This is a genomic window from Nonomuraea sp. NPDC023979 (assembly GCF_040639085.1).
In the GTDB taxonomy this organism is placed as follows: Bacteria; Actinomycetota; Actinomycetes; order Streptosporangiales; family Streptosporangiaceae; genus Nonomuraea; species Nonomuraea ceibae.
Genome location: NZ_JBEZZG010000001.1, coordinates 1 through 52,881, shown reverse-complemented (window position 1 = coordinate 52,881; position 52,881 = coordinate 1). Strand labels below are relative to the sequence as shown.

General features: G+C 70.2%; 66 protein-coding genes, 1 tRNA gene and 1 pseudogene (1 of these 68 only partly in view). 38 read left to right on the top strand and 30 right to left on the bottom strand.

From position 1 onward, the window contains the following. On the top strand, positions 1-998 hold the 3' portion of the coding sequence (locus AB0G11_RS00340) for a TerC family protein (RefSeq protein WP_219504228.1). It extends 184 nt beyond the left edge of the window; 998 of the gene's 1,182 nt are visible here — the last part of the coding sequence; its start codon lies off the left edge, out of view; the stop codon is at positions 996-998. A gap of 18 nt (positions 999-1,016) precedes the next feature. Here AB0G11_RS00340 and AB0G11_RS00335 read toward each other — a convergent pair whose 3' ends face one another. Then, a complete protein-coding gene (locus AB0G11_RS00335) occupies positions 1,017-1,949 on the bottom strand; it encodes a hypothetical protein (protein WP_357582963.1) in 933 nt (310 codons plus the stop codon). A 40-nt stretch (positions 1,950-1,989) separates the two neighbouring features. Further along, positions 1,990-2,406 carry a MarR family transcriptional regulator gene (locus AB0G11_RS00330; protein WP_357582961.1) on the bottom strand — a complete coding sequence of 139 codons (417 nt, stop codon included), beginning with the start codon at positions 2,404-2,406 and terminating at the stop codon, positions 1,990-1,992. A 55-nt stretch (positions 2,407-2,461) separates the two neighbouring features. Here AB0G11_RS00330 and AB0G11_RS00325 point away from each other — a divergent pair, with 55 nt between their 5' ends. Beyond that, complete coding sequence (locus tag AB0G11_RS00325; protein ID WP_357582959.1) at positions 2,462-2,875, top strand: MarR family transcriptional regulator; 414 nt, start codon at positions 2,462-2,464, stop codon at positions 2,873-2,875. Then, positions 2,872-3,396 (top strand): DinB family protein, encoded by a 525-nt coding sequence (locus AB0G11_RS00320; protein ID WP_357582957.1) that lies wholly within the window; start codon positions 2,872-2,874, stop codon positions 3,394-3,396. Before AB0G11_RS00325 ends, AB0G11_RS00320 begins: the two co-directional genes overlap by 4 nt. Here the strand turns inward: AB0G11_RS00320 and AB0G11_RS00315 are convergent, their stop codons facing one another. Next, a complete protein-coding gene (locus tag AB0G11_RS00315) occupies positions 3,397-3,804 on the bottom strand; it encodes a PaaI family thioesterase (RefSeq protein ID WP_357582955.1) in 408 nt (135 codons plus the stop codon). Between the two features lie 197 nt (positions 3,805-4,001). Next, positions 4,002-4,871 carry an SDR family NAD(P)-dependent oxidoreductase gene (locus AB0G11_RS00310; RefSeq protein WP_357582953.1) on the bottom strand — a complete coding sequence of 290 codons (870 nt, stop codon included), beginning with the start codon at positions 4,869-4,871 and terminating at the stop codon, positions 4,002-4,004. A gap of 81 nt (positions 4,872-4,952) precedes the next feature. On the opposite strand from AB0G11_RS00310, the gene AB0G11_RS00305 reads away from it, so the two are divergent. The 3 genes from AB0G11_RS00305 (at position 4,953) to AB0G11_RS00295 (ending at position 7,570) form a co-directional block, all read left to right on the top strand. Further along, positions 4,953-5,579 (top strand): TetR/AcrR family transcriptional regulator, encoded by a 627-nt coding sequence (locus tag AB0G11_RS00305; protein WP_357582951.1) that lies wholly within the window; start codon positions 4,953-4,955, stop codon positions 5,577-5,579. 211 nt (positions 5,580-5,790) lie between these two features. After that, on the top strand, positions 5,791-6,918 hold the full coding sequence (locus AB0G11_RS00300; RefSeq protein ID WP_357582949.1) for a histidine kinase: 1,128 nt from the start codon (positions 5,791-5,793) through the stop codon (positions 6,916-6,918). A 4-nt stretch (positions 6,919-6,922) separates the two neighbouring features. After that, positions 6,923-7,570, top strand: a complete 648-nt coding sequence (locus tag AB0G11_RS00295) for a response regulator transcription factor (protein ID WP_357582947.1) — start codon at positions 6,923-6,925, stop codon at positions 7,568-7,570. A 308-nt stretch (positions 7,571-7,878) separates the two neighbouring features. Here AB0G11_RS00295 and AB0G11_RS00290 read toward each other — a convergent pair whose 3' ends face one another. Together AB0G11_RS00290 and AB0G11_RS00285 are read right to left on the bottom strand one after the other, a co-directional pair. After that, a complete protein-coding gene (locus AB0G11_RS00290; RefSeq protein ID WP_219504252.1) occupies positions 7,879-9,066 on the bottom strand; it encodes a cytochrome P450 in 1,188 nt (395 codons plus the stop codon). Between the two features lie 44 nt (positions 9,067-9,110). Next, complete coding sequence (locus tag AB0G11_RS00285; RefSeq protein ID WP_357582945.1) at positions 9,111-9,584, bottom strand: GNAT family N-acetyltransferase; 474 nt, start codon at positions 9,582-9,584, stop codon at positions 9,111-9,113. Positions 9,585-9,620: 36 nt separating this feature from the next. On the opposite strand from AB0G11_RS00285, the gene AB0G11_RS00280 reads away from it, so the two are divergent. Then, positions 9,621-10,424: an LLM class flavin-dependent oxidoreductase gene (locus AB0G11_RS00280; protein ID WP_357582943.1), complete on the top strand. Its 804-nt coding sequence runs from the start codon at positions 9,621-9,623 to the stop codon at positions 10,422-10,424. Here the strand turns inward: AB0G11_RS00280 and AB0G11_RS00275 are convergent. The 3 genes from AB0G11_RS00275 to AB0G11_RS00265 form a co-directional block, all read right to left on the bottom strand. Next, positions 10,393-11,328, bottom strand: a complete 936-nt coding sequence (locus AB0G11_RS00275; protein WP_357582941.1) for a type II CAAX endopeptidase family protein — start codon at positions 11,326-11,328, stop codon at positions 10,393-10,395. The two genes, AB0G11_RS00280 and AB0G11_RS00275, sit on opposite strands and share 32 nt — an antisense overlap. Before the next feature lie 96 nt (positions 11,329-11,424). Beyond that, on the bottom strand, positions 11,425-12,591 hold the full coding sequence (locus AB0G11_RS00270) for an MFS transporter (RefSeq protein ID WP_308125719.1): 1,167 nt from the start codon (positions 12,589-12,591) through the stop codon (positions 11,425-11,427). A 61-nt stretch (positions 12,592-12,652) separates the two neighbouring features. Continuing rightward, positions 12,653-13,384: a BTAD domain-containing putative transcriptional regulator gene (locus AB0G11_RS00265; RefSeq protein ID WP_357582939.1), complete on the bottom strand. Its 732-nt coding sequence runs from the start codon at positions 13,382-13,384 to the stop codon at positions 12,653-12,655. A gap of 425 nt (positions 13,385-13,809) precedes the next feature. Between AB0G11_RS00265 and AB0G11_RS00260 the strand changes: the two genes are divergently transcribed. Genes AB0G11_RS00260 through AB0G11_RS00245 form a run of 4 tightly spaced genes read left to right on the top strand, consistent with a single transcriptional unit; the run spans position 13,810 to position 15,783 of the window. Then, positions 13,810-14,568, top strand: a complete 759-nt coding sequence (locus AB0G11_RS00260; protein ID WP_357582937.1) for a hypothetical protein — start codon at positions 13,810-13,812, stop codon at positions 14,566-14,568. Further along, positions 14,568-15,188: a hypothetical protein gene (locus tag AB0G11_RS00255; RefSeq protein ID WP_357582935.1), complete on the top strand. Its 621-nt coding sequence runs from the start codon at positions 14,568-14,570 to the stop codon at positions 15,186-15,188. Before AB0G11_RS00260 ends, AB0G11_RS00255 begins: the two co-directional genes overlap by 1 nt. Continuing rightward, positions 15,185-15,568 carry a hypothetical protein gene (locus AB0G11_RS00250; protein WP_357582933.1) on the top strand — a complete coding sequence of 128 codons (384 nt, stop codon included), beginning with the start codon at positions 15,185-15,187 and terminating at the stop codon, positions 15,566-15,568. Before AB0G11_RS00255 ends, AB0G11_RS00250 begins: the two co-directional genes overlap by 4 nt. 26 nt (positions 15,569-15,594) lie before the next feature. After that, positions 15,595-15,783 carry an antitoxin gene (locus AB0G11_RS00245; protein ID WP_357582931.1) on the top strand — a complete coding sequence of 63 codons (189 nt, stop codon included), beginning with the start codon at positions 15,595-15,597 and terminating at the stop codon, positions 15,781-15,783. A gap of 45 nt (positions 15,784-15,828) precedes the next feature. On the opposite strand, the gene AB0G11_RS00240 is transcribed toward AB0G11_RS00245, so the two are convergent. Beyond that, positions 15,829-16,779 (bottom strand): alpha/beta hydrolase, encoded by a 951-nt coding sequence (locus tag AB0G11_RS00240; RefSeq protein ID WP_357582929.1) that lies wholly within the window; start codon positions 16,777-16,779, stop codon positions 15,829-15,831. Between the two features lie 124 nt (positions 16,780-16,903). On the opposite strand from AB0G11_RS00240, the gene AB0G11_RS00235 reads away from it, so the two are divergent. Together AB0G11_RS00235 and AB0G11_RS00230 are read left to right on the top strand one after the other, a co-directional pair. Beyond that, complete coding sequence (locus tag AB0G11_RS00235) at positions 16,904-17,875, top strand: WYL domain-containing protein (protein WP_357582927.1); 972 nt, start codon at positions 16,904-16,906, stop codon at positions 17,873-17,875. Positions 17,876-17,894: 19 nt separating this feature from the next. Beyond that, positions 17,895-18,458, top strand: a complete 564-nt coding sequence (locus tag AB0G11_RS00230) for a DUF6461 domain-containing protein (protein WP_357582925.1) — start codon at positions 17,895-17,897, stop codon at positions 18,456-18,458. A 17-nt stretch (positions 18,459-18,475) separates the two neighbouring features. Here the strand turns inward: AB0G11_RS00230 and AB0G11_RS00225 are convergent, their stop codons facing one another. Next, a complete protein-coding gene (locus AB0G11_RS00225; protein ID WP_219504266.1) occupies positions 18,476-18,940 on the bottom strand; it encodes a hypothetical protein in 465 nt (154 codons plus the stop codon). A gap of 385 nt (positions 18,941-19,325) precedes the next feature. On the opposite strand from AB0G11_RS00225, the gene AB0G11_RS00220 reads away from it, so the two are divergent. Next, positions 19,326-19,745 carry a hypothetical protein gene (locus AB0G11_RS00220; RefSeq protein ID WP_357582924.1) on the top strand — a complete coding sequence of 140 codons (420 nt, stop codon included), beginning with the start codon at positions 19,326-19,328 and terminating at the stop codon, positions 19,743-19,745. 52 nt (positions 19,746-19,797) lie between these two features. Continuing rightward, complete coding sequence (locus AB0G11_RS00215) at positions 19,798-20,415, top strand: DUF6461 domain-containing protein (protein WP_357582922.1); 618 nt, start codon at positions 19,798-19,800, stop codon at positions 20,413-20,415. A gap of 37 nt (positions 20,416-20,452) precedes the next feature. Here the strand turns inward: AB0G11_RS00215 and AB0G11_RS00210 are convergent, their stop codons facing one another. Beyond that, positions 20,453-21,538: a GNAT family N-acetyltransferase gene (locus AB0G11_RS00210; RefSeq protein WP_357582920.1), complete on the bottom strand. Its 1,086-nt coding sequence runs from the start codon at positions 21,536-21,538 to the stop codon at positions 20,453-20,455. Between the two features lie 82 nt (positions 21,539-21,620). On the opposite strand from AB0G11_RS00210, the gene AB0G11_RS00205 reads away from it, so the two are divergent. Then, positions 21,621-22,175, top strand: a complete 555-nt coding sequence (locus AB0G11_RS00205) for a TetR/AcrR family transcriptional regulator C-terminal domain-containing protein (RefSeq protein WP_357582918.1) — start codon at positions 21,621-21,623, stop codon at positions 22,173-22,175. 51 nt (positions 22,176-22,226) lie between these two features. Here AB0G11_RS00205 and AB0G11_RS00200 read toward each other — a convergent pair whose 3' ends face one another. Together AB0G11_RS00200 and AB0G11_RS00195 are read right to left on the bottom strand one after the other, a co-directional pair. Continuing rightward, on the bottom strand, positions 22,227-22,640 hold the full coding sequence (locus tag AB0G11_RS00200; protein WP_357582916.1) for a hypothetical protein: 414 nt from the start codon (positions 22,638-22,640) through the stop codon (positions 22,227-22,229). A gap of 264 nt (positions 22,641-22,904) precedes the next feature. After that, a complete protein-coding gene (locus tag AB0G11_RS00195) occupies positions 22,905-23,804 on the bottom strand; it encodes a hypothetical protein (RefSeq protein ID WP_357582914.1) in 900 nt (299 codons plus the stop codon). Positions 23,805-24,490: 686 nt separating this feature from the next. On the opposite strand from AB0G11_RS00195, the gene AB0G11_RS00190 reads away from it, so the two are divergent. After that, the gene (locus AB0G11_RS00190) at positions 24,491-24,715 is read left to right on the top strand and encodes a hypothetical protein (RefSeq protein WP_357582912.1); all 225 of its coding nucleotides are present in this window, start codon (positions 24,491-24,493) and stop codon (positions 24,713-24,715) included. A gap of 150 nt (positions 24,716-24,865) precedes the next feature. Here AB0G11_RS00190 and AB0G11_RS00185 read toward each other — a convergent pair. From AB0G11_RS00185 to AB0G11_RS00175, 3 genes are all read right to left on the bottom strand, one after another. Beyond that, a tRNA-Ala gene (locus tag AB0G11_RS00185) sits at positions 24,866-24,938 on the bottom strand. 29 nt (positions 24,939-24,967) lie between these two features. Next, positions 24,968-25,687, bottom strand: a complete 720-nt coding sequence (locus AB0G11_RS00180) for an HAD family hydrolase (RefSeq protein ID WP_219504288.1) — start codon at positions 25,685-25,687, stop codon at positions 24,968-24,970. A 15-nt stretch (positions 25,688-25,702) separates the two neighbouring features. Continuing rightward, the gene (locus tag AB0G11_RS00175; protein WP_013130296.1) at positions 25,703-25,822 is read right to left on the bottom strand and encodes a DLW-39 family protein; all 120 of its coding nucleotides are present in this window, start codon (positions 25,820-25,822) and stop codon (positions 25,703-25,705) included. A 227-nt stretch (positions 25,823-26,049) separates the two neighbouring features. Between AB0G11_RS00175 and AB0G11_RS00170 the strand changes: the two genes are divergently transcribed. Next, complete coding sequence (locus AB0G11_RS00170; RefSeq protein WP_219504290.1) at positions 26,050-26,256, top strand: copper ion binding protein; 207 nt, start codon at positions 26,050-26,052, stop codon at positions 26,254-26,256. 5 nt (positions 26,257-26,261) lie between these two features. Here the strand turns inward: AB0G11_RS00170 and AB0G11_RS00165 are convergent, their stop codons facing one another. Beyond that, entirely contained in the window at positions 26,262-26,780 is a 519-nt protein-coding gene (locus AB0G11_RS00165) for a universal stress protein (RefSeq protein WP_357582910.1), read from the bottom strand. Between the two features lie 87 nt (positions 26,781-26,867). After that, positions 26,868-27,548, bottom strand: coding sequence for a hypothetical protein (locus AB0G11_RS00160; RefSeq protein WP_357582908.1), 681 nt, complete (start codon positions 27,546-27,548; stop codon positions 26,868-26,870). A 148-nt stretch (positions 27,549-27,696) separates the two neighbouring features. Here AB0G11_RS00160 and AB0G11_RS00155 point away from each other — a divergent pair, with 148 nt between their 5' ends. The 4 genes from AB0G11_RS00155 (at position 27,697) to AB0G11_RS00140 (ending at position 30,714) form a co-directional block, all read left to right on the top strand. Further along, positions 27,697-28,251 (top strand): MFS transporter, encoded by a 555-nt coding sequence (locus AB0G11_RS00155; RefSeq protein WP_357582906.1) that lies wholly within the window; start codon positions 27,697-27,699, stop codon positions 28,249-28,251. Between the two features lie 71 nt (positions 28,252-28,322). Then, positions 28,323-28,844, top strand: coding sequence for a copper chaperone PCu(A)C (locus AB0G11_RS00150; protein ID WP_357582904.1), 522 nt, complete (start codon positions 28,323-28,325; stop codon positions 28,842-28,844). Continuing rightward, positions 28,844-29,977, top strand: coding sequence for a Dyp-type peroxidase (locus AB0G11_RS00145; RefSeq protein WP_357582902.1), 1,134 nt, complete (start codon positions 28,844-28,846; stop codon positions 29,975-29,977). The genes AB0G11_RS00150 and AB0G11_RS00145 overlap by 1 nt, the downstream gene beginning before the upstream one ends. Positions 29,978-30,027: 50 nt before the next feature. Continuing rightward, a complete protein-coding gene (locus AB0G11_RS00140; RefSeq protein ID WP_357582900.1) occupies positions 30,028-30,714 on the top strand; it encodes a hypothetical protein in 687 nt (228 codons plus the stop codon). Positions 30,715-30,735: 21 nt separating this feature from the next. On the opposite strand, the gene AB0G11_RS00135 is transcribed toward AB0G11_RS00140, so the two are convergent. Next, on the bottom strand, positions 30,736-30,999 hold the full coding sequence (locus AB0G11_RS00135; RefSeq protein WP_357583687.1) for a winged helix-turn-helix domain-containing protein: 264 nt from the start codon (positions 30,997-30,999) through the stop codon (positions 30,736-30,738). Positions 31,000-31,142: 143 nt separating this feature from the next. Here AB0G11_RS00135 and AB0G11_RS00130 point away from each other — a divergent pair, with 143 nt between their 5' ends. Together AB0G11_RS00130 and AB0G11_RS00125 are read left to right on the top strand one after the other, a co-directional pair. Next, positions 31,143-31,355 (top strand): DUF397 domain-containing protein, encoded by a 213-nt coding sequence (locus AB0G11_RS00130; RefSeq protein ID WP_357582898.1) that lies wholly within the window; start codon positions 31,143-31,145, stop codon positions 31,353-31,355. A gap of 75 nt (positions 31,356-31,430) precedes the next feature. Next, entirely contained in the window at positions 31,431-31,841 is a 411-nt protein-coding gene (locus AB0G11_RS00125) for a hypothetical protein (protein ID WP_357582897.1), read from the top strand. A gap of 345 nt (positions 31,842-32,186) precedes the next feature. Here AB0G11_RS00125 and AB0G11_RS00120 read toward each other — a convergent pair whose 3' ends face one another. From AB0G11_RS00120 to AB0G11_RS00105, 4 genes are read right to left on the bottom strand one after another with little or no spacing between them, the layout of a single operon-like run. Continuing rightward, on the bottom strand, positions 32,187-33,389 hold the full coding sequence (locus AB0G11_RS00120; protein WP_357582895.1) for an ABC transporter permease: 1,203 nt from the start codon (positions 33,387-33,389) through the stop codon (positions 32,187-32,189). Then, positions 33,386-34,069 carry an ABC transporter ATP-binding protein gene (locus AB0G11_RS00115; protein WP_219504307.1) on the bottom strand — a complete coding sequence of 228 codons (684 nt, stop codon included), beginning with the start codon at positions 34,067-34,069 and terminating at the stop codon, positions 33,386-33,388. The genes AB0G11_RS00120 and AB0G11_RS00115 overlap by 4 nt, the downstream gene beginning before the upstream one ends. Then, on the bottom strand, positions 34,066-35,199 hold the full coding sequence (locus tag AB0G11_RS00110; RefSeq protein WP_357582893.1) for a peptidoglycan-binding protein: 1,134 nt from the start codon (positions 35,197-35,199) through the stop codon (positions 34,066-34,068). Before AB0G11_RS00110 ends, AB0G11_RS00115 begins: the two co-directional genes overlap by 4 nt. Further along, positions 35,199-35,690 carry a hypothetical protein gene (locus tag AB0G11_RS00105; protein WP_219504310.1) on the bottom strand — a complete coding sequence of 164 codons (492 nt, stop codon included), beginning with the start codon at positions 35,688-35,690 and terminating at the stop codon, positions 35,199-35,201. The genes AB0G11_RS00110 and AB0G11_RS00105 overlap by 1 nt, the downstream gene beginning before the upstream one ends. Before the next feature lie 155 nt (positions 35,691-35,845). On the opposite strand from AB0G11_RS00105, the gene AB0G11_RS00100 reads away from it, so the two are divergent. Genes AB0G11_RS00100 through AB0G11_RS00090 form a run of 3 tightly spaced genes read left to right on the top strand, consistent with a single transcriptional unit; the run spans position 35,846 to position 38,368 of the window. After that, on the top strand, positions 35,846-36,502 hold the full coding sequence (locus tag AB0G11_RS00100; RefSeq protein WP_357582891.1) for a response regulator transcription factor: 657 nt from the start codon (positions 35,846-35,848) through the stop codon (positions 36,500-36,502). Next, positions 36,499-37,701 (top strand): HAMP domain-containing sensor histidine kinase, encoded by a 1,203-nt coding sequence (locus AB0G11_RS00095; protein WP_219504314.1) that lies wholly within the window; start codon positions 36,499-36,501, stop codon positions 37,699-37,701. The genes AB0G11_RS00100 and AB0G11_RS00095 overlap by 4 nt, the downstream gene beginning before the upstream one ends. A 58-nt stretch (positions 37,702-37,759) precedes the next feature. Next, positions 37,760-38,368, top strand: coding sequence for a response regulator transcription factor (locus tag AB0G11_RS00090; RefSeq protein WP_357582889.1), 609 nt, complete (start codon positions 37,760-37,762; stop codon positions 38,366-38,368). Positions 38,369-38,371: 3 nt separating this feature from the next. On the opposite strand, the gene AB0G11_RS00085 is transcribed toward AB0G11_RS00090, so the two are convergent. From AB0G11_RS00085 to AB0G11_RS00060, 6 genes are all read right to left on the bottom strand, one after another. Beyond that, complete coding sequence (locus tag AB0G11_RS00085; protein ID WP_357583685.1) at positions 38,372-39,250, bottom strand: CU044_5270 family protein; 879 nt, start codon at positions 39,248-39,250, stop codon at positions 38,372-38,374. Position 39,251: 1 nt separating this feature from the next. Next, a complete protein-coding gene (locus AB0G11_RS00080; protein ID WP_219504320.1) occupies positions 39,252-39,863 on the bottom strand; it encodes an RNA polymerase sigma factor in 612 nt (203 codons plus the stop codon). A 70-nt stretch (positions 39,864-39,933) separates the two neighbouring features. Then, complete coding sequence (locus tag AB0G11_RS00075; RefSeq protein ID WP_357582887.1) at positions 39,934-40,749, bottom strand: TIM barrel protein; 816 nt, start codon at positions 40,747-40,749, stop codon at positions 39,934-39,936. A 1-nt stretch (position 40,750) separates the two neighbouring features. Continuing rightward, positions 40,751-41,584: a carbohydrate ABC transporter permease gene (locus AB0G11_RS00070; RefSeq protein WP_357582885.1), complete on the bottom strand. Its 834-nt coding sequence runs from the start codon at positions 41,582-41,584 to the stop codon at positions 40,751-40,753. Further along, positions 41,581-42,456: a sugar ABC transporter permease gene (locus tag AB0G11_RS00065; protein ID WP_357582883.1), complete on the bottom strand. Its 876-nt coding sequence runs from the start codon at positions 42,454-42,456 to the stop codon at positions 41,581-41,583. The genes AB0G11_RS00070 and AB0G11_RS00065 overlap by 4 nt, the downstream gene beginning before the upstream one ends. An 8-nt stretch (positions 42,457-42,464) precedes the next feature. Then, on the bottom strand, positions 42,465-43,787 hold the full coding sequence (locus AB0G11_RS00060; protein WP_357582881.1) for an ABC transporter substrate-binding protein: 1,323 nt from the start codon (positions 43,785-43,787) through the stop codon (positions 42,465-42,467). A gap of 169 nt (positions 43,788-43,956) precedes the next feature. Between AB0G11_RS00060 and AB0G11_RS00055 the strand changes: the two genes are divergently transcribed. From AB0G11_RS00055 to AB0G11_RS00005, 11 genes and pseudogenes are all read left to right on the top strand, one after another. Continuing rightward, positions 43,957-44,958, top strand: a complete 1,002-nt coding sequence (locus tag AB0G11_RS00055; RefSeq protein ID WP_357582879.1) for an SIS domain-containing protein — start codon at positions 43,957-43,959, stop codon at positions 44,956-44,958. After that, entirely contained in the window at positions 44,958-45,803 is an 846-nt protein-coding gene (locus AB0G11_RS00050; protein WP_357582877.1) for a PfkB family carbohydrate kinase, read from the top strand. Before AB0G11_RS00055 ends, AB0G11_RS00050 begins: the two co-directional genes overlap by 1 nt. 12 nt (positions 45,804-45,815) lie before the next feature. Continuing rightward, a complete protein-coding gene (locus AB0G11_RS00045; RefSeq protein ID WP_357582875.1) occupies positions 45,816-46,892 on the top strand; it encodes a LacI family DNA-binding transcriptional regulator in 1,077 nt (358 codons plus the stop codon). A 40-nt stretch (positions 46,893-46,932) separates the two neighbouring features. Further along, complete coding sequence (locus AB0G11_RS00040) at positions 46,933-47,481, top strand: CGNR zinc finger domain-containing protein (protein WP_357582873.1); 549 nt, start codon at positions 46,933-46,935, stop codon at positions 47,479-47,481. Continuing rightward, the gene (locus AB0G11_RS00035) at positions 47,478-47,912 is read left to right on the top strand and encodes a protein-tyrosine phosphatase family protein (protein ID WP_219504332.1); all 435 of its coding nucleotides are present in this window, start codon (positions 47,478-47,480) and stop codon (positions 47,910-47,912) included. The genes AB0G11_RS00040 and AB0G11_RS00035 overlap by 4 nt, the downstream gene beginning before the upstream one ends. 62 nt (positions 47,913-47,974) lie before the next feature. Beyond that, complete coding sequence (locus AB0G11_RS00030; protein WP_357582871.1) at positions 47,975-48,367, top strand: hypothetical protein; 393 nt, start codon at positions 47,975-47,977, stop codon at positions 48,365-48,367. Positions 48,368-48,639: 272 nt separating this feature from the next. Beyond that, positions 48,640-48,852 carry a hypothetical protein gene (locus AB0G11_RS00025; protein ID WP_357582869.1) on the top strand — a complete coding sequence of 71 codons (213 nt, stop codon included), beginning with the start codon at positions 48,640-48,642 and terminating at the stop codon, positions 48,850-48,852. Positions 48,853-48,981: 129 nt separating this feature from the next. Beyond that, complete coding sequence (locus AB0G11_RS00020; protein ID WP_357582867.1) at positions 48,982-49,419, top strand: GNAT family N-acetyltransferase; 438 nt, start codon at positions 48,982-48,984, stop codon at positions 49,417-49,419. 105 nt (positions 49,420-49,524) lie between these two features. Continuing rightward, positions 49,525-51,087, top strand: a complete 1,563-nt coding sequence (locus AB0G11_RS00015) for an oleate hydratase (protein ID WP_357582865.1) — start codon at positions 49,525-49,527, stop codon at positions 51,085-51,087. Between the two features lie 419 nt (positions 51,088-51,506). After that, positions 51,507-52,007, top strand: coding sequence for an IS5 family transposase (locus AB0G11_RS00010; protein ID WP_357582863.1), 501 nt, complete (start codon positions 51,507-51,509; stop codon positions 52,005-52,007). Between the two features lie 14 nt (positions 52,008-52,021). Beyond that, positions 52,022-52,555, top strand: a pseudogene (locus tag AB0G11_RS00005) (IS5 family transposase); the annotation flags it as partial. Positions 52,556-52,881 lie beyond the last annotated feature (326 nt).

Below are 52,881 nucleotides of genomic sequence, written 5' to 3'. Positions count from 1 at the left end.
CCGACATGGGGGCCGAGTACTTCGCCGGGTACGTGACGGAGAAGGCGCTCTCGGTCGACAACCTGTTCGTCTTCCTCGTCATCATGTCAGGCTTCCGGGTGCCGCGGGCCGACCAGCAGAAGGTGCTGCTGTTCGGCATCACGTTCGCGCTGGTGGCGCGCACCGGGTTCATCTTCCTGGGCGCGGCGCTCATCAACACGTTCGCGTGGGCGTTCTACCTGTTCGGCCTCATCCTGCTCATCACCGCGGGCAACCTGCTCAAGCCGGAGAGCCAGGAAAGCCACTCGCCGGACAACCTGATGACCCGGCTGGCCCGCCGGTTCTTCCGCACCTCCGAGCACTACGACGGCGACCGGCTCACCACGGTCGTCGACGGCCACCGCGTGCTGACGCCCATGCTGCTCGTCATGATCGCTATCGCGGGCACGGACCTGCTGTTCGCGCTCGACTCCATCCCGGCGATCTTCGGCCTCACCCAGAACGTCTACCTGGTCTTCACCGCCACCGCGTTCTCGCTGCTGGGGCTGCGTCAGCTCTACTTCCTCATCGACGAGCTGCTGGACCGGCTCATCTACCTGTCCTTCGGCCTGGCGGCGGTGCTGGCGTTCATCGGCGTCAAGCTCGTCCTGCACGCGCTGCACGAGAACAACGTGCCGTTCATCAACGACGGCGAGCCCGTGCCCGTCACCGAGATCAGCACCGGCCTGTCCCTGTCGGTGATCATCGGCGTCCTCATCGTCACGATCGCCGCCTCGCTGCTCAGCACCCGGGGACGCGCCCAGAACATCGCCTCCTGCGCCCGGCGCTGCGCCACCGCCTACCTGGAGGACGACCTCGACCCCGCCGAGCGCGACGCCACCTACCGCAGGCTCGTCATCGAGGAGGAGCGGCTGCGCGGGCTCCCGGAGAAGTTCCGCGCCAAGCTGCGCGAGGACGAGCGGCTCATGTCACTGATCCGCCGCGCCCACGAGCGCCACGCCGCCCACGCCGGCCGCTGACCTCCTCACGACGATCGCTCAGCGAACCACCTGGAGCAGGGCCTGGTCCTTGGCGGCGGCCGGCTCGGCGAGGCGCTGCACCTGGCGGCCCTTGGCGTCCAGGACGACCAGCGTGTTGGCCGTGCGGCCCGCGACGCGCACCGCCAGGCGCCCGTCGGGCAGATGGAACGCGCCGAGCAGGCGGCCCTTGACGCCGATCGGCACCCGGCGGCCGGTCGCCGTGTCGACCAGCGTCGGGGTGAACGACGTCGGCCACACGCCGTCGCCGCCCGGATCGGTGGGCCGGAGGGTGCTGACGACCACGTGACGGCCGCCCGGCGACAGGCTCTGGACGTGGTTGGCCAGTTTGACGCCCTTGACCTTGACCGACCTGCCGGTCCTGGTGTCGAGCCGGTGGACGCCCTCGGTGGTGCCGGCGTAGCCCGCCAGGTAGCGGCCGTCGGGGGACCAGGCGAGGTGGCAGGGGCCGGCCGTCCGGCCGAGGACCCGCGCGCCACGGCCGTCGGCGCCGACCACGCGCACCTGCGAACCGTTGCCGCCGACGTACGCCACCCGCCGGGAGTCGGGCGACCACACCGGTGACAGGCAGGGGATGTCGCCCTGGAGCCCGCGCGCGACCGTGCGGGTCCTGCCGCCGTCGCGCACCTGGAGCCGGCCGCCGGACGTGATCCACGCGACCTTCCGCCCGTCGGGCGAGGCCGCGAACTGCGCGCTCTGCCCCGGCTTCCCCAGCTCGGCGGGACGCCCGCCGTAGCGGGTGACGGTGTAACCACGGTCGTAGGCCGCGTAGACGGCGACACCGGCCAGCGGGGTGGGCGCGGCGGTGGAGACAGCGGCGGTGGAGACAGCGGCGGTGGAGGCCGCGGCGTGGGGGGTCGCGGCCGAGGCCGCCGGGGCGGCGGCCAGCAGGGTGGCGGCGCCCAGCACGGCACATGCCAGAGATCGATGCATGCTCGGATTGTCCCAGCGCGCCGCCCGCCACACCCGGCTTTCAGCCCGGCAACCCGTCGACGAACCTGGTCAGCAGCCTGGCGAACTCCGTGCGCTCCGCCTCGCTCCAGCCCGCCATCGCGCCGGCGAACACCGCCTGGCGTGACCGGCGCGCCTCCTCGACCGCAGCCTGCCCGGCGTCGGTGAGCACAAGGACCGAACGGCGTCCGTCGGCCTGGTCGGCGCGGCGGTGCACCCAGCCGGCCTCGACCGCGGCGGCCACGAGCTTGCTGGCCCGGGGCTGGTCGACGCCGAGCGCCTGAGCCACGGTGCTCACGGTGGCGGGCCCGGCGCCGTCGATCGCGTCGAGGACGTCGAACGCCTGCCCCGTCACCCCGGCGAGCCGGGCCAGCGCCCGCCTCCTCTGCCTGCGCCGGATGGTCACCATGGCCTGCTCAACCCGTTCGACAGCGTCCATGCCACCATGATACATGTCATGAGACAAGTAGATGTCCTAGGACAAGGAGCCTCCCATGATGATCGGATCCCGGCTCAAGCGGCTGGACCAGCTGATCGAGGACACCTTCGAGCGCGCCTTCGCCGAGGCCGGGGTGAACCGCCGCCAATGGCAGGCGCTCAACGTCATCAGCCGCGGCCCCACCAGCGCCGGCGAGCTCCACCAGGCGCTCAGGCCGTTCCGGGCGCCGGGCGACACCACCCCCGGCGTGCTCGCCCGGCTGACCGCCCGAGGCTGGATCGTCCGCGACACCACCGGCACGCACACCCTGACCGCCGAAGGCCGCACCGCGCACGCCGCCATCGGCGAACGCGTCCAGGACATCCGCACCCGGATGACCCGCGACATCACCCCCGAGGAGTACGCCAGGCTCATGGACACACTTGACCGAATGACGCACAACCTGGATCAGGGCACCATGGAGCGATGAACTGGACCGCACCTCAGCCCAACCGATCCGACCCCCCACCCCTCGGCGACGAGCGCGTCCTCCTCGAGGCGTTCCTCGACCACCACCGGCACACCCTGCAGCTCAAATGCGCCGGGCTGACCCCCGAACAGCTCGTCCGGCGCAGCGCCGAACCCTCGTCCATGTCGCTGCTCGGCCTGCTGCGCCACATGGCCGAGGTCGAACGCTCCTGGTTCCGGCGCAGGCTCGGCGGCGAGCAGCTCGACTTCCTCTACTGCGACCTGGACGACAACCCCGACGGCGACTTCGACGACACCGACCCGGCCCACGCCGAGGCCGACTACGCCACGTACCTGCGTGAGGTCGAGCTGGCCCGCGCCGCCGCCGCAGGCCGCGGCCTGGACGAGACCTTCCACCACAAGCACCGTGACCAGGAGATGAGCCTGCGCTGGGTGTTCCTGCACATGATCGAAGAGTACGCGCGGCACAACGGCCACGCGGACATCCTCCGCGAGCGCATCGACGGGGCGACCGGCGAGTGACTACACGCTCCTGATCTGGGCCGTCGCGGTCGCCGTCGCCACCGGCTCGCCATCGGGGCCGACCAGCTCCCCGGCCAGGAAGGCGATGTCGCGGCCCCGCTTGACCACCCGGCCGCGCCCCACCAACCTGCCGGGGCGAGCCGGGCGCAGGAACTGCACGTGAAGCTCCAGGGTCGGCGCGAACTGCCCCGCGGACAACGTCGCGACCAGCGCCGGACCCAGCGTGTCGTCCAGCATGGCCGCCAGGAAGCCGCCCTGGATCACGCCGACCGGGTTGGTGAACTGCTCACGCGCCGCGAACGCCACCTCGATCGTGCCCGCCTCCGGGTCCACCTCGACGAGCTCCCAGCCCAGGACCTCCGCGGCCGGCGGCGGCGGCACGGCGCCGGCCATGACGTCCCAGAACATCCCTCTCTCCATCCCCCCATTGAACAGCCCCCCACCGACAACCCCCCGCCGCCCGGGCACCCCCCTGCGCGAGCCCAGCGGCCCCTACTCGGGGGGCCACGAGGGTCGGACCAGCGGAAGGCGGGGCAGCAGTGCCGCACGTGGCGGGGTCAGCGGAAGGCGGGGGCTCAGGGCCGCACGGGGTTCCCGTTCCGGGGTCAGCGGAAGGCGGGGGCGTTGCGGTGGGCCCAGGCGGCGTAGGTGCCGGGGGTGCGGCCGAGGACCTGGGCGACGTCCGGGCTGACGCGCCGCTCGTCGGCGGTGGGCTCGCCAAGGATGTTCAGCGTGCCCTCGACGATGGGCGCGGGCATGAACGTCAGCATCCGCTCCCGCGCCTGCTCCCGCGTCAGTTCCTGGTACGTGACCCGCTCGCCCAGCGCTTCACCGATGGCCGCCGCCATCTGGCGCGGGGTGATCGGCTCGGGCCCGGTGAGCACGTAGGTCCGGCCGTGGTGCCCGGGTTCGCGCAGGGCGGCGGCGGCGACCGCGGCGATGTCGTCGGGGTCGACGGCCGGCAGCCCCACGTCGCCGAACGGCGCGAACACCGTGCGCCCGTTCCGCACCGACTCGGCCCAGGCCAAGGTGTTGGTGGCGAAGTTGCCCGGCCGCAGGATCGTCCATTCGAGCCCGGATTCGCGTACCTGGTTCTCGTCCTCCAGGGCGCGACGCCCGTGGCCGCCGGAGTCCGGTCGCGTGCCGGCGGACTGCGACGACACCAGGACGATCCGGCGCACCCCGGCGGCCTTGGCGGCGTGGACGGCGTGGCGCACGGTGTCGCCGGTGGCCGCGAGCGCCCCGGTGAGCAGCAGGAACAGCGCGTCGGCCGACTCCAGCGCGGGCCGCAGGCTGTCGGGGTCGGCCAGGTCGGCGGCGACGGCTCGCGCGGGCGACGCCCCGCCGCCGACGGGCTGGGGCAGGTCCGCGGGGGTGATGTGCCGGGAGACGGCGGTGACCTGCTCGCCGGCTTCGACGAGCAGCCGGACCAGCGTGCGCCCGATGTTTCCGGTGGCTCCGGTGACAACGATCATGATAAAACTCTTTTCGAGTGAGTTAGCTGACTGACTTACTGAGAAGAGACCGTAGCACAAGGACCGCCTATAGTGAGTCAGGTGACTGACTCGAAAGTTTCCCGGGCAAGGGCCGCCTCCGCCAAACGGCAACGGCTGATGGCCGCCGCCGCCCGGGTCGTCCACGAGCAGGGGGCCGAGCGCACCACCATCGCGGACATCGCCCGCGCCGCCGACGTCCCGGTGGGCAACGTGTACTACTACTTCAAGACCAAGGACGAGCTGGTCGCCGCCGCACTCTCCGAGCACGCCCGCCGTTTGCAGGAGCTCACCGGCGAGCTGGACCGCCTGCCCGACCCCCGCGCCCGGCTGACGGGGCTCGTCGAGGCGTGGGTGAGCCAGAGCGACGTCGCCGCCCGCTACGGCTGCCCGACCGGCACCCTGGCCGTCGAGCTCGACAAACGTGACGAAGGCGGCCTGGACGCGGAGGCGGGCCGGGTCATCCGGCTGCTGCTCGACTGGGCCGAACGCCAGTTCCGCGAGCTCGGCCTGCCCGACCCCGGCGGGCTCGCCCTCACCCTGGTGGGCGCGTACCAGGGCATGTCACTCCTGGCCAACGCGCTGCGCGACCCCGGCGTGATGACCAGCCAGGGCGCCCGCCTTACCGCCTGGCTGACCGCGCTGCCGGACGGCCAGGAGCTCAGCTCCCTCCCGAACGGCCAAGGGTGAGCCCGCCGCCCAAAAACCGGCGCAACCCGGGGCGAACCACCCCGCCGGACGGCCGGTCGGCGTCCCGGTCGGCGTCCCGGTCGGCGTCCCGGTCGGCGTCCCGGTCGGCGTCCCGGTCGGCGTCCCGGTCGGCAAGGTCTAGACCCAGGGTGGCCCGACAATAGACCCAGGTCGCTAAGGGCATCGCGGCGAAGTTCCTAGGCTGGGTCCCGTGAACGACAGCCCCCAGCACCAGCTCCCCCTCGACCGGTGGGGCAGCATGGTGCGCTATCTCGCGGCGCTGGGTCCCATGCTGTTCTTCGCCGTGGTCTGGGCCTGGGTCGCCGCCCACGACCTCGACAAGCTGCCGCGCGCCGTGTTCGACGTGTCGCTGGGGGTCCTCGGGCTGGTGCTCATGCGCTGGCGGCGGCGGTGGCCCTGGCAGATCGCCGCCGCGACCGCGCTGCTGACCGCCTTCTCGAGCTCGGCGAGCGGCCCCGCCAACGTGGCGTACGTGTCCCTGTGCACCCACCGCCGGTGGCGCGAGATCGTGCCCGTCGCCGCCCTGTCCTGGAGCAGCGCGACGCTCTACGCGTTCGCGGGCGGCGTGAGCCAGCAGAGCATGATCAGCTTCGTCACCAGCACCACGATCCTCGCCGGGCTGACCGTCTTCGGCCTCTACCTGCGCTCGGAGCGTGAGGCCCTGCTGGCGGAGGAGCGGGCGGAGCGGCAGCGCGTCGAGCAGGCCAGGTTCGCCGAGCGCACCAAGATCGCTCAGGAGATGCACGACGCGCTGGCCCACCGCATGTCCCTGCTGGCGATGCTCGCCGGCGGGCTGGCCTACCGGGTCGACCTGGGCCCGGAGCAGACCCGCGAGACCGCGCTGGCCATCCAGGAGAACGCCCACCAGTCGCTCAACGAGCTGCGCACCGTGCTCGGCACCCTCCGCTCCGACGGCGAGCTGGCGGCCCCGCAGCCGACCATCGCCGACCTGGACGCGCTGTTCCACGAGGTGCGGTCCGCCGGTCAGAAGGTGCTCGTCACCGACACGATCGAGCAGCGCGACCGGCTGCCCACCCAGACCGGGCGCAACGCGTACCGGATCGTCCAGGAGGCGCTCACCAACGCCCGCAAGCACGCGCCGGGCAGCAGCGTCAGGGTGGAGCTCGACGGGCGGCCGGGCGACGCGCTGCGCATCGACGTGACCAACGCGACCCCCTACGGGCCGTCGTCCGCGCCGGGCGGCAGACTCGGGCTGGTCGGCGTGGCGGAACGGGCGCGGATGGCAGGCGGCACGATCACCCACGCCCACCAGGACGGGCGATTCGTCCTCTCTGTCCGGCTGCCGTGGGAGGCTTGACGTCGTGACACGCGTGCTGATCGTCGACGACGACCCGATGGTACGCACCGGGCTGCGTCTCATCCTGGGCGGCGAGCCCGACCTGGAGATCGTCGGCGAGGCGGGCGACGGGCGCGAGGCCGTGACCCTGGTGCGCGCCGAACGGCCCGACGTGGTGCTGATGGACATCCGCATGCCCGGCCAGGACGGTTTGGTCACCACCGAGCAGCTGGCGTCGCGGCCGGACGCGCCGCGCATCCTCGTGCTGACCGCCTTCGACGCCGACGACATGGTGCTGCGTGCACTGCGCCTCGGCGCGGCCGGGTTCCTGCTCAAGGACACGCCGCCGGCCAAGATGGTCGAAGCCGTCCGCACGGTCGCGGCCGGCGAGCCGGTGCTGTCGCCCAGCGTCACCTACCAGGTGATCGCCGCGGCCACCGGCGGCCACGCGCCCGGCCGGGACGAGGCACGGCGCGAGCTGGCCAGGCTGACCGACCGGGAGCTGGAGGTCGCGGTCGAGGTGGCCCGGGGCAGCTCCAACGCCGAGATCGGGCAGCGCCTGTCCATGAGCGTCGCGACGGTCAAGGCCAACGTCACCCGCATCTTCGCCAAGCTCGGCACCGACAACCGGGTCCAGGTCGCCATGAAGATCCGCGACGCAGGCCACCTCTGACGCGCCCCTCGGCCCCGGCTCCACTGACGAGCCACCCCACCGGGCCGACCCACCAGGCCGACCCGGAAGGGGGCCATCCCGGAAGGGGGGCCACGCCCACCGGGAGTCGCACCCGCAGGGGTTGCGCCCCGCCGGAGGTAGCGGCCCGCCGGGGGTCGCGCCCAGGAGCACCGACCCGGAAGGGGGGACTCGGAAGGGGCCGCACCCCGCCGGGAGTCACGCCCACCGGAGGTTGCCCCCGCCCGGAGATCGCGCCCGGAAGGACCGACCCGGAAGAGGAGCCCGGAAGGGGTCGCGCCCCGCCGGGGTCACCAGGTGAGGTGGAGGGCTTCGGGGGAGCGGTGGATGAGGGTGGGCGCCATGGTGACCTCGTCACGGGCCAGCCGCAGCCCGGGGAACTCGCGCATCAGGATCTCCAGCGTGATCCGCACCTGCTCCTTGGCGAGCTGGGAGCCGGGGCAGCCGTGCGGGCCGTGCCCGAACGACAGGCTGCGCAGCGGGGCGCGCCCGATGTCGAACACGTCGGGCCGCGTGGCGGGGTCGGCGTCGCGGCCGGCGGAGGCGTACGAGACAAAGAGCACGTCGTCCTTGCGCAGCTCGGTGCCGGCCAGCGTCACGGGCCCGGTGACCGTGCGGCGGAAGCCCTGGACGGGCGCCTCGAACCGGGCCGCCTCCTCGATGGCGACGGGCACGAGCTCGGGCCGCTCGCACAGCAGCTCCCACTGGCGGCGGTCGCGCAGCAGGTGCAGCACGACAGAACCGAGCAGCGCCGTGGTGGTGAGGTGGCCGGCGAGCAGCAGGTTCTGGAGGTTGGAGACGATCTCCTTGCGCTGGTCGAGGGTCAGGTCGCCGGTGCCGGGCGCGAGTTCCCTGACCATCTCGGTGCAGACGTCGTCACGCGGATCGCGCCGCCGGGCCCGCGCGTAGCCGTCGAGGAGCCGCTGCAGGGTCACGATCTCCTTGGCGCACTCGACCTGCCCGGCGTCGTCCAGCTCCGTGAACAGCAGCTCCTCGGCCCGCGCCGCGCCCCGGACGGCGCCCGGTGTGTCGGCCGGGTCGAGGCCGATGACGTGCCCGATGACGGAGGCGGGCAGCGGCTTGGCGTACGCCTCCATCCATTCGACCTGGCCGTCGCCGGCGAAGGAGGCGACCAGTTCCTCGGCCCGCTCGGTCACGTACGGCAGCGCGGCGGCGACGCGGGCGGGGGACAGCCCTCTGGTGAGCGGCCGACGCAGCCGCCGGTGCGCCTCCCCGTCGGCGCCGAGCACGGCCTGCACGCCGCCGACGCCCTTGACCAGCTCCGAGAGCGCGGCCTTGCCGGGCAGGTAGTCGGGGCGCAGTGCGCCCGCCGACGAGAAGAGCTCGGGCTTGCCGAGCACTTCGCGGACGTCCTCGCGCCGGGCGACCAGCCAGGCGTTCAGCTCCGGCACGAACGTGAGCCCGCGGTTGCGGCGGGCCTCGGCGTAGGTCGGGTACGGGTCGCGGTAGAGATCCACTCGCCCATGGTCGCGGCTGCCGCTGACCCGGACAAGTGCTGGTTTCACCCGGGATGTGTCAGATCCAGGACGCCGACGGTCTGGCCTCCGCTCTCCTCACCGGTGAGCTCGAACCCGAGCCTGCGGTAGAAGCCCTCGGGTCCCCCGTCCTCCGGTTCCCAGGTCACGTACATGTGGGTGCTGCCGCGCCGCTTGAGCTCGGCGGCCACCGTGGCGACGGCGAAGCTGCCGACGCCGCGCCCCTGCGCCTCGGGGACGACGTTGAGGCGCCACAGGCCGGACCGGAAGTCGACGCCCTTGCCGTCCCAGTCGATGTCGATGAAGGCCATGAGGAAGCCGACGGGCTGGTCGCCGTCGAGGATGAGGCGCGGCCAGGCGACGTCCGGCTGGACGTACGCCTCGGCCAGCGACTTGGCCACCGGCGAGACGAAGCGCTCCTGGTCGGGGCGGACCTTCACGGTCAGCGCCGTGTCGATGTTGGCGAGGGTGATACGTACGGCTCGAAGATCTTTCGTCATGTGCTGAACGATATGCCTGGTGGTTGGATGGGGAGCATGCGCTATGGCATCGACGTCGCGATCCTCGGTGACCTCGCGGAGCCGTCGCGGCTGGTGGCCCTGGCCCGCGAGGCCGAGGCCGCCGGCTGGGACGCCGTGCTGGTGTGGGACCACCTGGCCTTCGCCTGGGGCATGCCTTCGGCCGACCCGTGGGTGGCGCTCTCGGCCGCGGCCGCGGCGACGTCCCGCGTCAGGCTGGGCACGGCGGTGACGGCCGTCGCCCGGCACCGGCCGGAGGTGCTGGCGCACACGGTGGCGACGTTCGACCGGCTGAGCGGCGGGCGGGCGATCCTGGGCGCCGGGCTGGGCGGGGTCCCCGGCGAGTTCACCGCCTTCGGCGCGCCCCGGCCCGGCGGGGCGGTGCTGGACGAGGCGCTCGACGTGATCTCCGCGCTCTGGTCCGGCGACGAGGTGCGTCACCGGGGCGCCCGCTACACGGTCGACGGCGTACGGCTGGCGCCCCTGCCGGTGCAGCGGCCCCGGGTGCCGGTGTGGATCGGCGGCACGGCGCCGGCCGCCCTGCGCCGGGCGGCCCGCTGGGACGGCTGGGTCGTGGCGGGCGACGACGAGGAGGGCCGCATGACGCTGTCCCCCGTCGAGCTGGCCGCCCAGGTCGCCGAGCTCCGCCGCCACCGCGTGGCGGACGGGCCGTTCGACGTGGCGCTCATCGGCGTCAGCGAGCCGGGCGCCTCGGTGACGCCCTACGCCGACGCGGGCGCGACCTGGTGGCTGGAGCACCTGCACGGCCGCCGCGGCGACTTCGACCAGCTCATGCGGCGCGTCCGCTCGGGTCCGCCGTAGCCGGCTCCTCGGGGCTGTAGCCGAGCCGGCCCCGCGTGGCGGCCAGGACGACGAGGGCCGCCGTGGTGCCCGCGAGGAGGGTGACGCGCGACGCCTGCTCGGGCGAGGCGATCGACGGGAACAGCTCCGCGTAGGCCATCGACATGAAGTTGTTGACGCCCACGTGCAGCAGCATGACCAGCGGCAGGCTCTGGCCGGTGCGGTTGAACACCCAGGTGACGACCACGCTGAACACGCAGCAGAAGGCGAAGAACTCGCCGATCCGCATCCAGGTGACGTCCGGCCAGCCGCCCCACTCGCTCAGGTACAGCGGCAGGTGCCACAGGCCCCAGAGCGGCCCGAGGACGAGGGTGCCGGCCAGTGGCCCGAACCTGCGCTGCATGCGCGCCAGGGCGAAGTCCCGCCAGCCGGGCTCCTCGGCCAGCCCGGTGGTGACCATCTGGAGCAGCAGGCCCGGGACGTACGCCACGAGCAGGGCGACGGGCGGCATGCGGACGGGTTCCTCGGACAGGGCGGCGCCGGTCAGCACGAGCACGGCGGGCACGCCGACGGCGGTGCCGGCGTACCAGACCCAGCTCACCCGCCACTTCGTCATCCGCCCGAGCCAGCGCCGGACGCCTTCCCTGCCGTCGGCGATCCTGGTGACCAGGTACGCGGCGAAGATCGGGCCGAGGTAGGCGCCGGGGAGCACGCCCGTGAACTGCGTGGTGCCGAGCACCGAGGGGAACGTGAAGTCGAGCACTCCCAGCCCGGTCGCCGAGAGCACGTAGGGCGTCCAGGCGATCCAGCTCATCAGGTTGGCCAGGACGAAGAAGCTGACGAGCGGACGGCGGCGGATGAATCCCCGCAATCCGGTCTGCTGGTCGGGACTCTCTTCGACAGCCGGCCGGCTGTTGACTGCCATGTCATTCTCCGTGGAACGCTCGTACGAGGACACGGTTCAGGACATCAGCCGGAACCCCGTCCGGTCTCTCCCGCGTGCACCCCAGCGGAGGTACAGCTAGGGGTATGCGCGGCGGGGCCGGACGGCCGCCAGCACCCCCGCCATGAGCAGCGCGACCACCCCGCCGCAGACCATGACGGTGGAGACGGAGGAGGCGTCGACGACCCGGCCGCCCAGGAACGCGCCGAGGGCGAAGGTCGCCTGGAAGGAGGCGGTGAAGACGACGGTGGCGGCTTCGGGCGCGTGCGGCGCGGCGGCGAGGAACGACGCCTGCGAGCAGACGGGCACGCCCCCGTACGCGAGCCCCCAGACGACGAGCAGCCCCACGGCGGCGACGGCGCCGCCTCCCGCCACGGGCAGGAGCAGGGTGGCGAGCGCGATCAGCCCGCCGCAGGTCACGAACGCGACCCGCCATCGGGCGGCCCGGCCCGCGAGGAAGTTCCCGGCGATCCCCGCGACGCCGTACGCGAGGAGCACGGCGCTGACGGCGGCCGGTCCCAGCCCCGTGACGTCCTCCAGGAAGGGCGTGACGTACGTGTACGTACCGAAATGGGCGAGGACGATGAGGAACGTCGCCACCAGCGCGATCGCGGCAGCCCGGGTGCGCAGCAGGTCCAGCAGGGCGCGCAGGCTGGTGACCTGATCGGCGGGCAGCGGCGGCAGCAGCACGACCAGTCCGCCCAGCACCGCGAGCGCGAGCACGGCCAGCACGACGAAGGCGGTCCGCCACCCGGCGAGGTCCCCGATGAACGTCCCTGCCGGGACGCCGAGCACCGACCCCAGCGGCACGGCGGAGAAGATCACGGCGGTGGCGGCGCCGACGGCGTGCGGCGGCACCAGCCGCCCAGCCAGCCCCGCCCCGATGGACCAGAAGCCGCCGATCGTGACGCCGACGAGCACCCTGGACACCAGCATGATCTCGTACGAGGTCGCCGCCGCGGCCAGCACGTCGGCCACGGCGAGCAGCGCCATGAGCGCGCACAGCATCGCGCGCCGGTCGAGCCGGGCGGTGGTCAGCGTGACGACAGGCGCGGCGACCGCGGCGACGACGCCGGGCAGGGCCATCGTCAGCCCCGCGACGCCGTCGGAGACGCCGAAGTCGGCCCCGATGGCGCTCAGCAGCCCGATCGGCAGGATCTCGCTGGTGACGATGGCGAAGATGCCCAGCATGATCGTGACGACCGCGAGCCGGCTGACCAGTGGGGTGCGGGTGATGGTTGACACGGCGTACAGCCAAACAGGCGAGAACCCCTGCGTACCGGCGCCTTTCGGACGCGACCAGTCGTCAGACGGTCTCCACCCGGCCGGTGCCGAAGGGGTAGAGCTGTCGGATCACCGCGACGAGGTCCGGCGCCGGGCGCACGCCGAGGTCCCGCAGCAGGATCCGGCTGAACTTCTCGTACTGCCGCAGCGCGCTGCTGGGGTCGCCGCGCCGGGCGTGGATCTCCATGAGGATGCGGTTCGCGCTCTCCGACCACGGCTCGGTCTGCACCGCCGCCAGCCCGTACGGCAGGGCCTCGGCGGGCCTGCCCAGGCTGAGCAGCCGGGCGGCGGCGCTCTGCAACGCCTGGGCGGTGAGCGTGCGCAGCCGGTCGCGGCGCTCCACGACCCAGTCGTCGGCCCAGTCGGCCAGCAGCGGCCGGTCCACGTCGGCGGGCGGCCCGGCAGGCTCCCCGACGGACGCGCCGACGCCGTAGATGGTGTCGTTGATCCAGCGGGTCAGCATCTCGACGTCCACCCGCGTGCCCTCCACCAGGCACAGGATGTCGCCGTCGCACTCGACGACGTCACGCGTCCGCCTGGCCATCCTCGACAGGGTGGTCCGGAGGTTGGCCAGCGCCTGCTGCTCGGTCCCGCCGGGCCAGAGCAGCCCGGCCGTCTGCGAGCGCGACATCGGCCCGATGATCGCCAGCGCCGCGATCATCCTCGCCACCCCGTGGGGCAGGTGCAGCGTGCGCCCGTCCCACCGCAGCCGGAACGGCCCCAGGAGTCGCAGCTCCCCCTTTGACGTCGCCACACTCGCATCCTCCCCCTGGAATCACCCCGGATGAGCGTATCCAGGCATATGCGGAACACCTGGCAGAAAGTCATGACCACGTTCACGCGCCGCGCTCGTACCGTCACCCGCACGCGCCCGTCGTGATCGCGTGCGGCGGGCTCCGCCGCGGGTGCCGATCCCGTGCTCCGGCGGAAGCGGTCCAGTCACGCCCATCGGCCGTGAACCCCGCGTTACCGGTCCGGGAGCTCCACCGGCGGCACCGGCGAACACGGCGGCGTTGCGAGCCCGTGCCACGCCGGTGTGCTCGCGCCCGCGCGGCGGTGACGCGCCCGCCACGATCGCATGCGGCCAGGTCGCGCCGGCGTCAGGGTTCGCCGCCGTGGCGGAAACGGCCGCCGGGCTTCACTGAGGGTCACCAACCCACTCCGATTCCAGGAGGAATCATGAGCATCAACCCAGGCATCATCAGCGCACTGAAGCTGCCGCCGCCCCGGCCGAGGCCGCAGGCCGCGATGGCGGCCGAACCGCCGACGCAGAGCGCCGGCGAGAGCGCCTCGGTCGTCGGCAACTCGATGGTGGCGTTCACCGCGAACGTCTCACCGCAGCACAAGGACGACCTGCTGAACTCGTTCGGCCTGGCCCAGCTCGCCGCCACCGCCGGAGGTGCCAACGCGGAGACCGACCCGCTCGGCTACTACCACAAGGTGGTCGAGGTGCTGACCAACATCGGCTACACCGGCCAATCGGTCAACTTCGGCAACTACACCGCGCAGACCGCCACCGTCGAGATCGACAAGGTGGTGCTGGAGATCATGACCTCACTGGTCACCGCGCCCGAGCTGGAGATCGTCAAGGCGGCGCTGGACGCGCTCAAGTCGTCCGCCAACGCCGACGGGGCGCCGTGGCAGCTCTATCACAGCCAGTCCACCAGCGAGAACAACGGCAGCTTCTCGATCGGCCTGGCCACCGAGACCAACAACAACGTGGCCGTCAAGCTGTCCGCCTTCCACTTCACCGGCGACGAGACGGCCACCAAGTTCCTGTGGATGTCGTACTCGTCCACGTCCGTGCACATCCAGCAGGGCCAGACCACGCTCGTCCTGAACGACACCCTTTACGCCACGGTACGGCAGGCCGTGACGGACAAGATGAGCAGTCACGCGAGCAGCTACATCGCCAACCTGCCGTCGCTGGGGAGCTAGTGAACGCCACGACGGCGCTGCTGGTCGACGGCGCGTTCCTGCTGCTGGACGGCGCTCTCACCGCGCAGCAGGGCGACGACGTGGTCAACTCGGTCCTGCTGGCCAGGCACGTGGCAGCGCAGACCGTGGCGTCCGACGCCGGCGGCTACGCCGACGCGCTGCGCCAGGCGCTCGGCAACATCGGCTGGACCAGCACCGACATCGCCACGCACAGCGCCCAGCTCGCCGCCGGGAGCGCGCCCCTGACGTCCATCACCGGGGAGCTGGCCAAGCTCGCGCCCGGCGCGCTCGTCGACGAGCTCGTCACCGCGCTGGAAGGGGCCGGCCCGGCGGCCCACCAGGCGTGGAAGGCTCCGCCCGGCCTGCTGATGATCGCCAGGCTCGACAGCGGCGTCCCGGTGCTCGCGTACGACTACAGCGAGCTCACCCCGGCCGAGCCGGCTTCGGGATACCCGTGGGCCCCGCTCACCGAGGCGGGCACGCTCGCCCAGTTCACCGGATCGGCGGCGATGAACCGGATGGTGTTCACCACCGCGTTCAGCCAGGCGCTGGCCGCCAAGGTCGCGCCGATGAGAAAGGCAGCGGTCATCCCGCTGCGACCAGAAGGGAAAGCCCGATGATTCTGCAACAGAGATCCACGCCCGACCCGGCCCAGGACCTGCCGGCCGGGGACAACACGGTCATCACCGGCCCGATGGGCGACTGCGTCTCCGTGGTCGTCCTCTGGAACCAGGCCCACGGCCAGTATCAGAACGTCCGCGGCTATCACGGGTCCGGCGGATTCCAGGCCATCAACCTGCCGTCCCTGTTCAACGCGGTGCCCAACGCCGCCGGCACCCGCATCATCGCCTTCTTCACGGCGCAGTCGCTGTCGTCGAACGACCGCCAGCGATTCCTGGACTACTGCGCCACGAACTACCCGGCCGCCCAGGCGGTCGTGGCCCAGGGAGGAGGCAACTACCGCGTCGACAGAACCGGCGCCTGGGCGCTCCAGCAATGACCACCGAACCGCGAGGAGAAACACGCATGGGAATCAGGGACTGGATCAAGAAGGCCGAAGAAGTGGCCAAGGAACACCCCGCCGAATCGGCGGAGATCCTCAAGCGGGCCGAGGAGTTCGTCGAGGACGACACCGGCCACAAGTACGACGAGCAGATCACCAAGGGACTGGAGGAGGTCAAACGCACCTTCGACGGAGCTGACGACGACGCATAACCTCTGAACAGGTTCGGAGGCGCCCGGCGAGAACCGCCGGGCGCCTCACCCGTTCTGGCCGGCCTGCTTCTCCAGCCATTCCAGAATCGCCCGGGTCGTTTCTTCCGGCTTCTCTTGCTGGATCCAATGGCCGCAGTCCAGGTTGACCACTTCCACGTCGGGCACGAACTCCGCCAGCTTGTCGGATTTCGGGACCACATCCCGGTCGCCGTAGATCATGAGGGCGGGCTGCCGGATGATCGGCTCCACGTCCGCCAGCAGGTGCCAGTTACGATCAGCATTCCGGTACCAGTTGATCCCGCCCGTGAACCCTGACGTCTCGAAGGCGGAGACGAACACGGCCAGCTCCCTCTCACTCATCAAGGGCTCACCACGTGGCGTTTCCTCTCGTGCGAGATTGATCAACGCCATGCCCGGCTGCGGCTCCCTGGGAGGCTCGTTCTTGCGGTACATGTTGCGGAGGAACCGGTGGACATTCTCGTCGAACACGGCGTCCGCGACGCCGGGATGCCGATTGAAGTGGACGTAGTAGAAGTCGCTGCCGAGCGCGTCCTCGATGAACTCGACCCAGGGCTTCTCTCCACGGTCGAGGTAGGGCACGCTCAGGTTGATCACCTTGCTCACCCGGTCCGGATGCAACAAGGTCAGCCCCCAGACGACGATCGCCCCCCAGTCATGGCCGACGAAAGTCGCGTCTTCGTATCCGTAGTGATCGAGCAGTGCGACCAGGTCACCCGACAGGTGCTCGATGTCATAGTCCGTTACTTCGGCCGGGCGGGACGAGTTGCCGTAACCGCGCTGGTTCGGAACGATGACGTGGTAGCCCGCTGCGACAAGGGCGGGCATCTGATAGCGCCAGGAAAAGGCGTGCTCCGGCCAGCCGTGGCAGAGCACGATGGGCTTTCCCGCGTTCTGCTGTCCCGCTTCGAAGACTTCGAGCTGTACGTCGTTGACGGAAACCATGACGGGTTCGGGGAAATCGGCAGGGTCGAACATTTCTTTTCCTCTCGTCTCTTCGAGTGATCAGACGTCGTAGTGGGACTCTCGGTGAGGCCACGTCCCCATCTTGCGAGCGAAACCGGTCACCTCATGACCGGTTTCCTGTGAAAGTGTCGTCGGCGTGCGAACTGACCGGCTGGTGGCCATCCTCCTCTTGCTGCAACGACGCGAGCAGGTGACGGCGGCAGAGGTCGCCCGAGAGTTGGAGGTCTCCGAACGCACCGCCCGCCGCGACCTCGACGCCCTGGCCATGGCCGGGGTACCCGTTTACTCCACGCAGGGCCGAGGCGGCGGCTGGCGTCTTGTGGGCGGCGCCCGTACCGACCTGTCCGGGTTGACCGAGAGTGAGGCCCGCGCCCTGTTCCTGGTCGCCGGCCCGGCCGCCGCGACGACGCCGGCCGTGAAAGCGGCTCTGCGCAAGCTCGTCCGTGCCCTGCCGGAGCCGTTCCGGGCGCAGGCCGAGACGGCGGCGACCTCCTTGGCCAGGGACCCGGAACGATGGGGGTCGAGCCGGGTCGAGCACCCGCCGCCTCGCTTCCTCGACGAGCTCCAGGACGCGGTGATCCGCGGCGTCCAGGTGCGGCTCGGCTACGTCGACCGCGAAGGCGCCGAAACCGAGAGAACCGTCCACCCGCTGGGCATCGTCGCCAAAGGCCCGTCGTGGTACCTCGTCTGCGACACCGAGACCGGCCTGCGGAGCTTCCGGATCGACCGCGTTTCCTCCGCCGACCCGACCGACGATCCCGTGCACCGGCCCCCGGGCTTCGACCTGGCCGAGAGCTGGCGCGCGATCGCCGACGAGATCGACCGCAGGCGAACGCCCCTGGAGACCCAGGCGGTATGCGCGCCCCAGGGGATAGGGCTGCTGCGGGCGCTGCTCGGCGGTCGGCTCCAGGTCGGAGGGCCCACGGTGGACGGCCGCATCGAGGTCGTGATCCGCGGCAACAACGAGTACGCGCTCGCCGTCGAGCTCGCCGGGCTGACCGAATGGCTCGAGGTGACCGGCCCTCCGGGCGTGCGGGACCACCTGGCCGCGATCGGCAACGCACTCGTCGAGCGATACGCCTGCTTGCCCCCCCGGCCCTGTCGGTAGCGGCTGACAGCATGACGCCATGACCCTGCGACCTCTCGACGTCTCGTGGCTCTGCGACGAATACGCCGGGGAGTGCTACAGCTTCATCTACGTCCGTGCCGCGCCTGAACAGGTGATTGCCCGCCTCGGCGGCCAATGGGAGCACTTCACGCCCGGCCCCTTCCCCGGCGGCCCGGATGAATATCCACGCCCGGGGGATCCTCTCGGCGTCACCGCCATCGGGGATTGGACGTTCATCTTCGACTCGTACTGGCTCGTCATCGACGAAGACCTGATCGCCGAGCTTTCCCGAGACACCCGCCTCGTCTCCCAGGCCGCACTCAGCCTGAAGGGCCTGGACTACTTTTACTGGTGCGAGGACGGCGAGATCAGGTTCTGCCACGGAGCCGATGTGAATGATCCGACCGGAACACCGGACGAGCTCGTGGAGACGATGGCCGAAATCGACCGGCTCTACCCGTCGTTTCCCGACCTCTACAAGGGGCCGGCTTTCCTTCTCGTCGAGCACCTGACCGGGATCAGGCTGACAGAGGAATTGTTGAAAGGTTCCACATTCCTGTGGGGCGCCATCCCCGGAACGTGACGCCGGACCCCGGCCGCCTAGCTCGCCGGGCGTGGAGCGATCTGGGAGATGCGCTGGTGGGACAAGCCCAGCGCGCTGCCCGCGTCTCGGGTGCTCCACCCTTTGCCGACCAGAAGACGAGCGGCCCGATAGACCGCATCCCGCTCGGCCAGCTCGGCCTGGACACGGGCGCTGCGAGCCGCGGATACGGTGGCCAGCGCGGCAGCGACCTCAGGGTCGCCGGGGACGAACTGAACGGCGACGGCGTCGGGCTTGTCCTCGCGGAGCTTGAGGACGCAGTCGACGACGTTCTCCTTGGTTTCCTTCCAGCTCGCACCCTGTACGTGGGCTGTCTGCCCACCGGGGAGGTCACGAACGGTGGCGGTCCAGTGTTTGCCGATGCGCGTGACAGTGGCCTGGTAGGTGATGGCTTCGGGCTCGTTCTCGCCGATGTTCTCCACGGGCCCGAATTCGTCGAGAATTTCATCGGAACGTGAGCGCATGACGTCAGCGTAGAGGGATATGCCATTCATGGCTAGTGGGCTAGACAGTGCTTGTCCAGTCACCTCGCCAGAGCTGATCAGTACGGCACACGTTCACACCGGCCTCTCGACATTGCGTTCACGCCCTACTCAGCAAGCCATTCCAGGATGAGCAACGCCGCGGCCTCGACTCCGTGGTCGCCCTCAGGCCAGCGCCCCTTGTGCCCGGTCACTATAGCCTGTTGCTGTGCAGGAATATGGATGGTTCGACTGCGACGATGACGACTTACCCGGCGACCAACGCCTATTCGTAGATGAGCTCCGGGCACGGACACAGCACTGGCCGGTGCCTCCGGCGAACACCTTCGCCGTTCCCCCGGACAGCGACAGCGGATTGGTCGTATGCATGGACATCAGCGCACCGGACGAGCCTGTTTCACTTATGACCGCCGGCATCCATGTATCAGGCAACCGTCTTCACGGGGACCGCGTCCACAATCAGCTCTTCACGCTGCCCGATGAGGCGACCAGCTTGGCCATCGTTGCTGATGGCTCGATGCCGGAACTGACGGAAACAGCGGCGGCTTGGTTCGAGGGGGTCCTGGCTCGCCCGATAGTCCGCCATGAGTGGCTCCGGTTCGGCCGAGTGTATGCGCAGGAATATCTGTTCGCCGACACGCTCGAAACGCTGTGCCAGATGTTCAACGGCAGTCGTGCGCCGCGATGGAAGACCCGCTGGCTAGGGCAGGGCCGCAGAGACGGCTGGATACAGGTCAGGTGCCTGGGATCCCCCGACCGCATCACCCATGTTCGCCCGAGCGCTTAGCTTTGGCTCAGCCTCGGTCTCGGCCTTTGGCTGCGGCTGAGAGGATGCCGACATGATCCCGAATGCTGACGACTACCTCTGGTTCAACGACGACCGGTTCCCCGATCTGGCGGACTCGTACTGCTTCACCCTTGTCCGCGACATGAGCCCCGAGTTACTGATGACCCGTCTCGGCGCCCAGGCCGAAGCTTCCCCTCGTAAGACGCTCGATGAGCTGATCACTGCTTCCTACCCCGACCCTGGCACATTCGGCACCCGGGAAGGCAAGTATTTCGGAACCGTCTCCCTCGGGGATTGGCTGCTCATCGTCGAGGTGAACGGGCACCTAGGCGTGAGCAGGAAAACCATCCTGCCGTTGTCGGCTGGTACGCGACTCGTTTCGCATTCTCGCAACGTCAACGCAGTCGGTTACTTCTACTGGGTGGAAGACGGGGAGATTCGCCTCTTCTTCGACCCGCTTTTCCCCTACTCTCGCCACGGCAGTTCCCCGGACGAACTCGTGGAGGTCATGCAACGAGTCGGCTTCGACCTTGCCGACGACGACAGCGTTTCCGATAACCACGACAAGGCGGCGTTCGCACTGGCCGAGCACGTCACCGGGGTCAAGCTGACGCCACAGTTGCTGGAGGAGTCCACCTACCTGTGCGGCCTGGCGCCTCGGCCCCGATGAGCAAGCCACGACCGTTCGGGGCGCACCCCATCGCTCATCAAGGATTTCCGGCGGGGAAGTCAGTGGCGAGAGCGCCGTAGACGAAGGTGTCCGTCCACTCGCCCTTGCTCCACCAGTCCTGCCGGAGGTGGGCTTCGCGCTGCATTCCGGCGCGCTGCGCGAGTCGTGCGGAGGCCTCGTTGCGAGCGTCCATCTGCGCTACGACCCGGTGCACCCGGTACTGCTCGAATGCCAGCCGGAGCACGGCTCGCACGGCCTCCGTCGCGAACCCTCGGCCACTGTGGGCGGGGTCCATCACCCAGCCGATTTCGGCGACTCGACGCTCCACGTCGGTCAGCCAGATCGCCACGTCGCCGACGACCGCGCCCTCATGCTCGATGATCATGGCAAGAGCGGAATTCCGGCTGTCGAGGCCCGTCCGCACCATCCGCTCGCTGATACGGCGGGCAGCGTCCTCCTCCGACCACGGCTCTTCGAGAAGATAGCGAGCGACGTCGGGGCGACTGTAGGTGCGCCACAATGCGTGTACGTCGGCTTGCTGGTACAGCCTCAGCCGTAGCCGCTCCGTCTCCAGGGGAACCAGCGTGATCGGTTCGAGGTCGAGAGCGTAGTGCTGCGCGACGACCTCCTGGCCCGAAGGGGCGACACCACGGGTCTCTTCGCCTCGGCCGAAGCCGGACCGTTCGAGCACCCGCCGAGACGCCTCGTTCTCGGGAACGGTACGAACTGCGAGCCTGGTGAGTCCGCTGCGCCTGACGAACTCGACCGCGAGATCCAGCGCCGCCGAGGCGACGCCCTTGCCCCGGTGATCCGGGTGCACCCAGAAGCCGACCTCGACAGAGCCTTCCTCCACGCCGAACAGCACCAGACTCCCGGCGAAGGCGTCGTCGGCGGGGTCGGCGACGGTCAGCACCGCGAGGTCGCCGCGCTCCATCCCTTCGCGGATCGTCCCCTCGATCAACGCTTTCACGGACGCCTCGGTGTACTCGGGCTCCGGCAGATGCGCGTACTGACGCACTGCGGGGTCGGCTGTGCCCGCGGCATACGCGCCGGCGTCGGCGGGGCGCATAGCACGCAACACTGCGCCCTTGTTGCGAAGCGGGAGAAGGCTGGCATCCAACATACCGGGTAAGCTAACATAGTTCGGATAAAGTGGTCATGTGAGTTATTGGGAGCGCCGCAAGCCTGTCCGCAGAGCGCGCGCCGTGGACGTGCGCGACGTCGCACGAACGGCCGTGGAGCTGCTGGACGAGGGCGGACTGCGAGCGCTCACCGTCCGCGCCGTCGCGTTCCGGCTGGAAGTGGCTCCTGCCAGCCTGTACTCCAGAGTCACGTCGGTCGACGACCTCTACGACCTCGCGCTTGATGACGCACTCGGGCGCGACACGCAACTGCAGGAAGCCCTCAAGCAGGCCGGGCTTCACGCCTTGATGCTCGCCTACTACCGCCATCTCGTACGGCACCCCTGGGCGTGCCAGGTCATCGCCATGCGCGCCCCCAGGGGGCCGAACTACCTGCGCCTCTCCGAGCGCATGTGCGTCCTGCTCGCCGAGCGCGGCGCGACCGACCCTCTCAGCGATGCGTATGCGCTGTCGAACTTCGTCATCGGCAGCGCGACAACGACCCCGACGGCAGGCCACGAGCGAGACGCCCCTGTCGACCACGAAATCGCCCCGCTCTACGCATCACTCCACGCGGCACACACCGTGGACACCGAAACCATCATCGAGGCGGGACTCGACGCCCTCCTACACCGATAGGCGCCGAGCCCAGCCGGCGCGGCCCGGCACTGACCCGGAACAACTCCCTATTCAAAAAGCGACACGATCGTCGACACCGTTCGGATCGGCCATCCACCTCGGGGGGTCATGGTGGGCATCATCCATGGCTTCCGCTTCGGCAACCGAGAGCATGACGGCGGGCAGCCCAAGCCCGAACGTCCTGTGACCGCGGTGTCTCACATGCTCGAACTCCGGTGCGCCTGAAGGCGCGCCCCAAGAGGCGCAATTCGACCGGAGCGATGCCCATATCAAGCTATGTGTCGGGCCTGTGGTGCGCCGCTCGGTACGCGGACCCGTGAATTTGAGCATCTTCCTCAGTTTGCCGACGCGTAGTTGCCAATCATCGATGAATTCGTCAACGATACGCCGCGTCGCAGCGAGGGCCTCTTCTCCTCCGGCCTGGTCAACGTGCTCGGCGCGGTTCCACTTCTTGAACGTCGCCATTGGTTCTACCCGTCCCTTCAGCGCACTTCGACAAGAAGATCCCGTTGAATCTATGCAGCGAAGTCTCATCCACGAGATACGCCGAGGGCTAACGAAGACCGATCAGGTGTGTGACAAGGGCTGACTGCGTGTCCTGCCGCGTGACGACGGGGCGTTTGCGACTCGTAGCCGGTCGACCGAAAGAGGAGGAATAGTGCGCCCACAAGGGTCGTGATCACGCCGGAGAACAGGGCGACGACGGCTACGACGAACTCCCCGTCCGGATCACCGATCCCGGAAGTTCGTCTCATCGAACGTCGGCAGGGCACGGATTAGATGACCGATCCTCATCTGATCCGGCATTGGCCAGTATGCGTAACGCGGTTCGAGCATGCACTGAAACGCTCCACAACCGACTAACCCTTCAAGAATATCAAGCGGCGATGCCAGGAGCAGCCCAAACTTTTTAAACGCTTCGCGTTGCTTCAAAATGCCCTTGTCAAGGGTCATAAAGACATGCACCTTCATGCGAGCAGCAGATCCAACGAGCCATCGATCATAGCCCGCAGGAATAGCCTTTAATGCGTCCTCCAGCAGCGAGTCCGGCAGGATTAGCAAGCCCTCCGTGAAGGGAGGCACCTCCTCTGGGAAATTACCATCGACCAGACTCAGTGCCGACGTAAACTCTCTGAACGCCCTCATTCTATCGGCTTTACGTTCAGCCGAAAGACGTCTTTTTGCATCTTTGATCGTCCCAGGAAGCACGATGAATCTAATATCGCGCAGGACCCACAGAGCCAACAGCAGCTGCAGTCCTTCTAGTTCGGCTGCATAGTCGCTGCCAGCTTGGGCCGGCAATCCGTCACCTTCCCACAGCGCTCGCCCATATTTGAAATAGTCAATGAGTATATTTGTGTCCCATACAATGAACAGCGGGCCACGACCTTGACGCGTGTGAAATAGCCAGGGAGCGCTCTCGTAGACGAAGTGAGGGCCCTCAGGGATCATTCCTATAGACGGCAGAGGACCGGAAGCTCCTCTCTCCATTTCTCTTAGAGCCGCCCGGAACCGTGCGGCCATCGAGTTGAAGAGGTGCATCCCCCATGCCTCAAGACTGCTGTACTCAGCAGTCAGATCGAAATAGACAATCTGAGCGTTAAGCGGCTGCCCACCACGCGCTTCCACGCGTCCTATCATCGCATCTGCGTCAACCGATTATCGCATTGATGGCCAATTCCCTGGCATGTCTTCAGCACTTACTGTAGCCAGTCTTCGGGGCGAGTGTGTTGGCAGTCGGCGTCAGGTCGGATGTTCTCCCGGGCACGGCCTATCCATGTCCGACTGAGGTACGAGTACCACACTGCCAAAGCCGTGCACCGTGATGATCTGCATATGACCTGGTCAAGGATGGGCAGCGGGCGGATGGCGGTGGCCGCGACCGGCCGAAGAGCCGCAGCGCGGCCATCGGCCGTCCGGCGCGCGTGGGCCGTCGCAGGCGGCACGCGCCTTGATGACGAACAGATAAGTTGCTTTCTGGCTATCCGTAGTTGTGTCGAATGGAGCTACTGGCAGCAGGGCTGAGCGGTGGTCCAGAGTCGGGGCATGCTCGTGAGGTAAGTCGCTGCTGATCCTTCGTCATCGCTGTCGGTGAGGTGCATGACTGGGCGTCGGCTGCTGGCGTGCCGTAGGCGTGGGTGTTGCCGAGCAGTTCGTCGTCGGCCTGGTAGACGGAACTCGGGCGGGCGTTCGGCCTCTACCTGTTCTGCTGCGGCCGAAGGATCGGCCCTGACCTCGGCCCCGGCGCCACGGCGCTGCGTGCGCAGTGCTCGGGCCGGATTTGCCACCGGGTCAACGACCCTGAGACTGCGACCATGACGCTCGGCGACCTCGACCCCGCCGCCCTAGTCTCCGCCCGCGCCATCACCGCAGAGACACCGGGCGCCGCGATCGTCGCCTCACAAGACGGCCAGTGGTACCGGGCTCGCTCCTTCTACGTCACCGAGCAAGCCGCCGAACAAGCGGCGAACGCTCACGCGCACCTCGCCCCGGCCTGGGACGAGATCACCGCCCACCTGCCCAAACCCATCACTGCCTGAAATCCGCCTGAACTCATGAAGGCAGGAACGATGCGACGCTTGGCCTGCTGGCTGCTCGACACCTGTACTTCGCTGCTGTACGGCCCTCAAACTGTCCTAGCATGACGAAGCCCAGGCCGAGAGCGACTCTCTAACCTGGGCTTACGCGTGTGGAGCCTAGGAGATTCGAACTCCTGACATCCTGCTTGCAAAGCAGGCGCTCTGCCAGCTGAGCTAAGGCCCCTTGAGCGAACGAAAGCTAGCTTACCGAACCTACGCGGGTACCTGCGTCGTGCCGAGGTCGTCCGTGAGGATCAGGTCGGGGAGGCTGCTGATCGACTCCAGGAGATGGGTGGCACCCCCTTTGACCAGGCGTTCGCGGCTGTGGACGCCGGTGAGGACGCCGGCCACGATGGCGGCGCCGGCGCTGCGGCCGCAGAGCATGTCGCTTTCGGAGTCGCCCGCGACCGCCACCTGGCGGACGTCGGGGATGCCGAGGCGGAGCACGGCGTGCAGGACCATGTCGGGCCAGGGGCGGCCGCGGCCGCCCGCGTCTTCGGGGGTGATGGCGAGGTCGACCTTGTCATGCCAGTTGAGCATGGCGAGGACCCGGCTCAGCGTGGTGCGGCTGAAGCCGGTGATCAGGGCGACGTGGACGCCGGAGCCCCGGAGTTTGTCGAAGACCTCGATGACGCCGGGCGTCGGGATGAGGCCGGCGCGTTCGATGGCGCCCTCGTAGGAGCGTTCGAACGTGAGGTTCGCCGCCTGGGCCTGTGCTTCGTTGTCGGGGAAGATCCCGCGGAAGACATCGATGGTCGGGCGGCCCCGGGACCGGTGCACGTGAACCATGGCACGTGCGTAGGCCCCGGTCCCGGGGACTATGCCCTGGGTCGCGATCGCCTCGGCGAACGCGCGCTCGACCATGGCGATGTCACCGACCGTGGTGCCTGAAAGGTCCAGGCACGCCAGTTTGATGGGGATGACGTCACTCATCGCCTCGCCGGTCGGTTAGTTCTCGCTACCGGTCGCCTCGGTCCACAGATCGAGCTCGGCGCGGTCAGCCTGCACCTTGCGCCAGATCAGCAACCCCCCAAGGGCGACCAGCGCCAGAACAAGCAGCTTCTTCACGGTGTGACCCCACTTCTTCGACGGTCTCACCTGCCGGGGTGAGACCCAACGGTTGACTTGCAGCCTAGCAAGTGATGGCAGCGGTCCTACGTACCCATCAGTTGGATCATGCCAAATGCGGCGGGTGAGTGCGCGAGGAAGAAAGTCCCCTCCGTCGGGCATACCCCAGGGGGGTAGGGTGTTAGAGTCTGCAGAGCAGACAGCACGAGTTTACGAAGGAGCACGACATGAGCACCGCCACCTTCACCGTGAACGGCATGACCTGCGGCCACTGCGTGAGTTCGGTCAAGGAGGAGGTCGGGGAGGTCGCCGGCGTCACGTCCGTGGAGGTCGACCTGGCGAGCGGCCTGCTGACCGTGGTCAGCGACGCCCCCGTCGACCGGTCCGACATCAGCAAGGCCGTCGAAGAGGCCGGTTACGAGCTGGCCGGGTAGGCGGCTCAGTGCCGGCGGCCGAAGAACCGCCGGGCGCGGTCGCCTGAGAGCGGCGCGTCGTCCGGCGGTGTCGGCTGCCGTACGATCACGACGGTCGTACGGGCGTGCCGCGCGCAGTACATGCTGGTCGAGGGCAGGAACATCCTGCTGATCAGCCCGCGCCTGCCCCGGCCGAGCACCAGCAGATCACCCTCGCCCGCCAGGTCGACGAGGTGATAGCCGGGGTCGCCGACCCTGGCCAGCATGGCGACGGTGAGGTCGTCGGGCACGCCGCCCGCCACGTCGTCGAACACGCCCGCCACCACCTCCGCGCAGCGGGCCTCCTCCCCCTGTCTGACGGCGTGCTGCACGGGCAGCGCCTCGGGGAACGGATGCACGGGAGCCCGGCTGACGTGCACGGCGACCAGCGCCATGCGGTGGAGCCTGGCCACGCCGATCGACCAGGCCAGCGCCCAGCGCGAGGCCGGGGACTCGTCCACTCCCACGATCAGCCTCGGGCCGCCAGGCAGGTCCTGATCCACCACGCCCCTCCCTCGGGTGGTTGAGGTACCCGACCATATTGCTCCCTCCAGCCCGTTACCGGGAGGTGGGAATCGCGAACCTCTTTACTCCTAGACCAGGTTGAGCAAGTCGTCGTAAAGAGCGGCGCGTTCCTGCTCCGTGAGCGTCGCGTACGGGCGGGCGGCGCGGCGGTTCGTACCGGACTCGACGCGGTCGCGCAGCGGGCCGGGGCGGAGGGCGACGATTTCGGCCGCCGTGAGCCCTTCGGCCTGCCAGGACGCGGCGTGACAGTCGGCGCGGTGGTAGCGGAGCGCGGCCAGGCGGTTGAACAGGAGCACACCGGGAGGGGTTCCGTCCGGTTCGTACGGCGGGGCCATGACGGCGAGGGCGCCGCCCGGGTCGTGTCTCGCCTCGTCGAGCACCCGGCCCACCAGGGTGGCGGGGCCGGTCACGTCCGGCCAGATGCGGGTCACGGCGGCCGCGTGCGCGGCGTAGAGGTCGTGGACGGCCGCCAGGCCCTGGCCGGTGAGGCGCAGTACGCCGTCCTGCTCGGTCAGGGCGCCCTCGTGGAGGTGGGCCCGGAGGTCCCGTTCGCGTTCGTCGGCGTCGCCGTACCGGTAGACGGTGGCGAGGTCGTCCCGGGTGACGGGGCGGAGCGGGAGGACGTAGCGGAGGTCGTTCAGGAGCCCGTCGGGGGGACGGCGGGCGGAGGCGTGCACGTTGACGTGGACCGCGTCGATGACGGGCGCGATGGCCGCGGCGAATGACGGCAGGTCAGGAAATTTCGGCATTGGGGGTCATTTAAGCAGCGCTCCCCTCCTTCAGAGCGCCGTGCAGGAAGATCTCGACGAGCTGGGCCGTACCGAGCTCGTCGGGGCTCATGCCAGGGCAATCCCTCGGCGAACGGGCGGCAGGCGGGCGTGCCATGATGGCGGCATCGTGTCTTCAAGCCTGCCGTTCCGCCTGATCCGCACCGCGGTGTTCGCCGGGGTGTGCCTCGGGCTGGGCGTGGTGGCGCACGTGTTCGGCGGCGGGAGCGTGACCGGGTCCGCCCTGGTGGCGGGGTTCGCGGCGGCGTTCTGCCTGGCGCTGCCCGTCGCGGGGCGCGAGCGCGGCGCGTACGTGATCATGCCCTTGCTGGGCACGGCGCAGGCCGTGCTGCACGTGCTGTTCTCGCTGGCGCACGCCGGGTCGGCGGCCGAGGCGGTGGCGCACGTCGCACACGCCTCCTCCTCCGGGCTGGCGCCCGGGCTCGGCATGCTGGTCGCCCACGGGTGGGCGACCGCGCTGACCGCGCTCTGGCTGGCGCGCGGCGAGGCGGCCCTGTGGGGGCTGCTGCGGCGGCTGGTCACGCGGCTGCTCGCCGTGCTGCTGCCGGTGCTCGACACTCCTTTCTCCGCCCCTCGTACGGTCGAGCCGCCGGTGCTGCGTTCGGCCGTGCTGCGGCACGTCGTCAGCCTGCGCGGGCCGCCCCGGGTCGTCGGAACCCACTGATTCTCCTTCCGACGATCCACACCCTGTGCATGCCGTACGCGCGCGTCACAGGGTGAAGAAAGGCATGTCCGATGTACGTTCGTCCTGCGCTCCTGCTGGCTGCCGTCGTGGCGTTGAGCGGGTGCGGCACCGCCACCGAGAGCACCACGGCCACCGCGACCCAAGGGCCCACCGCCGCCGCCGTCCCCGCGGCCCAGGGGCTGACCATCACCGATCCCTGGGTGAAGACGGTCAAGAAGGGCATGACCGCCGCCTTCGGAACCCTCGTCAACAACACCGGCGCCGACCTGACCGTCACCGCCGGGGCCTCGCCCCTCTCGCCCACGATCGAGCTCCACGAGGTGGTCGACTCGGGAGGGAAGATGGTGATGCGCCCGAAGGAGGGCGGGTTCGTCGTCCCGGCCGGTGGCAAGCACGAGCTGCGGCCCGGCGGCGACCACATCATGCTCATGGGCGTCACCGAAGAGGTGAAGCCGGGCGCGCGGATCCCGTTCACGCTCACCGTGAAGGGCGGGGCGCCGCTGGAGTTCACCGCCATCGGCAAGGATTTCGCCGGTGGCAAGGAGGACTACCAGCCCGGCATGGAGCACTGATGTCCGGGATCAGCCGGCGTGGGCTGTTCGTGGCCGGGGCCGCCACTGCCGCCGCCACCGCTGTGGGCGGCAGCGCCCAGGCGTCGGCGGGCTCCGGGGTGGAGGCGTTCCACGGGACGCACCAGGCCGGGGTGGCGACGGCTCCCCAGGCGCACGCCGTGTTCGTGGCCTTCGACCTGCTGCCCGGCACCGACAAGGAGGCGCTGACCCGGCTGCTGCCGCTGCTGACCGACGACGCCCGCCGCCTCACCCAGGGGCAGCCCGCATTGGCCGACACCGAGCCCGAGCTGGCCGCCGGTCCGGCGCGGCTGACCGTGACGTTCGGGTTCGGGCCGGGGCTGTTCAAGGCGGCGAAGGCGGAGTCGCCCCTGCGGCCGCTGCCCGCGTTCGAGACGGACAAGCTGGACAAGCGGTGGAACGGCGGCGACCTGCTGGTGCAGATCTGCGCCGACGACAACCTGACGGTCGCCCACGCCCTGCGGATGATCGTCAAGGACGCGCGGTCCTTCGCCCGGGTCCGGTGGACGCAGCGTGGCTTCCGCAGCTCCGCCGGAGCGCCGGGCGTCACGCAACGCAACCTGATGGGCCAGCTCGACGGCACCGTGAACCCGACGGACCTGGACAAGGCCGTATGGATCACCGACGGCCCGGAATGGCTGCGCGGCGGCACCACGCTCGTCTTCCGGCGCATCCGCATGAACCTGGAGACCTGGGACGCCGCCGACCGGGTGGCCAGGGAGTTCACCATCGGCCGCCGCCTCGACACCGGCGCCCCGCTGACCGGCCGGGCCGAGCACGACGAGCCCGACTTCGACCGGCTGAACGGGTTCGGCTTCCCGGTCATCTCCGAGTACGCGCACATCAGGCGGGCCCGTACCGCCGATCCCGGCCTCCGCATCCTGCGCAGACCGTACAACTACGACGAAGGGATCAGCGCGGACGGGACCTCGGATTCCGGGCTGCTGTTCGCCTCCTACCAGGCGGACGTGGAGCGGCAGTTCGTCCCCGTCCAGCAGCGGCTGGCGGAGGGGGACCTGCTCAACGAATGGGTGACGACGATCGGCTCGGCCGTGTTCGCCGTCCCGCCCGGCTGCACGGCCGACGGCTGGATCGGGGACAGGCTGCTGTCGTGACCCGGGCGTGGCCCGTGCCGCCTGGTGCGGGCCACGGCATAGTGGTTCCCGTGAACCGGGTGATCATGGCGGTGCTCCTGGCGCTCCCGCTCGCGGTGTCCGGGTGCGGCGGTGGCGAGCGCGAGGTGACGGCGGAGGACGTGCTGCGCTACCGCGCCCGGATCGAGCACTCGTCCGTGGACGTCTCCCTGATCACGTCCTGGGCCGACTACCCGGCCGTGGAGACGCCCGAAGCGCTGGCCGCCCAGGAGGGGACGGTCGTCGGCGGGGTCGTCGACGACTGGCAGCAGGGGCCGGCGGCTGCGACCTACCCGGGCGGGCCGCTGGACTACCTGATGCTCATGCGGGTGCGGGTGACCGATCCGGTGAAGGGCGCCACGGCCGGCTCGTACGTGTTCGCCGGGTTCGACCAGGGCGCGGTGGTCAGGGATGCCACCAGGGCCGCAGCAGACTGGCTGCCCGCGAAGGGCGTCGCCGACTACCGGCGCGCGATTCCCCCGGGGACGAAGGTCGTGCTGTTCGGCGACCCGCGTCCCCCGCTCGGGAACATCGTGAAGCCGGGCGATCCGCTGCCGGAGGGGGCGAGGATCATGTCCACGCCGCCGCAGGGGGTGGTCCTGGAGGATGCCGAGCTGGGGGTGCTGGTGGGCGGGATGGACCGGCTCGACCACGGCGGACCGGCCTGGCTGGAGTCCGCCACGGTGGCCGAACTGGTCGAACGGCTCAGGTCCCGGTGAACTCCGGCTACGGGAATCGGTTCAGGATCCGGCGTGGGCACGGCGGACGACGGACCCTCGGCCGGGCTTGGTGATGATCAGGTCGCGTTCGCGGAGGATGGCGAACGCCTTGCGGATGGTGTCACGGCCAACGCCGAAATAGCTCTGGAGCTGCACTTCCGACAGGACGGTACGCGGCGGGTAGGTGCCGTTACGGATGCCTGCTGTGACCCATTCGGCTATCTGCTCGTACCGGTAAAGCTCAGGGTTCCAGTCCTCTTCCGTCCAGGGCGCGTCAGGCAACATCACAGGCAGACCTTAGACCGACATTGACTTACAGACATATACACAACAGTACAGGTCATGGAGGGGATAGGACTAGACAGGTAGGTATAGGCCTGGTTAAAGTTCGTGCCACCCAAGGAACGAAAGGCGGAGGAGATGAAGTGATGGATCTGTACGGCAAGCCCCTCGGAGAGGTGCCGTACACCAAGATGTGCGGCGGCAACCAGCAAGAGGAGGAGATGGACACCTGCGTCCTGATCACTCCGATTCCCGGTGCTGACGACGCCTACGCCCTGCGCGACTCGAAGAACCCGGATGCCGGAACACTCCGGTTCACCGGCGACGAGCTTCGCGCGGCCGGCCTGACCATGCTCTAGGCATCTCCGGAATAGGCGGTCCCTGCCTGATCGAAGCAAGCAGGGGCCGCCACCCACACATTACCGGGAGCGCTGTTGAGCATGCATTGGCACGCCTATCAGTGGATCGGCGCCGGAGCCGACCGCGGCAACGAGTCCGAGCGACGGCCCAGTTCGCCTGACTTCTCCACGTCGATGCTGCCACCGATGCGGACCGGTGACTGGCTCGCCAAACCCGCCGCACAGATCCGAGCGACGTTCGACAACATCGACGCGGCGATGTCCTGGCTTGGCTCGGAGTATGGCCAGGTGCGTAACACTCTGCTGCGGCCCGAGGGTCTCCCACTTGAGGATCGACTGGCGATTGCTCGCGACCTGCTGCCTCGCGGCGTTGACGTGCAATGGGGTGAGTGGCTGCACGGCGGCCGGTTCGTCACGATCGGCCTGATCTGCTGCCCTAACCGCCACGTCACCCATCCATGCCCATCCCGCCTACACGCCCGGTGATCGGCCCCCTGGAGCTCGGGCGCCGCCAGGCGCCCGTCCTGGCAGGCAGCCCGAGCGGAGCGAGGACCACGAGGGGTCGGGCCCCCGGCCCGACTGGGAACGAACGCCTGAGCCCCCAGGCGCGACAGCGCCGACGGCGAAGCCCGCTCGCCAGGGCGGGCGGCCCCGGCCCACCCCTCAGACGGTCAACGGGTGGGTTGGGGGAGGCAGCCCGAGCGGAGCGAGGACCACCAGGGGTCGGGCCCCGGCCCGACCGGGAACGAACGCCTGAGCCCCCAGGCGCGACAGCGCCGACCGCGAAGCCCGCTCGCCAGGGCGGGCAGCCCCGGCCCACAACGGGTGGCGTCAAGGGGCCGCCAGTGCCTCCGTAGGCGACAGGCGTGACGCCCTGATGGCCGGGTAGAGCCCCGCCACCGCCCCGATCACCAGCGTCGCCGCCAACCCGCCCGCCGTGGCCTCGGCCGGAATGACGCTGGGCCATCCCTCGTACGTGGCGTATCCCACGGTCACCACCGCCCCGATGCACACGCCCCCCACCCCGCCCATCGCCGACAGCAGCAGCGACTCGGCGAGGAACTGGGTCCGGATCTGCCCCCGGGTAGCCCCGAGCGACCTGCGCAGCCCGATCTCCGAGCGCCGTTCCAGCACCGAGATGACCATGGTGTTGGCCACCCCCACCCCGCCGACGATGAGCGCCACCGCCCCCACGCCCAGCAGCAGCCCGGTGAACGCCTGCTCCGTAGCCTGTTTGGCCGCCAGCGCGTCGGAGGGCCGGGAGATGTCGATCTCGTTGGACGCCTCGGGGTTGGCGGTGCCGGCGAGGACCGACCGTACGGCCTCCATCCGGTTTTCGTCGACGCGCGTGTAGAGGGTGGTCGGGTGGCCGTCGTAGTCGAGGATGCGTTCGGCGGCGGGCCAGCCGACGAGGGCGCCGGTGTCGAGGTCGGCGGCGAGGGCGACGGGGTGGAGGATGCCGACGACGGTGAAGCGTTCGCCGCCGATGACGACCTGGGCGTCGGGGCCGGCGGCGGTGATGCCGAGCCGTTGGGCGGCGGTGGCGCCGAGGACGACGGCGGGGTAGGTGTGGGTGGCGGCGTTGAGCCAGGTGCCGCTGCGCAGGGTGGCGCCGAGGACCTGGGGCAGGTCGAGGCGGGCGGCGTAGGCGGCGAGGCCGCCGGTCTGGGCGGCGGGGATCTGTTCGGACCGGTAGACCTTGGCTTCGGGGATCTCGCCCATGGCGGAGACGGCCTGGACGGGGCCGATGCGTTCGATCATGGCTTCGGCGTCGACGGGCATCTTGGCCTGTTCGCCCAGGATGGTCTGCCCGGAGGAGACGGTGAGCAGGTTGGTGCCGAGGGCGGAGAGCTGGCGGTCGAGTTCGGCGCCGGACGAGGAGGAGATGCCGACGACGCCGATCATGGCGGCGATGCCGATGGCGATGCCGAGTGCCGACAGGAAGGCGCGCAGGGGGCGGGTGCGCAGGCCGACGGCGCCGACGCGCATCACGTCGCGGGGGCGCATCCTGGCCACGGTGAGGGGGGCGGTCATCTGGTGGCTCCGGTGAGCGCGGCGGAGTCGGCGACGATACGGCCGTCGCGCATGCGTACCTGCCGGGGCAGGCCGCCGGCGATCTCCCGATCGTGGGTGATGATCACGATGGTGGTGCCGGCGGCGTGCAGGTCGTGCAGCAGTTCCATGACGCCGGCGCCGGAGACGGAGTCGAGGGCGCCGGTGGGTTCGTCGGCGAGCAGGAGCGGCGGGTCGCCGGCGACGGCGCGGGCGATGGCGACGCGCTGGCGTTCGCCGCCGGACAGTTCGTGGGGCTCGTGGTCGATGCGGTGGCCGAGGCCGACGCGGTCGAGGGCGGCGCGGGCGCGGCGGCGGCGTTCGGCGAGCGGCAGGCCGCTGTAGAGGAGGCCGTCGGCGACGTTGTCCAGCGCGGCGACCCTGGCGGCCAGGTGGAAGTGCTGGAAGACGAAGCCGATACGGGTGCCGCGCAGCGCGGAGAGCTGGTTGTCCGACAGCGTGGACACGTCGTGGCCGTCGATGCGCACGGTCCCGCTGGTGGGCCGGTCGAGGGTGCCGATGGTGTTGAGCATCGTGGACTTGCCGGACCCGGACGGGCCGACGATGGCGACGAGCTCGCCGTGCCGGATCTCCAGGGAGACGGAGGCCAGCGCGGTGACGCCGCCGGGGTAGGTCTTGCTCACGTCGGTCAGGGAGATCATGAGGCGGCCGTCCCCACGGTCATGCCTTCGGCCAGGCCCTCGCCTTCGATCTCGACGCGCCCGCCGGAGAACAGGCCGGTCTCGACGGCGACGTACCGGGTGGTGGCGCCCTCGACGATCTCGACGCCGAAGCCGCCTTCGCGTAGGGCGACGAGTGAGGCGATGGGCACGGTGAGGACGTTCTCGCGCTTGTCGGCGGTGAAGGTGACGTCCACGGCGGCGTTGTCGAGGCCGGCGGCCTTCTTCCTGTCCTTGGCGTCGAGCGTGACGAGCGCTTCGATCTTGGTTTCCGGGTCCTGGTTGCCCTCCCCCGGCACGATGACGGTGGCGACCTCGGTGACCCTGCCGCGCGCGGTGCGGCCGTCGGGCAGCGTGACGGACACCTTGGCCTTCTCCTTGGCCAGCCGCTGGTCCTCGGCGTCGAGCCGGACGGTGACGACCTTGGTGGTGCCGGTGTAGGACAGCACCTTCTGGCCCGGGGAGGCGGGCTGGCCGACCTGGGCGTCCAGCGTGTCGACGCGGACCTTGCCGTCGGCGAACACGACCCGGCCGAGCTCGACCACGCCGGTCTGTTCGAGGCCGCGGTCCTCCTGCCATTCCATGACGGCGGCGGCGGTGGCATAGGTATACTCGTCGTCGACGGTGAAGCCGTCGTAGCCGAGCTTGCTGAGGTTGCGTTCCAGGTTCTCGACGTCGCGGCCCTCGACGCCGTCGCGGAGGTCCCGGTACGCGGGCGTGGACCCGTACATGAGGACGACCGGATCGTTGTCGACGCGGTAGAGCGATCGGCCGCGGGTGATGGTGTCGCCGCTGTCCGGCAGCCAGGTGATGGTGCCGGGCTTGCGGTTGACGGCGGTGGTGGCGGGGCCGTAGCCGAGTTCGCCGTCGGCCTCCAGCGTGTCCTCCAGGGTCTCCTTGGCGATCTGGGTGGTGGCCGGGGGGAGCGCGGCGGCGGCGCTCGCGGGTTCGCCGGTGCGGTCGAGCATGCGGACGGTCACGGCCGCCGCCGCTCCGGCGAGGGCGACGGCGACGAGCAGTCCGATGATCTTTCTCCCCCGGCCGCGGCGGCGGCGCGGCCGGTCGGACCCCGTCGTCGAGCCCGTCTGGTCGTCGAGGGCGGCCGGACCCATCAAGAACCTCCCATGGTGTCGTCCATCTGGCAGGTCTTCTGGGCTGCTTCGAAGTCAGGGTCGTCGGCGACGTTCTTGGTCATCCTGAGCATGCCGCCGTCGGGGTCGGGGAACTCCTCGACGCCGTTGTCGCGCATGCACTGGGCGAGCTTGCGGAGCTTCTCGGCGCCCTGCGGGTTGCCGTTGCCGCCCATGCCGCCCTTGGGCCGCAGGTCCTCGCAGGCCTTCTGGGCCTTGTCCATGGCCTCCTTGCTGCCGGGGCCCATCGTCATCTTGACGCCCTGGCCGGGCTTGGGGTCCTCGATGTCGATGCCGTTCTCGCGCATGCACTGCGCCCATTTCACGCCCTGGGCGCCGGGGTCGAGGCTGGGCTGGGCACTGGCGGTGGACTGCCCGCCGCTGACGGAGGCCACGCCGTCGCCGGTGCCGGCGTCGGCGCCGCAGGCCGTGAGTGACAGTGCGAGCACGGCGATCACGCCAAGGGTTCGCATCCGGTGTTCTCCTCGTTCCGCGCGGCCGGTCGGGTGCCGGCCGTCGAGACGCAAGAGAACAGGCCGGGCTGTTTCTCCGCTGTTTCCGCCGGCGCTAACGGGGAGTAAACATCACATCCGTCACGATCGTCCCAGGTCAACGGAAGGGCATGGGCATGCGCGTGCTGGTGGTGGAGGACGAGCGGATTCTCGCCGACGCGATCGCCGAGTGGCTGCGGGACGAGACGCACGCGGTCGACACCGCGCACGACGGCGAGGCGGCGCTGGAGCGGATCGCGGTCAACGACTACGACGTGGTCATCCTGGACCGGGACCTGCCGCTCGTGCACGGCGACGACGTGTGCCGGGAGCTGGTGGCGTCGGAGTCGACGGCGCGGGTGCTGATGCTGACCGCCGCCGGGGAGATCGGCGACCGGGTGACGGGGCTGTCGCTGGGCGCCGACGACTATCTGGCCAAGCCGTTCGCGTTCGTGGAGCTGGCCGCGCGGGTGCACGCGCTGGGGCGGCGGGCGCGCCCGGCCGCGCCGCCGGTGCTGCGGCGGGCCGGGATCACGCTCGATCCGGCCCGCCGCGAGGTCTATCGCAACGACCGGTACGTGCCGCTGTCGAACAAGGAGTTCGCGGTGCTGGCCGAGCTGCTGCGGGCCGACGGGGCGGTGGTGTCCACCGAACAGCTGCTGGAGAAGGCATGGGACGAGCACGCCGACCCGTTCACGGGCGTGGTGCGGCTGACGATCCTCAAACTGCGCCGCAAGCTCGGCGACCCGCCGATCGTGGAGACCGTGCTGGGCGCCGGATACCGCATCTCATGAGGTCGATCTCGCTGCGGGTCCGGCTCACCGTCGTCTACGGCGCGGTGTTCCTGGTGGCCGGGCTGGTGCTGCTCGGCGTCACGTACCTGCTGTTCAACCAGGAGGTGACCCGGATCTTCGAGAACAAGTACGGCGACCGGGACGACAGCGGGAACAGGAAGTTCCTCAGCATCATGGTGGACGGGGTGCCGCTCGGCCCGGAGGCGTCGCTCGCGCTCATCCGGCAGCAGGAGGAGGAGTTGCGCGGCGCGGCGCTCACGTCGCTGATCGTGCAGGGGCTGATCGCGCTGGCCGTGGTGGGGGTGCTGGCGTTCGGGCTGGGCTGGCTGGTGGCCGGCCGGGTGCTGGCGCCGCTGCACCGGGTGACCGCGACCGCCCGGCAGATCGCCGCCGCCCCGATCGCCGACCGGGGCCTGGCCGCACGGATCGCCCTGGACGGCCCCCGGGACGAGGTCAAGGAGCTGGCCGACACCTTCGACACGATGGTGGAGCGGCTGGCCCACTCCTTCGACGGCCAGCGCCGGTTCGTCGCCAACGCCTCGCACGAGCTGCGCACCCCGCTCACGCTGAACCGGGCGCTGGTGGAGCTGGCCATGCACCGGCGTACGGCCTCCGCGGACGTCAAGCAGCTCGGCGAGAGCCTGCTGGAGATCAACGCCAGGCACGAGCGGCTCATCTCGGGCCTGCTGCTGCTGGCCCGCGCCGAGCACGAGATCGCCGACCGCTCGCCGGTCGACCTGGCCGACGTGGTGTCGCACGTGGTGGGCCAGACGGCGCCGGAGGCCGCGCAGGAGAAGGTGACGGTGCACGAGGAGGCGTTCCCCGCGCCCACCAGCGGTGACGCGCTGCTCCTCGAACGCCTGGTGACGAACCTGGTGGAGAACGGCATCCGGCACAACACGCACGACGGCACCGGCTGGGTCAGGGTGTCGAGCCGGAGCGCGTCGGGCGGGCAGGTCACGGTGACCGTGGTCAACACCGGGCCGGTCGTGCCGCCGTACGACATCCCGGAGCTGTTCAAGCCGTTCCGCAAGCTGGGCGGGGACCGGCTGGTGACGGGGCGGAGCGCCGGGCTGGGCCTGTCGATCGTCCGGTCGGTGGCGCGCGCGCACGGCGGCGACGTGACGGCGCGCCCGCGCGAGGGCGGCGGGCTGATCATCACGGCGACGCTGCCGAGAGCGGCGACCTGGATGCCGTGACGCCGGCCAGACGCGGCCCCTTAACACGGGATTCCGACCGGGTTATGTTGAGATCATCATGCGCAGCGCGATCAAGGTGCTGCTCGCCGACGACCAGACGCTGCTGCGCCGCGCGCTGGCCGCGCTGCTGCGGCTGGAGCCCGGTCTGGAGGTCGTCGGCGAGGCGGCCGACGGGGACGAGGCGCTGGCCGCGGCCGGCCGGCTGCGCCCCGACGTGGTGCTGCTCGACATCCAGATGCCCGGCAGGGACGGCCTGACCACGGTCGCCGGGCTGACGGAGCTCGGCTGCCGGGTGATCATGCTGACGACGTTCGGCAGGCCGGGCTACCTGAGCAGGGCGATGGCGTCGGGCGCGGCCGGGTTCGTGGTCAAGGACGTCTCCCCCGAGGCGCTCGTCGAGACGATCAGGAAGGTGCACGCCGGGCTGCGCGTGGTGGACCCGGTGCTGGCCGCCGAGTCGCTGGCCGGCGGTCCCTGCCCGCTGACCTGGCGGGAGCGGGAGATCCTGCTCGCCGCCGCCGACGGCGGGACCGTCGCCGACCTGGCCCGCCGGTTCAGCCTGTCGGAGGGCACGGTGCGCAACCATCTGTCGTCCGCGATCGGCAAGACGGGGGCGCGCACCCGAGCCGAGGCGGTCCGGATCGCCGACGAGCGCGGCTGGCTGTGAGCCTCAGGGCACCTGACCGGCCTCGTCCACCAGGGCCGTGGCCAGCACGGGCATCGCGAACTCCGTGCCGTCGCGCACGGCCTTCCAGCCCAGGTAGTCGTAGTCGACGGGGTCCAGGATCGTGTAGCCCTTCCCCGCCTCCCCGAGGTCGAGCACGACGCCGAGGCCCTTGCGGCCGAAGCCGGCGTCGACGTTCTCCTCGATCCGGACGTTCGGGATCCTGCCCAGGGCCCGGAACATGGCCGCGGCCTTCTCCGGCGGGATGATCGGCCCGAACTTCAGATACCACTGGATCGTGCCGAAGGCGTTCACGTCGTCCTCGGTGCCGGGCGGGCAGTTCGGCTGGCAGATGGACCCGGCCCGGGGGGCGAGCGTGCGGATGTGCGCCAGCAGCCGGTCGGGGTCGTCGGGCAGGCGCTCCAGCTCGGCCTGCGTCTTGCCGGGGTTCGCCGGGCCCTTCTCGGCCTCGCTGATCTTGAGTTCGCCGCCGGGCTCGCGGATGGCCGCCAGCTTGCCGTCCATCCGGGTCCAGGACTCGTACACGGGCAGCTCGGGGACCGGCTGGCCCTCTTTCATGTAGATCCACTGGTCAGGCCGGATGTCCGGCATGTCGGACTTCTCGGCGACGAGCGCGGCGTCCTCCAGCACGGCGGCGGCGGTGAGCGGCGGCGGCTTCACCGCGGGCTCGTCGTCACGCAGCACCGCGAACCCGGCCGCCGCCAGCCCGAAGGCCCCCACCAGTGCCACCCCCAGCCGCCAGCGGGGAAGCCGGCGCGCGCCGCCGCCGGCCGCGGCCGTCATGGCCGACCGCAGCCGGGCCTCCTCGGCGCGTACGTCCAGGTCGCGCGGAACCTCGTCCCGCAGCCGGGTGAGCAGCTCCATCTCATCCACGTCCGTACTCCTCGCTCGTAGCGGTGGGGTCGACCTCGCCCAGTGCCCGGCGCAGCTTCTTCCTGGCCCGGAAGACCCGTGAGCGCACCGTCCCCACGGCCACGCCGAGCGACCTGGCCGCGTCCTCGTAGCTGAACTCGCCCCACGCCACCAGCAGCAGCGCGTCCCGGTGCCCGGCGGGCAGGCCCGCGAGCGCGGCAGCCAGCCGGCCGCGCACCTCGGCGGCGGCCACCCGGCCCTCGACGCGATCGGTGAACGGCTCCACGACCGGGTCCGCCCCCGTACGGCTCAGGGCCCGGTAGAGGGAGATCTCGCTGCGGCGGTGCCTGCCGATGAGATTGGTGGCGATCCCGTACAGCCAGGGGCGCGCGTCGGCGCGGGTCAGGTCGTACGTGCCGCGCTGCCGGAAGGCGGCGGTGAACGTCTCCGCCACGACGTCCTCGGCCGCCTCGACGCCCAGCCGGCGGACCACGTACCGCTTGAGCGCGGGCGCGTGCCGGGTGAACAGGGCGGCGAACGCCTCGGGATCGTGCCGGGAGCGCGCGATCACCTCGGCGTCACCGGCCGTCCCGGGCTCGGCGAGCGGCGAGCGCTGTTGTCGCATCTCAAGGACCTTTCGGGGTGGGCACTGACATGAGTGATTGCCACCCCGCGCGGTCACGGTTCCCGCTTTTTCACGAAAAAGTACGGACGGCCTCCAGGCAGCGTTCCACCACCGGGCGCGGATCGAAGGCGTAGGACCCGTCGCCGAACAGCTCGAACGTCATCGCCCCGCCGTACCCCCGGCGGCCCAGCGCCTCCAGGTAGTCGCCCAGCGGCAGCTCCCCGTCACCCCAGGCCAGGTGCCCGGCGGGGCTCCCGTCGATCAGGTGCACGTGACGGACCCGGTCGCCGAGCGCGTCGAAGTAGTCGTCCACGCCCTCCCCCGCCGTCGCCATGCCGACGGTGTCGAGCACCGCTCCCAGGTTCGGCGCGCCGATCTCGTCCAGCATCCTGGCCAGCGTGCGGGAGTCGTTGACCAGGTTGGACTCCACCCGCTGGAGCGGTTCGAGCACGCACGTGACGCCCAGCGCGCCCGCGTAGGCGGCGATCTCGCCGACGGCGTCGACCGAGCGCCGCCAGGCGGCCTCGACCGGTTCGTCCTCGAACCCGCGCCCCGGCGTGAGCAGCAGCAGCTCGGCCCCGAGCTCCACGCACAGCTCGGCGGCGCGGCGGAACATCGCGACGCTCTCGGCCCGCAGCCAGGTCACCGGCGAGGCCACGTTGACCGGGTACATCACCTGCTCGGGGGTCAGGCAGCGCACCCGCAGCCCGCGCGATTCGGCCTGCCGCCGGATCGCCCGCGCCTCGGCGTCGCTCGCCCGGGGCACGTGCAGGTGCGGCGCGATCCCCCACAGCTCCAGCTCGGACCGACCGAGGTCGGCCGCGTCGTCGAGGAACCGCTCGAACGGCAGGTGCTGGTAGGAGAAGTTCGATCCGGTGATGTTCACGCTATTTCCCAATCCCGTCCGCCAGTCCTTTGACGATGTAACGCTGACCGAAAAGGAACAAGAGCACCACCGGCACCGCCGCGATGACCATCCCGGCGAACACGACGGGGAACTCGGTCCCGTGCTTGCTCATCAGGCTGGTCAGCCCGACAGGCAGCGTCTGCACGCCGCTGCCGCTGGTGAACACCATCGCGAACAGGTACTCGTTCCAGGTGAACAGGATCTGCAGCAGCACGACCGAGGTGATGATCGGCTTGCACATCGGCAGGATGATCCGCCAGAACGCGGTCCACCTCCCGGCCCCGTCCATCTCCGCCGCCTCGTCCACCTCGCGCGGCAGGTCGATCATGTACGCGCGGATGAGGAACGTCGTGAACGGGATCCGGAACGCCGTGTAGAGAATCAGCAGCGCCCAGAAGCTGTTGTAGAGCCCCATCGACTGGAACATCTTGACCAGCGGCACCAGCGCCACGGTCGGGGCCAGCATCAGCCCGCCGAGGATCAGCCCGGTGAACACCTTGTTGAGCGGGATGTCCACCCGGGTCAGCCCGTAGGCAGCCCAAGCGCTGACGAACACGGTGGCGACCGTCGAGGTCACGGTCACCAGCACGCTCGTGGTGAGGTAGCCGCTCACGCCCCGGTTCCACGCCTTGGCGTAGTTGGCGAAGCTCCAGTCCACCGGCAGCGCGAACGGGTCGCCGAACAGCTCGGCGTTGGTCTTGAACCCGTTGAGCACCATCCACAGCAGGGGATAGACCACGACCACCACGAGCGCGAGCAGGAACGCCCACGTGAAGACGCGCGCGAGCGCGCCCGCGAAGCTCAGCCGGCTCACCACTCCACCCTTCTCCTGCTGGTCACCCAGAGCTGCGCCAGCGCCACCGCGAGCGTGATCACGAACAGCACGGTCGCGATCGCCGCCGCGTAGCCGAAGTCGTTGCGCACGAAACCGCTGCGGTACAGCCACGTCCCCAGCACCTGGGTGGAGTTGTCCGGCCCGCCGCCGGTCATCACCATGACCTCGTTGAACACCTGGAACGCGCCCGAGATCGTGACCATGGTCATCAGCCCGGTCATCTCCCGCACCAGCGGCAGCGTCACGCTGAAGAAGCGGCGCACCGGCCCGGTCCCGTCGATGGCGGCGGCCCCGTAGATCTCCGACGGGATGCGCTGGATCGCCACCGCGAACAGCAGCGTCGAGTAGCCGAACCCCTGCCACTGGCTCATCGCGATGACGGCGAGCATGGCGGTGTCCTCCTGGCCGAGCCACGCCTGGGCCAGGTGGCCGAGCCCGGCCGCCTCCAGCGCGTGGTTGAGCACGCCGAGGTTGGGCTCGTACAGGAAGTAGAACAGCAGGCCCGCGACCGTCAGGGAGATCGCCGACGGGATGAAGTAGACCACCCGCAGGCCGCGCCGCCACCGCTCGGAGCGGACGCTCTCGATGAGCGCGGCCAGCACGAGCGCGCCGAACACCTGGACGGCGACGGAGATCGCCGCGTAGAGCAGGTTGTTGCCGAAGGAGGACCAGAAGACCGGGTCGCCGACGAGCTTGCGGTAGTTGTCCAGGCCGACGTATTCGCGGCTGCCGCTGTAGATGTCCCATTCCAGCGTGCTGAAGCCGAAGTTCTGCACCAGCGGCAGGTAGACGAACACGCCGACGAGGACGAGCGCGGGGACGACCCAGGTCAGGCGGATGATGGCGCGCACCGGCTCGCCTACCTGGCGGACGCCGAGGCCTGGCGCACGCTGTCGAGCACCTGCTCGGGAGTCTTGCCGCCGCTGATGAGCGCCTCGCCGCCCGACAGCCACGCGTCGGCGACCTCGGGCACGGTGACGGTGTCGAGCCAGATGGCCAGGCCGGACGCCTTGTTGACCAGGTCGATGCCCTCGTACACGGCCTTGCTGGAGGTCTCGGGGGTGACGGCTCCCACGACCGTGCTCGGCTGGCCGTACGGGGGCGCGGACAGGGTCTTGGCGTTGTCCGGGTTCGTCACGAACTTCATGAAGTCGACGGCCAGCGCGGCACGCGGCGAGGCGGCGTTGATCAGGTAGCCCTCGGGCGCGCCCTCGATCACCTTCGGGTCGCCGGCCGCGCCCTGGGGGACCGGCAGCGGGAAGATGCCGAAGTCGTCCGGCTTGACGACCTTGCCGGAGGTGGCGTTGTCGAACTCCAGGATCTCCTGGTAGTACATGGCCGCCTTGCCGTTGGAGAACGCCTCCTGCGCCGAGCTGTACAGCACGCCGTTGGTGCCCTCGCGGGTGTCGGTGCACTGGTCGACCAGCGTCTTGAACTGCTTGAGGGAGGCCACGTAGCCGGGGTGGTCGAGCTTGGCCGTCGCCGGGGCGAAGTCGGCGCGCAGCGTGTCGGGCGGCACGTTGTAGGCGAAGAGCTGCTGGAGGTAGTGCAGCGCGGGCCAGCCGTCCTTGTTGCCGAACGTGATCGGCTCGTAGCCGGCCTTCCGCAGCGTGGCGCAGCTCCCGATCAGCTCCTCGAACGTCTTCGGCACCTCGATGCCGGCCTTGGCGAAGGCGTCCTTGTTGTAGCCCATGAACTTGCCGTTGTTGTAGAGCGGGATGCCGTAGAACTTGCCGTCGTAGGCGAAGGCCGACAGTGACGCCTGGCTGAACGTCCTGCCCCAGGGGGTGTCCGGGCCGATCACCTTGGTGAGGTCGGCTGCCCGGCCGCCGCGCACGTAGTTCTCCGCCCAGTTGCCGGTCCAGGTGAAGAAGACGTCCGGCAGCGCGTTCGAGGCGGTGAGGGTCTTGAGCTTGTCCTTGATGCTCTGGTCGGTCTCCTGGATGAGCTCGACCTTCACCTCGGGGTGCGCGCGCTGATACTCGGCGGCGAGCTTCTCGAAGTAGGGGCTGAGCGGCTCCCCGGCGAACTTGGTGAGGACGCTCAGGGTGCCGGAGAACTCGGGCGTGGCGGTGACGTCGGCTGCCGGGGGAGCCTGGGCCGGCTCTCCTGCGCAGCCTGCGAGGGTGAGCACCGAGGTCCCGACGAGTGCCGCGAGCGTCGTCAGAGCGCGAGAGCGCATGGGCTTCCTTTCTCTCGGAGCTGGTGCCGAGCGACATTACAGCGATTCTGATACCGGTACCAGACCTGATTTCAAGATCTTCTGTTTGCCGACGTGTTGACGGGTTCAGTCGAGATATGCCACCGTGACCACCGCGTGATACCGGTATCAGGTTGAAAGGACGCGCAACATGCTCAAGTTCGATGAGCCGGAATTCGTCAAGCAGGCCGCCAGCGCCGTGGCCCTGCGCCCCAAGATCGAGGAGCTTGTCGATCGGCTGGTGGACGAGGGGTTCGACAACCTGCTGCTGGTCGGCGCCGGCGGCACCTACGCCCAGATGTGGCCGTACGAGCACCTGGCCCGGCGCACCTCGACGCTGGACGTGCGCTCGGCCATCGCGGCCGAGCTCGTCGTGACCGGCGACGCCAGGCTCGGCGAGCGCACCGTGGCCGTCTTCACCTCGGTCACCGGCACCACCGACGACGTGGTGCGGGCCATCGAGTTCTGCCGTGCCAAGGGCGCCCGCACGATCGGCTTCACCGGCTACGCCGACTCCCCCGTCGCCCAGCAGGTCGACGAGGCGCTGATCAGCGAGCCGAAGACGTGGCCGTTCGACTTCCAGATGCTGCTGTTCATGGGCCGCCTGCTGGAGCGCCGGGGCGAGTTCGACGGCTACGCCAAGCTCGCCGGCGAGCTGGCCGACATCCCGCGCGTCCTCGTCGAGGTGGCCAGGCAGGCCGAACCCGTGGCCGCCGCCTTCGCCGAGGCGCACCGCGACACCGACTACCACTTCCTCATCGGCGGCGGGAACCTGTGGGGGTTCACGTACCTGTACTCGATGTGCATCCTGGAGGAGATGCAGTGGCTGCGCACCACCCGCGTGCACAGCGCCGAGTTCTTCCACGGCTCCCTGGAGCTGCTCGAAGCCGGCACCAGCGTGCTGATCTTCCAGGGCGAGGACGAGTCGCGCCCGCTCACCGACCGGGCCATCGCCTTCGCCCGCCGCGTGTCGCAGGACGTCACCGTCTTCGACACCCGCGACTACCCGCTCGACGGCATCAGCCCCGAGTTCCGCGGCCTGCTCGGGCCGCTCGTCCTCGACACCGTGCTGAGCCGCGTCAGCAAGCACCTGGAGCGGGTCCGTGACCATTCGCTCGACCTGCGCCGCTATTACCGGGTGATGGACTACTGATGAAGGTGCTCGGCTTCGGCGACAACATCGTCGACCGGTTCCTCGACCGCGGCATCGACTATCCGGGCGGCAACAGCGTGAACGTGGCGGTGTTCGCCCGCCGCCTCGGCGTCGAAGCCGCGTACCTGGGAGTGTTCGGCGACGACGAGCTCGGGCCGTTCCTGCGCGAGTCGATCGCCGCCCAGGGCGTCGCCGTCGACCGGTGCGTGGTGCGGCCCGGCGAGACCGGCGTGTCACACCTGCGGGTCGACGACGGCGACCGCGTCTTCCTGGGCTGGAACGGCGGGGGAGTCACCGTGCGCGAACCGCTCGTCCTCGACGCCGGGCTCGTCGCGTACGCCTCCTCCTTCGATTTGGTCCACTCCAGCGTCTACTCGCGCAGCGAGAGCGAGCTGCCCAAGCTGCGCACCCGGGTCAGCTACGACCTGTCCAGCGAGGACGAGTTCCGCACCCCCGCCTACCTGGACCGGGTCTGCCCGCACGCCGACCTGGTGCTGCTGTCCTGCTCCCACCTGGACGTGCCCGCCACCGAGGCGCTGCTGGGGCAGGTCGTCCGGCGCGGCGCCGGGATCGCGCTGGCCACCCGCGGCGTCGAGGGCGCGATCGCGCACGACGGCGAGGTGACCGTGTCGGCCGGGGCGCTGCCCGTGGCCGAGCCGGTCGACACGATGGGCTGCGGCGACGCGTTCCTGGCCGGGTTCGCGGTCTCGCTGCTGCGCGCCGGCTGGCAGCGGGCGGCGCTGGAGCGGGCGCTGCGCGACGGCGCGACGGCCGCCTACGAGCAGTGCCTGGTCGAGGGCGCGTTCGGCGGCGGGCGGCCGATCTTGTCTAGAATCGAGAAATGAGGGACGGCATCCATGCCTGCTGATCGGGGGCAGGCGGCGGGCCAGCCGACGATCTCCGAGGTGGCCGCCGAGGCCGGCGTCGGCCGCGCCACGGCGGCGCGCACGCTCGGCGGCTATGGATACGTCAGCCCCGAGCTGCGCGAGCGGGTGCTCGCCGCCGCCGAGAAGCTGGGCTACCGCGCCAACAAGCTCGCGCGCAGCATGTCGACCGGGGTCAGCCACACGCTCGGCGTGATCGTCGCCGACATCGGCAACCCGTTCTTCGCCGGCGTGGTGCGCGGCATCTGCGACACCTCGCGGGCCCGGGGCTTCGACACGATCGTGCTGAGCACGTACGAGAAGCTCGAAGAGGAGGTCGCGGCCGTCAACGTGCTGCTCGACAAGCGGGTCGACGGCGTCATCCTGTCGTCGGCGGCGGTCGGCAAGGACGAGGTCGCGCACATCAGGGCGGCGACGCAGCGGGTGCCGGTCGTGCTGGTCGACCGCGCGGTGGCCGCGCTCGACCTCGACACCGTCGTCATCGACAACCGCGACGCCGCCCGGGAGGCCGTCGAGACCATCATCGCGGCGGGGCACCGGCGGATCGGGTTCGTGTGGGGGCCGCCGATGGCCCGGCCGCCCGCCACCCGGCGCGAGCTGCTGGCCGAGGCCGCGCGCAACCTGTGGACCGACGGCGAGCGGCTGCGCGGCTATCTCGACGCGCTCGACGACGCGCGCATCCCGTTCGATCCGGAGCTGGTGATGGTCGGGCGCAAGACCGAGGAGCAGGCGACCGAGGAGGTCGGCCGGATGCTCGCGATGCCCGACCGGCCCACCGCGCTGTTCTGCACCGAGACCGACGCGGTGACCGGCGCGCTGCGGGCGCTGCGCGCGGCCGGGCTGGCCTATCCGCGTGACGTGGCGCTGGTCGGGTTCGACGACAGCGCGTGGGCGGCGGTGATGGAGCCGCCGCTGACGATGATCGAGCAGCCGGTGCACGAGCTGGGGGCCAAGGCCGCCCAGGTGCTGCTCGACGCGCTGGAGGGCGCCGAACCGGCCCGTGAGACCCATACGTTGCGCTCCCGGCTGATCGCCCGCGCGTCCGTGTAAGGGTTATAGTCTCCCTATAACAGTTACAGGGAGGCGTTTCTTGCTGATACCCATCGCCGACTACGCCCACGGCGCAGCGGTGGCCAACGACCTCGTGTCGACCTCGCCCACCGTACGGGGCTCCGAGGGCCTGCCCACCGCGGAGGCGCTGGCCGAGTTCCTGGCCCGCCACGAGCTGCCGCTGTCCGGTGACGACCTGTTCGCGATCCACCTCTTCCGCCGGGAGGCGCGCGGCGTCCTGGAGACGGAGACCGAGGAGCACGCGGTCATGGGCGCCACCGTGCTGGCCCGCCGCGCCGGCCTCACCCCCGTGCTCGACCGCGACGCCGCCGGCCGCTGGCAGTGGTACGTGCCCACCGCCCCCGACGCCTCGCTCGCCGACACGCTGGCCACGGTGGTCGGCGTCGCGCTGCTCGGCGTCGTACGGGCCCTGGGCCACGAGCGCTTCCGCGCCTGCCTCGCGCCGGGCTGCCGGGGCGTGTTCGCCGACGTCAGCCGGGCCGGGCGGCGCCGCTACTGCACGCCCGAGCTGTGCGGCAACCGGCTCAACGTCGCCAACCACCGCGAGCGTCAGCGAGTCGGCTCATGACCCGGCTGGAAGGGGCGTTCCAACTGCCCGACGGCTCCTGGGTCCGGGGCCGCGGCCTGCGCAACCCGCTGCCGCCCGGCCCCGTGCCCGCCTACGGCCTCTACCTGGGCTCGGCCCGGATGCGCCGCGAGCACGACGCCGGCCTGACCTGGGCGCACGACTGGCTGGAATGGCCCGACTTCCTGCTGCCGCGCGACCGTGACGCGGCCGTCGAGCACATCCGCGCCCTGCACGGCCGGGCCCGCGCGGGCGAGGCCGTCGAGGTCGCCTGCGGAGGCGGCATCGGCCGCACCGGCACCGTCCTGGCCTGCCTCGCGGTGCTGTCCGGCCTCACCCCGCCCGAGGCCGTGCGCTGGACCCGCGAGCACCATCACCGGCGGGCGGTCGAGACGCCGTGGCAACGCCGCTGGATAGCCCGCTTCCCGCGCTGACGTTGACAATCAACGAGGTAAGCCTAACCTAATCTCCTGCCCCTTCTGCTGTAGGAGATCACGTGAGCAACCTCGTAGACCTGACCGCCTGGCCCCTCGTCAACGCCGGCCAGAACGGCAGGCTCACCGTCCAGGACGCCACCGAACTGGCCGACGCCCTGCGCACCACCCTCGACCGCGCCAAAGCCGAGAACCGGCAGTTCGCCATCGTGATGGACCAGCGCGAGCGCAGCGCCCCCGAGAAGGGCGCCACGGAGATCCTGCACGGCTTCTGGACCCAGCACGCCGAGGAGATCGCCGCCTGGTGCGCGGGCATGGCCAGCATCGTCGCCACCCCCTCGCTGGCCGACCTCGTCCAGAACCCCGGCCCGGGCGGCCTGGCCGTCCTCGGCACCGTCGACCCCGACGCCGCGGCCGCCTGGGCCCGGGACCGGCTCGCCCTCGCCGAAGCCTGAGCCCCGTCCCGTGGGCGGCATGGGCGGTATGTACGGCATGGACGCATTCCAAGATCGCCGTCTACACTGACGCTTGATCTGCAGCCACCGGCGTCCTCACGTTTCCCATGCAGGTCACGGAGGCTTCCCGCGCCTCCGACGCCACGTCCTCGCAGGAAGGTGCCCCGCGTGCCCAGCGATGTCTCCCCGGGGCTCAGCCCGTGCGCGCACACGCCGCAATGTCCTCCCCCGGCGAGCCTGCGGGCCCAGCCTGTGTCGGCCGCGTCGCCCTCATGGCGCAGGCAGGCGTCTTCCTCACCGCCGCCGGCAACCTGCTCAAGCAGTTCGCGGACGTCTGCAACAAGTACGAGGGCGACCTCAACGACCTGGAGGGGCTCTTCTACAAGATGGGCAACCCCGCGCTGGGAACCCGGGACCTGCACTTCGACCAGAGCGTCTCCGAGGTCGAGAACTGGCGGCCCGCCACCGCGGAGGGCGCCAAGTGAACGACGCGTCCGCCGGCGCCCTGCGCGAGCTGGAGCAGCGGCAGCTGACCGGCACCGACGACACGGGCCGGGTGACGGCCACGGTGACCGGCGCGCCTTCCACGACCGGGCCGCCCCCCGGCCGCCGGCATGAGGATCCGCCCCCGCACCCCCGCCGACCTCGATGCCTGCGTCGAGGCGCTCGCCCAGGTCCAGGCCGCCGACCGCTACCCCGTCGACTGGCCCGCCGACCCCGGCGCCTGGCTCACCCCGGCCGGCCTGACGTCCGCCTGGATCGCCGTCGACGTCGACGGCGCGGTGCACGGGCACGTCGGCCTGGGTGCGGACGCCGAGATCACCCGCCTGTTCGTCACCCCGGCGGCACGCGGCCAGGGCCTGGCCGCCCGGCTCCTCGACACCGTACGCGCCGCCGTACGGGCGCCACTGAAGCTGGAGGTCTCGGCCGAAGGGCAGGCCGCGATCGCCTTCTACGAGCGCACCGGCTGGCGCCGCGTCGCCACCACCCGCGCCGACTGGCTCGACAGCACCGGCGAACCCGCCGTCGTCCACCACTACGTCACCCCGTAGCTGTTTGCCGGGGTTTGGCCGCCGACGGGACCTGACTCGACCGCCCACCGGGAAGATCCTTCCCGAAGCGGGGGCGGCCCCGCCCGAGCCGGGGACGGTCAGCCAATGGCGCAGGTGTACATCGTGGGCGGCGGCATCGCCGGGCTGGCCGCCGCCGCCTTCCTCGTCCGGGACGCCGGCGTGCCCGGCGACTCCATCCGCATCCTCGAACAGCTCCCCATCACCGGCGGCTCCATGGACGGCGCCAAGGCCCCTATCGCCGAAGGCGGCTACGTCACGCGCGGCGGCCGCATGTTCGAAGAAGAGCACTACATCTGCCTGTGGAACCTGCTGGAAACCATCCCCACCCTCGACGACCCGGCCATCTCCGTCCGCCAGGAGATGAAGGCGTTCAACATCGAACACCCCACCAACGCCAAGGCCCGCATCATCCTGCGCGACCGCTCCATCCCCGACGCCTCCCGCCTCGGCCTCGACAACCGCGCCCGCCTGGACCTGACCCGCCTGCTCGCCCTGCCCGAACACGTCATCGGCGGCCGCCGCATCGACGACTTCTTCCAGCCGGAGTTCTTCGACAGCAACTTCTGGTGCATGTGGCGTACGACGTTCGCCTTCCAGAACTGGCACTCGGCGATCGAGCTCAAACGCTACTTCCTGGCCTTCGTCCAGGAATTCGACCGCATCCACACCCTCTCCGGCGTACGACGAAGCCGCTACAACCAGTACGACTCGATCATCCTGCCGATCCAACGCCGGCTGGAGACCCACGGCGTGACGACCGAGTTCGGCGTCACCGTCGACGACGCGCACTTCACCGACCCCGCCTGCCGCACCCTCGCCTCCCTCGACACCAGCGCCGGGCCGATCGACGTCGGCCCCGGCGACCGCGTGTTCCTCACCCTGGGCTCCATGACCGCCGACACCACGTACGGCGACCGCGACACCGTCCCCGAGCTGATCCGCGACAAACGCGACGGCTCCTGGCGGCTGTGGCAGTCGATCGCCCGCAAAGCCCCCGACTTCGGCCGCCCCGCCGTCTTCTGCGGCTCCATCCCCGAGACCAAATGGGAGTCCTTCACCCTCACCATGCACAGCCCCGCCCTGCTCGACCGCATCACCCAGTACACCGGCAACGTCCCCGGCGAAGGCGCCCTCATGACCTGGAAGGACTCCCGCTGGCTGCTGTCGATCGTCGTCCCGGCCCAGCCGCACTTCCGCAACCAGGACCCCGACACCTTCACCCTCTGGGGCTACGCGCTGTTCGGCGACGTGCCGGGCGACTACGTGGACAAGCCCATGGACGACTGCACCGGCGCCGAGATCCTCGACGAACTCCTCGGCCACCTCGGCTTCGACGACATCGCCGACCACGTCCGCGAAACCACGCAGATCACGACCGTGCAGATGCCATACATCGACGCCCAGTTCCAGCGCCGCGCCCCCGGCGACCGCCCCCGCGTCATCCCCAAGGGCGCCACGAACTACGCCTTCCTCGGCCAGTTCGTCGAGATCCCCGAGGACGTCGTCTTCACCGTCGAATACTCGGTGCGCTCCGCCATGATCGCCGTCTACCGGCACTACGGCGTCGAGAAGAAGATCCCGCCGATGTACCACGGCATGAACGACCCCCGCATCGCCGCCTCCGCCCTCCGCACCGCCCTCGGCTGACCCGTGGCGCCCGACCGGCTCCGGCAACGACAAAGGCCCGTCCGGATGATTCCGACGGGCCTTCTGGCTGGGTGGGGCTACCAGGACTTGAACCTGGGACCTCTTCCTTATCAGCCAAATGACCAGGCTTTCGGATCACGGCCGATGCGCGCCTGACCTGCGCTCGACCGTCCGCCAGTGTGCCAGGACGTGTCACGCCGTCCCTGCGGGTTGCTGTACTTCGCGGCTGTACGGCAAAGCGTCCAATGGGTGGCTGGGGGTGCGCCGAGAGTAGCGATGACCACCTCCACCAGAGGGTTGGACACCTGCTAGCGCTAGCGGCCTGCCCTGCTAGATCTAGCACCCCCACTAGGAGCTGTTTGTGGTTCGGATCTTGGCGGGTCTGACGGCGAGCTGGCTGTGACTGGTAGAACTCCGGTGTGGCGCGCTTCGATGTGACCGATGCTGAGTGGGCTTTGATCGAGCCGCATTTGCCGGTGGCGGCTACCGGGCCGCTGCCCCGGCGGGTGCGTGATCAGTTCAATGGAATCTTGTGGCGGTTTCGCACCGGGTCTGGCTGGCGTGACGTGCCGGAACGGTACGGGCCTTGGTCCACGCTCTACTCCCGGTTCAACGGCTGGGCCAAGGCTGGGGTGTTCCAGCATCTGATGGATGCGCTGATCGCCGAGGCCGCAGCGCGCGGGCAGGTGGGGCTGGAGCTGGTCAGCGTGGATTCCACGATCGTGCGGGCGCATCAGGAGTCGGCCGGGCTGGCGGTGGCCGGGGAGACCCTGGATGCGCTGGAGCAGGCACTGACGGAGGAAAAGGGGGCGCCGCTTGCGGAGCAACCGCCGGTGCTGCGAGTGATACGCCGCAGGTCACGCCCGACGCACCCGGCACGGACTTCGCGAACGACACGGGCCATACGTTCGCATCGTTAGCGTCGCCGGTGCGTGATCGCGGCGCCACCCGGCGGCGCCGCAAGGTCAGGGCGAAGGCTGCCGGGCTCGGCCGATCCCGAGGCGGGCTGAGTAGCAAGATCCATGCCGCGGTCGACGCCGCCGGGCTGCCGCTGGCCTTCGTGCTCACGCCTGGGCAGGCCGCCGACTGCCCGCGGTTCATCACCGTCCTGGACAAGATCCGCATCTGCGGTCCGGCCGGCCGGCCTCGCACCCGCCCTGCCGCGGTGGCTGCGGACAAGGCGTACTCCTCCAAGGCCAACCGTTCCTATCTGCGCCGTCGCCGGATCACCGCGATCATCCCGGAGAAGAGTGATCAGCAGGCCAACCGGAAGAGGAAGGGTTCGGCCGGCGGACGGCCCGTCAGCTACGATCCCGGCCGCTACCGGCAGCGCAACACTGTCGAACGCTGTTTCCAGAAGATCAAGACGTGGCGTGGTCTGGCTACCCGCTATGACAAAGCCCCAGAGAACTACGAGGCTGGGCTCCTTCTTCGAGGCTCGATCATGTGGTTGAAGGTCCTCACCTGAACCACATGATCCGAACCCCAAACAGCTCCTAGCAGCCATTTCTACGGCCCACCTGCGGACTAGCGCCTAGCGGCATGCGCGCCCAACCCCCTTGGACGCCCTCACTGGGCCATCACGCCCCCTGAGTGGACCTGCTAGCCTCCTCCGGCTGGTAGCGCGGAGTTGACCCCCGGATTGCTGGAGGCCGCCAGCTGGCCAGCCGACAAGGCGGCCGGCTTCCATCTCTTCGCTCTGGTCGCGGGGGGGGGGCCCGGGGCGCCGGCGCGGCCCCCCAAAAAAGCGCAATAAAACCAGTATAACCCCCAGTCGCCGGGAGGGGGGGTAGC

Excerpts from the sequence above, each read along its gene's own strand:
- AB0G11_RS00230 (WP_357582925.1), top strand. The coding sequence starts at position 17,895 with ATGACCCTGCGACCTCTCGACGTCTCGTGGCTCTGCGACGAATACGCC.
- AB0G11_RS00190 (WP_357582912.1), top strand. The coding sequence starts at position 24,491 with ATGACGCTCGGCGACCTCGACCCCGCCGCCCTAGTCTCCGCCCGCGCC.
- AB0G11_RS00085 (WP_357583685.1), bottom strand. The coding sequence starts at position 39,250 with ATGGAGCTGCTCACCCGGCTGCGGGACGAGGTTCCGCGCGACCTGGAC.
- AB0G11_RS00225 (WP_219504266.1), bottom strand. The coding sequence starts at position 18,940 with ATGCGCTCACGTTCCGATGAAATTCTCGACGAATTCGGGCCCGTGGAG.
- AB0G11_RS00250 (WP_357582933.1), top strand. The coding sequence starts at position 15,185 with ATGATTCTGCAACAGAGATCCACGCCCGACCCGGCCCAGGACCTGCCG.
- AB0G11_RS00180 (WP_219504288.1), bottom strand. The coding sequence starts at position 25,687 with ATGAGTGACGTCATCCCCATCAAACTGGCGTGCCTGGACCTTTCAGGC.
- AB0G11_RS00100 (WP_357582891.1), top strand. The coding sequence starts at position 35,846 with ATGCGCGTGCTGGTGGTGGAGGACGAGCGGATTCTCGCCGACGCGATC.
- AB0G11_RS00020 (WP_357582867.1), top strand. The coding sequence starts at position 48,982 with ATGAGGATCCGCCCCCGCACCCCCGCCGACCTCGATGCCTGCGTCGAG.
- AB0G11_RS00150 (WP_357582904.1), top strand. The coding sequence starts at position 28,323 with ATGTACGTTCGTCCTGCGCTCCTGCTGGCTGCCGTCGTGGCGTTGAGC.
- AB0G11_RS00080 (WP_219504320.1), bottom strand. The coding sequence starts at position 39,863 with ATGCGACAACAGCGCTCGCCGCTCGCCGAGCCCGGGACGGCCGGTGAC.
- AB0G11_RS00320 (WP_357582957.1), top strand. The coding sequence starts at position 2,872 with ATGAACTGGACCGCACCTCAGCCCAACCGATCCGACCCCCCACCCCTC.
- AB0G11_RS00120 (WP_357582895.1), bottom strand. The coding sequence starts at position 33,389 with ATGACCGCCCCCCTCACCGTGGCCAGGATGCGCCCCCGCGACGTGATG.
- AB0G11_RS00170 (WP_219504290.1), top strand. The coding sequence starts at position 26,050 with ATGAGCACCGCCACCTTCACCGTGAACGGCATGACCTGCGGCCACTGC.
- AB0G11_RS00050 (WP_357582877.1), top strand. The coding sequence starts at position 44,958 with ATGAAGGTGCTCGGCTTCGGCGACAACATCGTCGACCGGTTCCTCGAC.
- AB0G11_RS00055 (WP_357582879.1), top strand. The coding sequence starts at position 43,957 with ATGCTCAAGTTCGATGAGCCGGAATTCGTCAAGCAGGCCGCCAGCGCC.
- AB0G11_RS00105 (WP_219504310.1), bottom strand. The coding sequence starts at position 35,690 with ATGCGAACCCTTGGCGTGATCGCCGTGCTCGCACTGTCACTCACGGCC.
- AB0G11_RS00210 (WP_357582920.1), bottom strand. The coding sequence starts at position 21,538 with ATGTTGGATGCCAGCCTTCTCCCGCTTCGCAACAAGGGCGCAGTGTTG.
- AB0G11_RS00285 (WP_357582945.1), bottom strand. The coding sequence starts at position 9,584 with ATGACGAAAGATCTTCGAGCCGTACGTATCACCCTCGCCAACATCGAC.
- AB0G11_RS00260 (WP_357582937.1), top strand. The coding sequence starts at position 13,810 with ATGAGCATCAACCCAGGCATCATCAGCGCACTGAAGCTGCCGCCGCCC.
- AB0G11_RS00310 (WP_357582953.1), bottom strand. The coding sequence starts at position 4,871 with ATGATCGTTGTCACCGGAGCCACCGGAAACATCGGGCGCACGCTGGTC.
- AB0G11_RS00200 (WP_357582916.1), bottom strand. The coding sequence starts at position 22,640 with ATGGCGACGTTCAAGAAGTGGAACCGCGCCGAGCACGTTGACCAGGCC.
- AB0G11_RS00110 (WP_357582893.1), bottom strand. The coding sequence starts at position 35,199 with ATGGGTCCGGCCGCCCTCGACGACCAGACGGGCTCGACGACGGGGTCC.
- AB0G11_RS00095 (WP_219504314.1), top strand. The coding sequence starts at position 36,499 with ATGAGGTCGATCTCGCTGCGGGTCCGGCTCACCGTCGTCTACGGCGCG.
- AB0G11_RS00115 (WP_219504307.1), bottom strand. The coding sequence starts at position 34,069 with ATGATCTCCCTGACCGACGTGAGCAAGACCTACCCCGGCGGCGTCACC.
- AB0G11_RS00330 (WP_357582961.1), bottom strand. The coding sequence starts at position 2,406 with ATGGACGCTGTCGAACGGGTTGAGCAGGCCATGGTGACCATCCGGCGC.
- AB0G11_RS00160 (WP_357582908.1), bottom strand. The coding sequence starts at position 27,548 with ATGCCGAAATTTCCTGACCTGCCGTCATTCGCCGCGGCCATCGCGCCC.
- AB0G11_RS00145 (WP_357582902.1), top strand. The coding sequence starts at position 28,844 with ATGTCCGGGATCAGCCGGCGTGGGCTGTTCGTGGCCGGGGCCGCCACT.
- AB0G11_RS00335 (WP_357582963.1), bottom strand. The coding sequence starts at position 1,949 with ATGCATCGATCTCTGGCATGTGCCGTGCTGGGCGCCGCCACCCTGCTG.
- AB0G11_RS00325 (WP_357582959.1), top strand. The coding sequence starts at position 2,462 with ATGATGATCGGATCCCGGCTCAAGCGGCTGGACCAGCTGATCGAGGAC.
- AB0G11_RS00045 (WP_357582875.1), top strand. The coding sequence starts at position 45,816 with ATGCCTGCTGATCGGGGGCAGGCGGCGGGCCAGCCGACGATCTCCGAG.
- AB0G11_RS00215 (WP_357582922.1), top strand. The coding sequence starts at position 19,798 with ATGATCCCGAATGCTGACGACTACCTCTGGTTCAACGACGACCGGTTC.
- AB0G11_RS00280 (WP_357582943.1), top strand. The coding sequence starts at position 9,621 with ATGCGCTATGGCATCGACGTCGCGATCCTCGGTGACCTCGCGGAGCCG.
- AB0G11_RS00060 (WP_357582881.1), bottom strand. The coding sequence starts at position 43,787 with ATGCGCTCTCGCGCTCTGACGACGCTCGCGGCACTCGTCGGGACCTCG.
- AB0G11_RS00130 (WP_357582898.1), top strand. The coding sequence starts at position 31,143 with ATGGATCTGTACGGCAAGCCCCTCGGAGAGGTGCCGTACACCAAGATG.
- AB0G11_RS00275 (WP_357582941.1), bottom strand. The coding sequence starts at position 11,328 with ATGGCAGTCAACAGCCGGCCGGCTGTCGAAGAGAGTCCCGACCAGCAG.
- AB0G11_RS00240 (WP_357582929.1), bottom strand. The coding sequence starts at position 16,779 with ATGTTCGACCCTGCCGATTTCCCCGAACCCGTCATGGTTTCCGTCAAC.
- AB0G11_RS00135 (WP_357583687.1), bottom strand. The coding sequence starts at position 30,999 with ATGTTGCCTGACGCGCCCTGGACGGAAGAGGACTGGAACCCTGAGCTT.
- AB0G11_RS00220 (WP_357582924.1), top strand. The coding sequence starts at position 19,326 with ATGGACATCAGCGCACCGGACGAGCCTGTTTCACTTATGACCGCCGGC.
- AB0G11_RS00035 (WP_219504332.1), top strand. The coding sequence starts at position 47,478 with ATGACCCGGCTGGAAGGGGCGTTCCAACTGCCCGACGGCTCCTGGGTC.
- AB0G11_RS00245 (WP_357582931.1), top strand. The coding sequence starts at position 15,595 with ATGGGAATCAGGGACTGGATCAAGAAGGCCGAAGAAGTGGCCAAGGAA.
- AB0G11_RS00015 (WP_357582865.1), top strand. The coding sequence starts at position 49,525 with ATGGCGCAGGTGTACATCGTGGGCGGCGGCATCGCCGGGCTGGCCGCC.
- AB0G11_RS00090 (WP_357582889.1), top strand. The coding sequence starts at position 37,760 with ATGCGCAGCGCGATCAAGGTGCTGCTCGCCGACGACCAGACGCTGCTG.
- AB0G11_RS00025 (WP_357582869.1), top strand. The coding sequence starts at position 48,640 with ATGGCGCAGGCAGGCGTCTTCCTCACCGCCGCCGGCAACCTGCTCAAG.
- AB0G11_RS00315 (WP_357582955.1), bottom strand. The coding sequence starts at position 3,804 with ATGTTCTGGGACGTCATGGCCGGCGCCGTGCCGCCGCCGCCGGCCGCG.